The organism is Peribacillus sp. R9-11 (assembly GCF_031345095.1).
Classification (GTDB): domain Bacteria; phylum Bacillota; class Bacilli; order Bacillales; family DSM-1321; genus Peribacillus; species Peribacillus butanolivorans.
This window is the reverse complement of sequence record NZ_CP133763.1, coordinates 1,589,117-1,646,787: the sequence shown is the minus strand read 5'-3', so window position 1 is coordinate 1,646,787 and position 57,671 is coordinate 1,589,117. Positions and strand designations below refer to the sequence as shown.

At 38.1% G+C, this 57,671-nt stretch carries 59 protein-coding genes and 1 pseudogene (1 of these 60 cut by a window edge); 20 read left to right on the top strand and 40 right to left on the bottom strand.

Going from position 1 to position 57,671, the window contains the following annotated elements; all coding sequences use genetic code 11:
- Positions 1–5 precede the first annotated feature (5 nt).
- From lpdA to RE409_RS07920, 5 genes are all read right to left on the bottom strand, one after another.
- Positions 6–1,418, bottom strand: coding sequence for a dihydrolipoyl dehydrogenase (gene lpdA / locus RE409_RS07940; RefSeq protein WP_053345168.1), 1,413 nt, complete (start codon positions 1,416–1,418; stop codon positions 6–8).
- Between the two features lie 3 nt (positions 1,419–1,421).
- The gene (locus RE409_RS07935; RefSeq protein WP_056530562.1) at positions 1,422–2,780 is read right to left on the bottom strand and encodes a dihydrolipoamide acetyltransferase family protein; all 1,359 of its coding nucleotides are present in this window, start codon (positions 2,778–2,780) and stop codon (positions 1,422–1,424) included.
- Between the two features lie 121 nt (positions 2,781–2,901).
- Positions 2,902–3,879, bottom strand: coding sequence for an alpha-ketoacid dehydrogenase subunit beta (locus tag RE409_RS07930; RefSeq protein WP_053345166.1), 978 nt, complete (start codon positions 3,877–3,879; stop codon positions 2,902–2,904).
- Between the two features lie 3 nt (positions 3,880–3,882).
- Positions 3,883–4,998, bottom strand: coding sequence for a pyruvate dehydrogenase (acetyl-transferring) E1 component subunit alpha (gene pdhA, locus RE409_RS07925; RefSeq protein WP_201181610.1), 1,116 nt, complete (start codon positions 4,996–4,998; stop codon positions 3,883–3,885).
- Between the two features lie 648 nt (positions 4,999–5,646).
- Positions 5,647–6,312, bottom strand: a complete 666-nt coding sequence (locus RE409_RS07920) for a YkyA family protein (RefSeq protein WP_201221519.1) — start codon at positions 6,310–6,312, stop codon at positions 5,647–5,649.
- A 215-nt stretch (positions 6,313–6,527) separates the two neighbouring features.
- Between RE409_RS07920 and RE409_RS07915 the strand changes: the two genes are divergently transcribed.
- Together RE409_RS07915 and def are read left to right on the top strand one after the other, a co-directional pair.
- Positions 6,528–6,692: a YjcZ family sporulation protein gene (locus RE409_RS07915; protein ID WP_309558796.1), complete on the top strand. Its 165-nt coding sequence runs from the start codon at positions 6,528–6,530 to the stop codon at positions 6,690–6,692.
- Between the two features lie 260 nt (positions 6,693–6,952).
- On the top strand, positions 6,953–7,507 hold the full coding sequence (def, locus tag RE409_RS07910) for a peptide deformylase (protein WP_201181618.1): 555 nt from the start codon (positions 6,953–6,955) through the stop codon (positions 7,505–7,507).
- Between the two features lie 49 nt (positions 7,508–7,556).
- Here def and RE409_RS07905 read toward each other — a convergent pair whose 3' ends face one another.
- Together RE409_RS07905 and RE409_RS07900 are read right to left on the bottom strand one after the other, a co-directional pair.
- The gene (locus RE409_RS07905) at positions 7,557–8,324 is read right to left on the bottom strand and encodes a Cof-type HAD-IIB family hydrolase (RefSeq protein ID WP_236694876.1); all 768 of its coding nucleotides are present in this window, start codon (positions 8,322–8,324) and stop codon (positions 7,557–7,559) included.
- 325 nt (positions 8,325–8,649) lie between these two features.
- Positions 8,650–8,889 (bottom strand): hypothetical protein, encoded by a 240-nt coding sequence (locus tag RE409_RS07900; protein ID WP_053345161.1) that lies wholly within the window; start codon positions 8,887–8,889, stop codon positions 8,650–8,652.
- Positions 8,890–9,305: 416 nt separating this feature from the next.
- Between RE409_RS07900 and RE409_RS07895 the strand changes: the two genes are divergently transcribed.
- Positions 9,306–9,515 (top strand): DNA-dependent RNA polymerase subunit epsilon, encoded by a 210-nt coding sequence (locus RE409_RS07895; protein WP_053345160.1) that lies wholly within the window; start codon positions 9,306–9,308, stop codon positions 9,513–9,515.
- A gap of 3 nt (positions 9,516–9,518) precedes the next feature.
- Positions 9,519–11,189, top strand: a complete 1,671-nt coding sequence (rnjA, locus tag RE409_RS07890) for a ribonuclease J1 (protein WP_053345159.1) — start codon at positions 9,519–9,521, stop codon at positions 11,187–11,189.
- A 136-nt stretch (positions 11,190–11,325) separates the two neighbouring features.
- Here rnjA and RE409_RS07885 read toward each other — a convergent pair whose 3' ends face one another.
- The 8 genes from RE409_RS07885 to RE409_RS07850 all read right to left on the bottom strand — a co-directional run bounded on the left by RE409_RS07885 (position 11,326) and on the right by RE409_RS07850 (position 17,982).
- Positions 11,326–11,985, bottom strand: coding sequence for a potassium channel family protein (locus RE409_RS07885; protein ID WP_157444071.1), 660 nt, complete (start codon positions 11,983–11,985; stop codon positions 11,326–11,328).
- A gap of 88 nt (positions 11,986–12,073) precedes the next feature.
- Positions 12,074–13,204 carry an N-acetyldiaminopimelate deacetylase gene (locus RE409_RS07880; RefSeq protein ID WP_201254398.1) on the bottom strand — a complete coding sequence of 377 codons (1,131 nt, stop codon included), beginning with the start codon at positions 13,202–13,204 and terminating at the stop codon, positions 12,074–12,076.
- A 70-nt stretch (positions 13,205–13,274) separates the two neighbouring features.
- Positions 13,275–13,985 carry a 2,3,4,5-tetrahydropyridine-2,6-dicarboxylate N-acetyltransferase gene (dapD, locus tag RE409_RS07875; protein WP_053345156.1) on the bottom strand — a complete coding sequence of 237 codons (711 nt, stop codon included), beginning with the start codon at positions 13,983–13,985 and terminating at the stop codon, positions 13,275–13,277.
- Between the two features lie 124 nt (positions 13,986–14,109).
- Positions 14,110–14,994, bottom strand: a complete 885-nt coding sequence (locus RE409_RS07870; RefSeq protein ID WP_053345155.1) for a transcriptional regulator CcpC — start codon at positions 14,992–14,994, stop codon at positions 14,110–14,112.
- Positions 14,995–15,277: 283 nt separating this feature from the next.
- Positions 15,278–16,786, bottom strand: a complete 1,509-nt coding sequence (locus RE409_RS07865) for an MDR family MFS transporter (protein WP_201249846.1) — start codon at positions 16,784–16,786, stop codon at positions 15,278–15,280.
- A gap of 120 nt (positions 16,787–16,906) precedes the next feature.
- Positions 16,907–17,347 (bottom strand): cyclic-di-AMP-binding protein CbpB, encoded by a 441-nt coding sequence (cbpB, locus tag RE409_RS07860; protein WP_053345153.1) that lies wholly within the window; start codon positions 17,345–17,347, stop codon positions 16,907–16,909.
- A 121-nt stretch (positions 17,348–17,468) separates the two neighbouring features.
- Complete coding sequence (locus tag RE409_RS07855; RefSeq protein ID WP_169787513.1) at positions 17,469–17,615, bottom strand: hypothetical protein; 147 nt, start codon at positions 17,613–17,615, stop codon at positions 17,469–17,471.
- A 127-nt stretch (positions 17,616–17,742) separates the two neighbouring features.
- Positions 17,743–17,982 carry a YkuJ family protein gene (locus tag RE409_RS07850; protein ID WP_034314086.1) on the bottom strand — a complete coding sequence of 80 codons (240 nt, stop codon included), beginning with the start codon at positions 17,980–17,982 and terminating at the stop codon, positions 17,743–17,745.
- A 183-nt stretch (positions 17,983–18,165) separates the two neighbouring features.
- Here RE409_RS07850 and RE409_RS07845 point away from each other — a divergent pair, with 183 nt between their 5' ends.
- Together RE409_RS07845 and RE409_RS07840 are read left to right on the top strand one after the other, a co-directional pair.
- Positions 18,166–19,125 carry an MBL fold metallo-hydrolase gene (locus tag RE409_RS07845; protein ID WP_201221527.1) on the top strand — a complete coding sequence of 320 codons (960 nt, stop codon included), beginning with the start codon at positions 18,166–18,168 and terminating at the stop codon, positions 19,123–19,125.
- Positions 19,126–19,214: 89 nt separating this feature from the next.
- A complete protein-coding gene (locus RE409_RS07840) occupies positions 19,215–19,448 on the top strand; it encodes a glutaredoxin family protein (RefSeq protein ID WP_116821754.1) in 234 nt (77 codons plus the stop codon).
- A gap of 117 nt (positions 19,449–19,565) precedes the next feature.
- Here the strand turns inward: RE409_RS07840 and RE409_RS07835 are convergent, their stop codons facing one another.
- The 4 genes from RE409_RS07835 to RE409_RS07820 form a co-directional block, all read right to left on the bottom strand.
- Entirely contained in the window at positions 19,566–20,051 is a 486-nt protein-coding gene (locus tag RE409_RS07835) for a DUF3993 domain-containing protein (protein ID WP_201254397.1), read from the bottom strand.
- Positions 20,052–20,246: 195 nt separating this feature from the next.
- Complete coding sequence (locus RE409_RS07830) at positions 20,247–20,474, bottom strand: hypothetical protein (protein ID WP_098175462.1); 228 nt, start codon at positions 20,472–20,474, stop codon at positions 20,247–20,249.
- 73 nt (positions 20,475–20,547) lie between these two features.
- Entirely contained in the window at positions 20,548–21,753 is a 1,206-nt protein-coding gene (locus RE409_RS07825; protein ID WP_201249848.1) for an EAL domain-containing protein, read from the bottom strand.
- Positions 21,754–21,955: 202 nt separating this feature from the next.
- Complete coding sequence (locus RE409_RS07820) at positions 21,956–23,812, bottom strand: SLC13 family permease (protein ID WP_242485305.1); 1,857 nt, start codon at positions 23,810–23,812, stop codon at positions 21,956–21,958.
- A 158-nt stretch (positions 23,813–23,970) separates the two neighbouring features.
- Between RE409_RS07820 and RE409_RS07815 the strand changes: the two genes are divergently transcribed.
- Positions 23,971–24,831 (top strand): metallophosphoesterase, encoded by an 861-nt coding sequence (locus tag RE409_RS07815; RefSeq protein WP_056530593.1) that lies wholly within the window; start codon positions 23,971–23,973, stop codon positions 24,829–24,831.
- 177 nt (positions 24,832–25,008) lie between these two features.
- On the opposite strand, the gene crcB is transcribed toward RE409_RS07815, so the two are convergent.
- Together crcB and RE409_RS07805 are read right to left on the bottom strand one after the other, a co-directional pair.
- Entirely contained in the window at positions 25,009–25,371 is a 363-nt protein-coding gene (gene crcB / locus RE409_RS07810; RefSeq protein ID WP_201181625.1) for a fluoride efflux transporter CrcB, read from the bottom strand.
- Positions 25,368–25,748 carry a fluoride efflux transporter FluC gene (locus RE409_RS07805; protein ID WP_056530599.1) on the bottom strand — a complete coding sequence of 127 codons (381 nt, stop codon included), beginning with the start codon at positions 25,746–25,748 and terminating at the stop codon, positions 25,368–25,370. The genes crcB and RE409_RS07805 overlap by 4 nt, the downstream gene beginning before the upstream one ends.
- Before the next feature lie 163 nt (positions 25,749–25,911).
- Between RE409_RS07805 and RE409_RS07800 the strand changes: the two genes are divergently transcribed.
- Positions 25,912–26,241, top strand: a complete 330-nt coding sequence (locus RE409_RS07800) for a hypothetical protein (protein WP_397444176.1) — start codon at positions 25,912–25,914, stop codon at positions 26,239–26,241.
- A 330-nt stretch (positions 26,242–26,571) separates the two neighbouring features.
- Positions 26,572–27,078 (top strand): YkyB family protein, encoded by a 507-nt coding sequence (locus RE409_RS07795; RefSeq protein WP_309558795.1) that lies wholly within the window; start codon positions 26,572–26,574, stop codon positions 27,076–27,078.
- A 64-nt stretch (positions 27,079–27,142) separates the two neighbouring features.
- On the opposite strand, the gene RE409_RS07790 is transcribed toward RE409_RS07795, so the two are convergent.
- The 3 genes from RE409_RS07790 to corA all read right to left on the bottom strand — a co-directional run bounded on the left by RE409_RS07790 (position 27,143) and on the right by corA (position 29,876).
- The gene (locus RE409_RS07790; protein WP_201224989.1) at positions 27,143–28,048 is read right to left on the bottom strand and encodes a chemotaxis protein; all 906 of its coding nucleotides are present in this window, start codon (positions 28,046–28,048) and stop codon (positions 27,143–27,145) included.
- A 231-nt stretch (positions 28,049–28,279) separates the two neighbouring features.
- On the bottom strand, positions 28,280–28,789 hold the full coding sequence (locus RE409_RS07785; RefSeq protein ID WP_201181628.1) for an RDD family protein: 510 nt from the start codon (positions 28,787–28,789) through the stop codon (positions 28,280–28,282).
- A gap of 112 nt (positions 28,790–28,901) precedes the next feature.
- Positions 28,902–29,876 (bottom strand): magnesium/cobalt transporter CorA, encoded by a 975-nt coding sequence (gene corA / locus RE409_RS07780; RefSeq protein WP_201181629.1) that lies wholly within the window; start codon positions 29,874–29,876, stop codon positions 28,902–28,904.
- A 159-nt stretch (positions 29,877–30,035) separates the two neighbouring features.
- Between corA and RE409_RS07775 the strand changes: the two genes are divergently transcribed.
- Positions 30,036–31,187, top strand: a complete 1,152-nt coding sequence (locus RE409_RS07775; RefSeq protein ID WP_056530612.1) for an aminotransferase A — start codon at positions 30,036–30,038, stop codon at positions 31,185–31,187.
- Positions 31,188–31,288: 101 nt separating this feature from the next.
- Here RE409_RS07775 and RE409_RS07770 read toward each other — a convergent pair whose 3' ends face one another.
- The 7 genes from RE409_RS07770 to RE409_RS07740 all read right to left on the bottom strand — a co-directional run bounded on the left by RE409_RS07770 (position 31,289) and on the right by RE409_RS07740 (position 37,300).
- Positions 31,289–31,654 (bottom strand): hypothetical protein, encoded by a 366-nt coding sequence (locus RE409_RS07770; RefSeq protein WP_053345139.1) that lies wholly within the window; start codon positions 31,652–31,654, stop codon positions 31,289–31,291.
- Between the two features lie 67 nt (positions 31,655–31,721).
- Complete coding sequence (locus tag RE409_RS07765) at positions 31,722–32,588, bottom strand: NAD(P)-dependent oxidoreductase (protein ID WP_201224990.1); 867 nt, start codon at positions 32,586–32,588, stop codon at positions 31,722–31,724.
- A gap of 47 nt (positions 32,589–32,635) precedes the next feature.
- Positions 32,636–33,421 (bottom strand): SDR family oxidoreductase, encoded by a 786-nt coding sequence (locus RE409_RS07760; protein ID WP_201181630.1) that lies wholly within the window; start codon positions 33,419–33,421, stop codon positions 32,636–32,638.
- A gap of 314 nt (positions 33,422–33,735) precedes the next feature.
- A complete protein-coding gene (gene ptsP / locus RE409_RS07755) occupies positions 33,736–35,454 on the bottom strand; it encodes a phosphoenolpyruvate--protein phosphotransferase (RefSeq protein ID WP_056530621.1) in 1,719 nt (572 codons plus the stop codon).
- Positions 35,454–35,720: a phosphocarrier protein HPr gene (locus tag RE409_RS07750; RefSeq protein ID WP_053345137.1), complete on the bottom strand. Its 267-nt coding sequence runs from the start codon at positions 35,718–35,720 to the stop codon at positions 35,454–35,456. The genes ptsP and RE409_RS07750 overlap by 1 nt, the downstream gene beginning before the upstream one ends.
- 216 nt (positions 35,721–35,936) lie before the next feature.
- Complete coding sequence (locus RE409_RS07745; RefSeq protein ID WP_201181633.1) at positions 35,937–36,722, bottom strand: ABC transporter permease; 786 nt, start codon at positions 36,720–36,722, stop codon at positions 35,937–35,939.
- Positions 36,722–37,300 (bottom strand): ABC transporter ATP-binding protein, encoded by a 579-nt coding sequence (locus RE409_RS07740; RefSeq protein WP_242486116.1) that lies wholly within the window; start codon positions 37,298–37,300, stop codon positions 36,722–36,724. Before RE409_RS07740 ends, RE409_RS07745 begins: the two co-directional genes overlap by 1 nt.
- Positions 37,301–37,535: 235 nt before the next feature.
- On the opposite strand from RE409_RS07740, the gene RE409_RS07735 reads away from it, so the two are divergent.
- Positions 37,536–38,363, top strand: coding sequence for a thermonuclease family protein (locus tag RE409_RS07735; protein ID WP_309558794.1), 828 nt, complete (start codon positions 37,536–37,538; stop codon positions 38,361–38,363).
- 548 nt (positions 38,364–38,911) lie between these two features.
- Positions 38,912–39,403 (top strand): sigma-70 family RNA polymerase sigma factor, encoded by a 492-nt coding sequence (locus RE409_RS07730; protein ID WP_309558793.1) that lies wholly within the window; start codon positions 38,912–38,914, stop codon positions 39,401–39,403.
- Positions 39,404–39,454: 51 nt separating this feature from the next.
- Here RE409_RS07730 and RE409_RS07725 read toward each other — a convergent pair whose 3' ends face one another.
- Complete coding sequence (locus RE409_RS07725; protein WP_053345133.1) at positions 39,455–39,649, bottom strand: hypothetical protein; 195 nt, start codon at positions 39,647–39,649, stop codon at positions 39,455–39,457.
- A gap of 456 nt (positions 39,650–40,105) precedes the next feature.
- Here RE409_RS07725 and RE409_RS07720 point away from each other — a divergent pair, with 456 nt between their 5' ends.
- Together RE409_RS07720 and RE409_RS07715 are read left to right on the top strand one after the other, a co-directional pair.
- Positions 40,106–40,282: a YkvS family protein gene (locus tag RE409_RS07720; protein ID WP_082527747.1), complete on the top strand. Its 177-nt coding sequence runs from the start codon at positions 40,106–40,108 to the stop codon at positions 40,280–40,282.
- Positions 40,283–40,487: 205 nt separating this feature from the next.
- Complete coding sequence (locus RE409_RS07715) at positions 40,488–41,114, top strand: hypothetical protein (protein ID WP_201221537.1); 627 nt, start codon at positions 40,488–40,490, stop codon at positions 41,112–41,114.
- Positions 41,115–41,170: 56 nt separating this feature from the next.
- On the opposite strand, the gene RE409_RS07710 is transcribed toward RE409_RS07715, so the two are convergent.
- The 3 genes and pseudogenes from RE409_RS07710 to RE409_RS07700 form a co-directional block, all read right to left on the bottom strand.
- Positions 41,171–42,214, bottom strand: coding sequence for a YkvI family membrane protein (locus RE409_RS07710; RefSeq protein WP_057213407.1), 1,044 nt, complete (start codon positions 42,212–42,214; stop codon positions 41,171–41,173).
- Between the two features lie 382 nt (positions 42,215–42,596).
- A pseudogene (locus RE409_RS07705) lies at positions 42,597–44,287 on the bottom strand (M3 family oligoendopeptidase).
- A gap of 303 nt (positions 44,288–44,590) precedes the next feature.
- Positions 44,591–45,028, bottom strand: a complete 438-nt coding sequence (locus RE409_RS07700) for a MarR family winged helix-turn-helix transcriptional regulator (protein ID WP_053345129.1) — start codon at positions 45,026–45,028, stop codon at positions 44,591–44,593.
- 233 nt (positions 45,029–45,261) lie between these two features.
- On the opposite strand from RE409_RS07700, the gene RE409_RS07695 reads away from it, so the two are divergent.
- The 3 genes from RE409_RS07695 to RE409_RS07685 all read left to right on the top strand — a co-directional run bounded on the left by RE409_RS07695 (position 45,262) and on the right by RE409_RS07685 (position 48,920).
- A complete protein-coding gene (locus RE409_RS07695; RefSeq protein ID WP_309558792.1) occupies positions 45,262–46,683 on the top strand; it encodes an ATP-binding protein in 1,422 nt (473 codons plus the stop codon).
- A 150-nt stretch (positions 46,684–46,833) separates the two neighbouring features.
- Entirely contained in the window at positions 46,834–48,057 is a 1,224-nt protein-coding gene (locus tag RE409_RS07690) for an MFS transporter (protein WP_201181646.1), read from the top strand.
- A gap of 131 nt (positions 48,058–48,188) precedes the next feature.
- Complete coding sequence (locus tag RE409_RS07685; protein ID WP_201181648.1) at positions 48,189–48,920, top strand: ZIP family metal transporter; 732 nt, start codon at positions 48,189–48,191, stop codon at positions 48,918–48,920.
- Positions 48,921–49,566: 646 nt separating this feature from the next.
- Here the strand turns inward: RE409_RS07685 and RE409_RS07680 are convergent.
- Positions 49,567–49,809: an aspartyl-phosphate phosphatase Spo0E family protein gene (locus RE409_RS07680; protein WP_201181650.1), complete on the bottom strand. Its 243-nt coding sequence runs from the start codon at positions 49,807–49,809 to the stop codon at positions 49,567–49,569.
- Positions 49,810–50,454: 645 nt separating this feature from the next.
- Positions 50,455–52,614, bottom strand: a complete 2,160-nt coding sequence (locus RE409_RS07675) for a PAS domain S-box protein (RefSeq protein ID WP_309558791.1) — start codon at positions 52,612–52,614, stop codon at positions 50,455–50,457.
- A 284-nt stretch (positions 52,615–52,898) separates the two neighbouring features.
- Here RE409_RS07675 and RE409_RS07670 point away from each other — a divergent pair, with 284 nt between their 5' ends.
- Both RE409_RS07670 and RE409_RS07665 read left to right on the top strand, forming a co-directional pair.
- Positions 52,899–53,924, top strand: a complete 1,026-nt coding sequence (locus RE409_RS07670) for an acyltransferase family protein (RefSeq protein WP_201221543.1) — start codon at positions 52,899–52,901, stop codon at positions 53,922–53,924.
- Positions 53,925–54,140: 216 nt separating this feature from the next.
- Positions 54,141–55,901 (top strand): B12-binding domain-containing radical SAM protein, encoded by a 1,761-nt coding sequence (locus RE409_RS07665; protein ID WP_309558790.1) that lies wholly within the window; start codon positions 54,141–54,143, stop codon positions 55,899–55,901.
- 41 nt (positions 55,902–55,942) lie between these two features.
- Here the strand turns inward: RE409_RS07665 and RE409_RS07660 are convergent, their stop codons facing one another.
- On the bottom strand, positions 55,943–56,089 hold the full coding sequence (locus tag RE409_RS07660) for a hypothetical protein (protein ID WP_309558789.1): 147 nt from the start codon (positions 56,087–56,089) through the stop codon (positions 55,943–55,945).
- Positions 56,089–56,247 (bottom strand): hypothetical protein, encoded by a 159-nt coding sequence (locus tag RE409_RS07655; protein WP_056530653.1) that lies wholly within the window; start codon positions 56,245–56,247, stop codon positions 56,089–56,091. Before RE409_RS07655 ends, RE409_RS07660 begins: the two co-directional genes overlap by 1 nt.
- Positions 56,248–56,369: 122 nt before the next feature.
- On the opposite strand from RE409_RS07655, the gene RE409_RS07650 reads away from it, so the two are divergent.
- Positions 56,370–56,705 (top strand): DUF3905 domain-containing protein, encoded by a 336-nt coding sequence (locus RE409_RS07650; RefSeq protein WP_201221547.1) that lies wholly within the window; start codon positions 56,370–56,372, stop codon positions 56,703–56,705.
- Between the two features lie 88 nt (positions 56,706–56,793).
- On the opposite strand, the gene RE409_RS07645 is transcribed toward RE409_RS07650, so the two are convergent.
- A protein-coding gene (locus RE409_RS07645; RefSeq protein ID WP_201221549.1) for a quinone oxidoreductase family protein crosses the window boundary here: on the bottom strand, positions 56,794–57,671 show its 3' portion. 100 nt of this gene lie beyond the right edge of the window; the window shows 878 of its 978 coding nt (coding positions 101–978); its start codon lies beyond the right edge, outside the window — the gene reads right to left on this strand; the stop codon is at positions 56,794–56,796.

Below are 57,671 nucleotides of genomic sequence, written 5' to 3'. Positions count from 1 at the left end.
ATCAATTATTTAATAATATGAATTGGAGTTCCTAGGGCTACTTCAGCAGCTTCCATAGTGATTTCTCCTAAAGTTGGATGTGCATGGATTGTCATCGCGATATCTTCAGCAGTCATTCCTGCTTCGATAGCTAAACCAAGTTCTGCAATCATATCAGAAGCATTCGGTCCTGCGATTTGGGCTCCAATAACCAATCCGTCTTCTTTGCGAGTGATTAGCTTCACAAATCCGTCCGTATTGTTCAATGAAAGAGCACGTCCATTTGCAGCGAATGGGAACTTAGAAGCAAGCGCTTCGATTCCAGCTTCCTTCGCTTCTTTTTCATTATATCCGACAGAAGCAAGTTCTGGTTCAGAGAATACAACAGCCGGAATAGCAAGATAGTCGATTTCTGATGAATGTCCTGCAATGGCTTCAGCTGCAATTTTACCTTCATAAGAAGCTTTATGAGCCAATTGAGGTCCAGAAACGATATCACCGATTGCGTAAATGTTTTTCACGCTTGTACGGCATTGTTTATCCGTTTCGATTAAACCACGGTCAGTCATTTTGATTCCGACTTGTTCAAGACCAATTTCTGAAGTGTTCGGACGACGACCTACTGTTACTAAAACGTAATCGGCTTCGACTTTTTTCTCTTCGCCTTTTACTTCATAAGTAACGGTAACGCCTGTTTCAGTTTCTTCCACACCTTTAGCATTTGCTTTAGTAACAATTTCAGCACCTTTGTTTTTAAGGTTACGTTTAACAAGTGCTGCCATTTGTTTTTCAAAGCCTGCAGAAAGAATCTCTTCCGTACCTTCAAGTATAGTCACTTTAGTTCCAAAGCTGGCGAATGCGCCGCCAAGCTCTGTACCAATGTAACCTCCACCGATTACTACGATAGAACTTGGAACTTCTTCCAAAGCAAGAGCTCCAGTAGAATTAAGTACACGTTTCGTATATTTAAAGGACGGAATCTCGATTGGTGATGAACCAGTAGCGATGATTGCGTTTTTAAATGTATATGTTTGAGCTGAGTCATCATTCATAACACGGATGCTGTTTTCATCAACGAAATAAGCTTCGCCTGTTACAACCTCAACGTTATTACCTTTTAACAGGCTGCTTACGCCGCCAGTTAATTTTTTTACAACAGTACCTTTCCAAGCTTGTACTTTAGAAAAATCAACAGTAACTTTTTCTGCAAAGATACCCATGTCTTCTGAATGTTGAGCCTCATGGAAACGGTGTCCCGCTGAAATTAAAGCTTTTGATGGGATACAGCCTACATTCAAACAAACTCCGCCAATTGTTCCTTTTTCAACGACCGTTACTTTCTGTCCAAGCTGTGCTGCGCGAATTGCCGCAACATATCCCCCTGGGCCTGAACCGATCACTAAAGTATCTGTTTCGATTGGAAAATCTCCTACTACCATTGTTTACGCCTCCATTAGCAATAATTCTGGGTCGTTCAATAACTTTTTGATGTGATTCAATGCATGCTGAGCAGTAGCCCCGTCAATCATGCGGTGATCAAAACTCAGTGATAATGCCAGAACTGGAGCGGCGATAATTTCCCCGTCGCGTACAATTGCTTTTTCGGCAATGCGTCCAATCCCTAGAATGGCAACTTCTGGATGATTGATTACAGGTGTGAACCACTGACCGCCTGCGGAACCGATATTCGTGATGGAACATGAAGCACCTTTCATTTCGTTAGGAGCCAATTTTCCGTCACGAGCTTTCGTAGCTAATTCATTAATTTCTTGTGAAATAGCAAAAGTTGATTTACGATCTGCATCTTTTACAACTGGAACGAGCAGTCCTTTGTCTGTGTCTGCCGCAATTCCGATATTGTAATAGTGTTTATGGATAATTTCACTTGCCTCATCATCAAACGATGTGTTAAGCATAGGGAATTCACGCAATGCACTTGTTAACGCTTTAACAACATAAGGTAGGAATGTAAGCTTAATTCCTTTTTCTGCAGCAATTTCCTTGAATTTCTTACGATGAGCAACTAGTAGCGTCACATCGACTTCATCCATTAATGTTACATGTGGAGCTGTCTGTTTGGATTTAACCATTGCTTTGGCGATCGCTTTTCTCATACCGCTCATTTTCTCGCGAGTTTCAGGATATTGCCCTTCTGGAATTGAAACTTTTTGTTTTTCGGTTGTTTCCGTATCGTTTTGTTGTGAAGCTTCACTTTGAGCTGCTGGTTGCTGTGGAGCCGTTTTGCCGTTTTTGAAAGCATCGATATCTTCTTTCATGATGCGGCCATTATCCCCAGAACCAGAAATCTCACGAATATTTACCCCTTGTTCGCGTGCATATTTCCTAACAGAAGGCATGGCGATAATACGTCGTGAAGGATCCGCCTCAACCTGTGGTTGTGATCCCGCGCCCGTTTCTGCACTATTTTCTTGAACCGGAGCAGCCTCTTTCTTGACTTCCTGTCCAGCTTCAGCCGTAGCTTGAACCTGGGCCTCCGTATTCTTCTCACCTTCTGCCTTCGCTTCTTCTCCATGATCCCCTTTAAACTGAAGATCTTCATAACCTGGAGCATCGAATGTTACAAGTACATCACCGACAACGGCAACCGTTCCTTCTTGAACAAGGATTTCTTCCACGGTACCTTCCACTGGTGATGGAATTTCAACAACGGCTTTATCGTTTTGAACCTCGCAAAGCACGTCATCTTCTTGGATCTTATCTCCTGGTTTAACAAACCATTTCACTATTTCACCTTCGTGTATACCTTCTCCGATATCAGGGAGTCTAAATTGGAATGCCACTGAGTTCAACCTCCTATATTAAATCATACTTAGTGCTTTGAATAAAGTCCTTTATCTTGTAATTCTTCTAATGCGAATTACTTCCTCAAGCAGTTACTACCATTCCGATTACTCAAGATAGTTAAAACTTCAAGACTTTAGTCGCCGTTTCAATAATGTCTTTATAATTAGGGAGCCATACTGTTTCAGCTTGAGAAAACGGGAATACTGTATCAGCAGCAGCCACTCGTAGTACTGGTGCATCCAAGCTTAAAATAGCACGTTCGTTAATTTCCGCGACAACATTCGCTGCTATGCCAGCTTGCTTTTGTGCTTCTTGAACAACGATAGCGCGTCCAGTTTTTTCCACTGATGCAATGATTGTATCAATATCCAATGGAGATACAGTTCTTAAGTCAACAACTTCAACCGAATGACCTTCCTTAGCCAATTCTTCAGCTGCCTTGATTGATTCCTGTACCATCGCACCATACGTAATAATGGACAAATCCGTTCCTTCTCTTTTTACATCTGCTTTTCCTAATGGAATTGTATATTCTTCCTCAGGAACTTCCTGACGGAAAGAGCGGTACAATTTCATGTGCTCAAGGAAAATGACAGGGTCATTATCACGAATCGCTGAAATCAATAAGCCTTTAGCATCGTAAGGAGTGGAAGGGATAACTACCTTTAACCCTGGTTGCTGAGCCATTAAACCTTCTAAGCTATCAGCATGCATTTCCGGAGTATGCACTCCACCTCCGAAAGGTGAGCGAATTGTAACCGGCGCACTGTAACGTCCGCCTGAACGGTAGCGCATACGAGCAAGCTGACCGCTTACGGAATCCATTACTTCATATATAAAACCGAAGAATTGAATTTCAGGAACAGGACGGAAACCTTGTAAAGAAAGACCGACCGCTAATCCACCGATTCCAGATTCAGCAAGAGGAGTATCGAATACACGATCTTCGCCGAATTCTTTTTGAAGATTTTCCGTTGCACGGAAAACTCCACCATTAAGACCAACATCTTCTCCAAAAACGAGTACATTCTCGTCATTTTTAAGTTCTGTACGTAATGCTTCTGTAATTGCTTGAATCATCGTCAATTGAGCCATGGCTTACTTCGACTCCTTCTCTTTATAAATTTCATATTGTTCTTTTAAGTTATAAGGCATTTCTTCATACATGTTTTCAATAAGGTCTGTCACCTTTTGCTTAGGTTCTGCATCTGCCATTTTGATTGCTTCTTTAATATCGTCTTTTGCTTTTTCTATTGTTTCGTTCTCTAATTCTTCATTCCAGAGTTTTTTGTTTTCCAAGAACTTGCGGAAACGAACCAATGGATCTTTCAATTCCCACTCATTATCCATATCAGAAGTACGGTAGCGTGTCGGGTCATCTCCAGCCATCGTATGTGGTCCATAACGGTAAGTTAATGTTTCAATCAATGTAGGGCCCTCACCATTAATTGCACGTTCACGAGCTTCTTTAACTGCTGTATAAACGGCCAACGCATCCATACCATCAACTTGGATGCCAGGAATACCTGCAGCCACACCCTTTTGGGCTAATGTTTTCGATGCTGATTGCAATTCAACAGGTGTTGAGATTGCAAAACGGTTATTTTGTACGATGAAAATAGCTGGTGCTTTAAATGCACCTGCAAAGTTGATTCCTTCGTAGAAGTCCCCTTGTGATGTACCACCGTCACCCGTATATGTGATTGCTACTGCTTTTTTACCGCGTTTTTTCATACCTAAAGCTACACCTGCAGCCTGAATATACTGAGCACCGATAATAATTTGCGGTGAAATTACATTAACATCTTCCGGGATTTGATTCCCTTTAAAATGTCCCCTTGAGAATAAGAATGCTTGCCAAAGCGGCAGACCATGCCAAACAATTTGCGGCACATCACGATAACCTGGAAGAATGAAATCTTCTTTCTCCAATGCATACTGGGAAGCGATTTGCGAGGCTTCTTGACCGGCAGTCGGTGCATAGAACCCTAATCTCCCTTGACGGTTCAATGAAATTGAACGTTGATCCAAGATACGCGTATAAACCATGCGGCGCATTAATTCTTGTAGTTGTTCATCAGTTAAATCAGGCATTGCCGCTTCGTTAACGACTTCTCCTTCTTCATTTATAATTTGAAAAGTTTCAAATTGTTCTTCCACTTTCTTAAGCTGATTCTGAACATTAAATTTAGCTTGTTTAGTTTTTTGAGCCATTTGGCACCTCATCCTTTCATTAAAAAGGTTTGCTATTATTATTCTATAAGCAAAAATATTTTGCTTTATAGTTTCTTCAACAATGCATTCTTTTATTTTTCCCTTAAGCCTAATCCCTCAAACGTGGATATGGTTAATATGTCTCAATCTTATTCTGTACCATAAAAAAAATCAAGAAAAATGATACAAGAACTTTTATAAATTTAGTTTACAAGATGCATTCACGTCAAGTCAATCACTTGTATTTCCTTATTTTTAAGATTCAATAGAATTTCCAACGCCAAATCTTCATCACTGTGTTAGTTTTGATTTTGTAACTGTACTATAAATTTTCTTCCTTTTTTTAATTTATAGGTACTGAAGTATAATATTTCACTTCTATTGACTATCCAATCGATTCCCAAATTGCTTTAACTAAAGGCATTTGAGACTTTAAAATAATATTTCAAGAAAATTTTTAAACGCTTTCATTTCATTCTGCTGTTAGATTTTCTATTTTAGAATTTTTTTAGTACAGTTTCTTCATTTTTTATATTTAGGAGTTCTTTTATATATTGAATAAAAAAATTATTCTAGAATTTTTTAGTTAATAAACTAATGAATGCATAAAAAATAGGCTATGGGTATTACCCACAGCCCATTAAATAATTATTTTTTGGTTGAATCTGCCATTTCTATTCCTGAACTGTTGTAAAAACTTTCTTTTTTCTGATTAGATTTTTCAGTTAATTCATTAAATTGGCTATTCGTTTTCAACACTTTTGTATATGAGGTATTGATTTTCTTGATTTGGCCTTGTAACTCATCCATTTTCAAATCTTCTTTTTTAAATAGTTCATACAATTCACGATCATATTCTAAGCTTTGCTGATAAGCTTCATATAGGGTATCGTACGTGCTATATCGTTCACTCATTATCTTATTCATTTCAGTGGCTTCTTTTTTTACCTTCTTATCTTCTATTTTCCCAATTTGTTCTTCTATCTTATTAAATTGTTTTTTTGAGGCCTGCATACTGTTATGTTCTTTTTCAATAATAGCCTCGCGTTCATCAATATTCTTAGTTGCTTCATCTGAAAGTTCAACGATTTGTTCATATTCATTCATTCCAAGTTTAATAATTTTATCATATTGCTCTTTTTCTTTATTCTCCAATTTATTAAGTGGCTCTTGATGCTCGGTAAAATCACTTTCCTTCTCCGTAGTTTTTTCAAGAATTTTATGGATTTTTTCTTCCGGTGAACTACTAAAACAACCGGTCATAATTGTTAAGGAAAGAAGTAAAACAAAATATAGACGAAAACGTTTCAACATCGACAGCTCCTCCTGATAGTTCTTTGAAGTAGGATATTTTTCTACTCATCTGTTTTAGATGATTGCAGACTCTTGTACTAATCATATTCTAAGCAGGAATTTTCCATTACTAGGCTTTAGCCTACACCCTTTAAACCGTATTGCATAGGCTGTAGAGACCGTTTCAACTTAGAGTGGTCAATACTTTAACAATATAAAAACGGAGGTATAAAATTATGTATGGAGGTTACACCCAGGATTGTTGTTATCCGGTTTCCACTGCACCCAGCTATGGTTATGGGGGAGGTGGAGGGGGATGTGGAGGCGGCTTTGGATCCGGCTTTGCTCTAATCATCGTCCTTTTCATCCTGCTTATCATTGTCGGCGCCTGCTTCTGCTAAACAGATAATTACTACTACCTTTACCCGAATATGTTATCTATTTACCCTGATTTCACAAAAAAATGAATGATTTTTAAAAAAAGATCACAATCGGTTTATACAATCATGATAGGGATAGGGATTTGAGTATTGATCCTATCCCTATCATGTTCTCTTTTATCAATCCAAAAGCCTAAGTATACAGTCCATTAACTTTTCGTATTTTTTTTGTTAAAATAACCCTATACATATATTATAAATTTTTAATGGGGTGAAAGATTATGCTTACTATGGATGATTTTGTTAACGAAGACGATCCAATATTAAGAAAAGTCGCGTTGGAAGTACCACTGCCGGCTTCTGATGAAGATAAGCAACTTTTAACCAGCTTGATGGAATATGTCCAAAATAGCCAGAATCCTGAAATTTCAGCTCAATATGGTTTAAGAGCTGGGATAGGCTTGGCCGCACCACAGGTAAATGTTTCAAAACGGATGATTGCCGTTCATTTAAAAGATAAAAATGGTGAACTGTATAGCTACGCTCTTTTCAATCCTAAACTCATTAGCCATTCAGTGGAGAAAGCCTACTTAACGACAGGTGAAGGTTGTCTTTCAGTTAATCGTCCAATCTCTGGTTATGTATCACGTTATGCTCGAATAATGGTATCAGGTACGACTCTGGATGGAACACTGGTTCAGCTCCGCTTAAAAGGGACCCCAGCCATTTGCTTTCAACATGAAATCGACCATCTGAACGGAATCTTGTTTTATGATCATATTAATCCAAAAGATCCCTTTACCATTCCAGAAAATTCCGTTGCGGTAGAAAGATGAGCTAACTAAGTGATAAAAAACTCCCATCAGTTGACGGGAGTTTTTAGTTCTAGATCAGATCAAGTTCTTTTAATCCGTAAAGTATACCATCATTATCGACATCCTTCGTTACAAAGTCGGCCTCCTGCTTCAAAAGCTGACTGGCATTCCCCATTGCCACGCCATATCCCGCTACTTTTAACATCTCTATATCATTTAACCCATCCCCGAATGCATAAACATCCTCAAGGCCAAATCCGACTTTTTCCATTAATATCTTTATACCTTCTGCCTTTGACCCACCGAATGGAAGTACATCCGTCGAATACGTATGCCATCTAATAAAATGAAATTTATCATACTGACCAACAAATTTCCCTTCTTCATCCTCAGAGCAAAATAATAACGCTTGGTATATGTCATGATCTTCGTAAAAATCGGCATGAAGTTCTGGATGTGGAAACTTCAGACTGCTTAATGCCTCCTCAATTCTGCTATGATGCGGTACACTAGATTTCATTGTCTCTTCATTCATAAATACAATTGGTATATTATTTTTTTCAGAATGTTCGTGAAGCCTTTTTATTTCAGACAAACTTAAAGGATTTTTGTAAATGACTTCACCTTCAAAAACAACATATTGTCCATTAAAACTTACGAATGTATCGATGCCAAGCTCTTCCCTTAAAGATTCAAACATGAACGGAGCCCTACCTGTAGCAATCGCAACAAAAACCCCATTGTCTTGTAATTGCTTAATAGCTTTTTTCGTTGAGGCAGGTAACTTTTTTTCATGATCTAGCAATGTTCCATCAATATCAAAGAATACGATTTTCACTAACTCTTCACTTCCAATTCATTCAGTTTTCCTTTTTTAATATGTACCCATTTAATAATTGTCATAAAGATAAGTCAAGTAACTCACACCTGTCAATTAACATTTATTGCTACGTTTTTTATTTACAAATGAGCATATACTACTGTAAATAAAATTCATTAAAGCTCAACTTATTCTTCCTACTCTCTCCTCCCAAATCTGCACCTTTTCTATATTACCTCTAAAAGCCTAGTTATCTACTGAGTATTACGCCTTTTTTTACAAAAATGGGCCAAGTACTTGTAAAGACATATTTACTTTATTGAATAATCCTATACAATAATAATTAAGGGAGTGTGATCGCCATGTTAAAAAAGCTTCGTAAAAAGCTTGTAAAACAGTGGAATGATCTTTTAAGAAAAAAATCAATCGCATGAACTGCCGTACCTATTGTGCCTTGGCCGTCATCCAAATGCGAGTTTTTTTCGTACAGCCCTTCAAAAACTTGCGGAGGGCTTCTTCCTTGTTGTAAAGTTCTTGTTAAGCCTTCTTCTATCTTGGCTTTGAAAATTTCAAGTAAGTACATATTGCATTCGGAATATGAAGCGTTGTCTCTTAATGGAACGCTGTACTAAGGGTTAGACACTTAAAGCAAGAAATCGGTTGCGAAAAAAGACTTCGTAACACAATAGAATAAACGCAGTCAAACTGATTTCCACCCTAAAAAAGTTGACCAAAAACTTTTCTTTATCGATTTAAGTTTTACACATAGTAAAAACGGATAGGATAAAAGAATAGAGAAGGCCGCGATGAATTGAATACCTGATTCGGCTGACTATTTTTTATATACTTTTAAGACATTGGTATAATCAGTTAACTAAAACCCCTTCCGTTTTTATGGCGGAGCTGGGTTTATTTTTACATGATGTTGAAAAACATGAAAAAATTGTTGTTTTTATATATAATGAAAAAAGCAATGCAAACAAGTGAGGAGAGATTAAAATGGTATTTAAGGTATACTATCAAGTAACCATAGCAGAGGTTCCCATCAGGGAGAATACTAAAACAATGTTTGTCGAAGGTGAATCCGTTCGTGACGTTCGTTTAAAATTAAAAAAAGAACCTTATAACGTAGAATTCGTAACAGCAGTAACTGGAGCATATTTAGAATATGAAAAACAAAATGAAGATTATAAAGTATTGGAGCTATAATTTATGAAATTTGTAAAAAATGATCAAACAGCTGTATTCGCCTTGGGCGGTTTAGGCGAAATCGGTAAGAACACATATGCTGTTCAATTTCAAGACGAAATCATCGTTATTGATGCTGGAATTAAATTTCCGGAAGACGAACTTCTCGGAATTGACTATGTGATTCCTGACTACAGTTATTTAGAGAAAAATGTAGATAAAATTAAAGGTGTCTTCATCACTCATGGCCATGAAGACCACATTGGCGGGATTCCTTATTTATTAAGAAAAGTGAATGTCCCTGTATATGGCGGTAAGCTAGCACTTGGATTACTTCGTAATAAATTGGAAGAACACGGTCTTTTACGTCAGACAACCATGATCGAAATCAGTGAAGATGAAGTGATTAAATTTCGGAAAACTTCCGTCTCTTTCTTCCGCACAACTCACAGCATCCCGGATTCTTATGGAATCGTTGTAAAAACACCGCCTGGACAAATTGTTCATACTGGTGATTTTAAATTCGACTTTACACCTGTAGGCGAACCTGCAAACTTAACTAAGATGGCGGAAATCGGTAAAGAAGGAGTATTGTGCTTACTTTCAGACAGTACGAATAGTGAAGTACAGAACTTCACGATGTCTGAAAGCCGCGTTGGCGATACCATTCAAGACATTTTCCGTAAAGTGGACGGACGGATTATATTTGCAACATTTGCATCAAACATCCATCGTCTTCAACAAGTAGTAGAAGCAGCTGTAGCAAATGGCCGTAAAATTGCTGTTTTCGGCCGTAGCATGGATTCAGCTATTGCTATTGGTCAAGACCTTGGTTATATTGTAGCTCCTAAAGATACATTTATTGATGTGCAGCAATTAAATCGGATGCCTGCTAACAAAGTAACCATCCTTTGTACAGGTAGCCAAGGTGAACCAATGGCAGCCCTTTCGCGGATTGCGAACGGTACTCACCGTCAAATCCAAATTATACCTGGTGATACAGTTGTGTTTTCTTCTTCACCTATTCCAGGTAACACAATCAGTGTTTCTAGAACAATTAATCAATTATATCGTGCAGGCGCAGACGTCATTTCAGGTCCATTGAATGATATTCATACATCCGGGCATGGCGGCCAACAAGAACAAAAACTTATGCTTCGTTTAATTAAGCCAAAATTCTTCATGCCAATTCATGGTGAATATCGGATGCAGAAACTTCATGCCCGACATGCAGTTGATTGCGGGGTTCCTGAAGAAAATTGCTTTATCATGGATAATGGTGAAGTGCTTTCGTTAAGTGAAAACACAGCACAAATCGCTGGGAAAATCCCTTCAGGTTCTGTTTATATTGATGGAAGCGGCATCGGCGATATCGGAAACATCGTTTTACGCGACCGTCGGATTCTTTCTGAAGAAGGTCTTGTCGTTGTCGTTGTCAGCATTAATATGAAGGAATTCAAAATTGCATCCGGTCCGGACATCATCTCACGTGGATTTGTCTATATGAGAGAATCTGGAGACCTTATTAGCGATGCTCAATCCTTAATCACTAAGCACCTGAATAAAGTAATGGATCGCAAAACTACTCAATGGTCCGAAATTAAAAATGAAATTACAGATACATTGTCTCCATTCTTATATGAAAAAACAAAACGCCGTCCGATGATCCTACCGATCATCATGGAGGTTCAATAAACTAAAAAAAGCCTCCAGCCATTACCCTGGCTGGGGCTTTTTTTAGTTTAATACTATTTCCTTACATTCTACGTACACTATAGGTTAAAAGCTTCCTAAAGAAGTGAGCCTGTTCGATATGGAAGAGGTCTCAATTTCATTCTACAATCTTTTTCTCAAAACGATTGATGTCGGAATCTGCTCCAATAACTATCAATATATCGCCTTTATGAATTAAATCGTTTGCTTGTGGAGAGACATTGATTTCATTTCCTCTTTTAATAGCGACAATATTTAGCCCGTAGTGAGCACGGATATCAAGATCAAATATTGAATTCCCATTCATCTTTTGGCTTGCTACAATTTCAACAATGGAGTGTTCATCAGAAAGCTCCAAATAGTCGAGAATATTATTAGACCCGATATTATGGGCAATCCTTCTCCCCATATCTCGCTCCGGGTGCACAACAAAGTCAGCACCGATTTTACGTAGTACCTTCTCATGATAATCATTCTGCGCCTTTACCGTAACATTGCTGACACCCAACTCTTTAAGCATAAGCGTCGTCAAGATGCTCGCCTGAATATTTTCACCGATCGCTACAATGACGTGATCAAAATTACGAATTCCAATATTTCTGAGGACACTTTCATCAGTCGTATCCCCTACTACGCTATGTGAAGCAATTCTAGCAAATTCATTGACACGATCTTCATTTGCATCGATAGCCAGAACTCCTAAACCTTCTTCAGCTAGCGTCCTGACTATACTGCCGCCAAAACGACCAAGTCCAATCACTGCAAATTCCTTTTTCACAGTAAGCCCTCCAACATCTTTCATTCTATTAGGATATACAGCGTCTCGCTCCTTAAAGCACACTTCCTATCCTAGTACGGAAAAGCAATTAAGCTTTATTGCCTTTAAACGTTAAATAATTTGTTAAATGATTGATGGCAAGTTCAATTGCTTTTTCATCCGGAGTTAACTTAGCGTGGTGTAAACCGTATTCGGATGAAACCCCTAGCCAGAACATGAAACCTGGAATTTCCTTTAGCATGTATCCAAAATCTTCACCAGTCATCGCTTCGGTACAGCGATATAAATCGACCTCTGATGACTGCTCCGTATATTCCATAAATTCCTGTGTCAACTGCTCCTCATTATATACCTGATGGTACATCGCGCCATAGTCAATCTCTGCCACGCATTCAAAACCCGCTTGAATACCATCTACAAGTGCTTTAATCCGTGACTTAACCTTTACCATTGATTCAGGATTCAGCGTGCGTATTGTCCCTTCTAAGCGCGCTGTCTCAGCAATGATATTTTGGACGGTGCCTCCGGTAATCTTTCCAACAGTTATGACAGCTGAATCAAGCGGATTCACATTGCGGGAAACGATAGTTTGCAGTTGCCCGACAAGTGAGCAGGCAGCGATGACCATGTCATTTGTATGATGAGGGTAAGCTGCATGCCCACCTTTCCCTTTCAGGTCAATAAATAATTCAGATGTGTTGGCAAATAAAAGACCTTCTTTAACGGCAATCGTTCCAACCGGATACTCTGGAGCTATATGCAAAGCAAGAATCATATCCGGTTTCCATTTTTTCATCGTTTCGGATTTCAGCATTGGTTCAGCTCCACCAGGCCCCTCTTCCGCCGGCTGAAAAATAAATAGTAAGTCATCATCAATCGGGTTTTCTACAAAATATGTCAAAACTCCTAGACCTATGCTCATATGAAAATCATGGCCACAAGCATGCATATAATCTTCATGATTAGAAGTAAAAGGTAATCCAGTTTCCTCTTTAATCGGTAGACCGTCTATATCCGCACGATAGCCAATTATTTTTCGGGGGTTCCGTCCCTTTATTTTCACAAATATTCCTGTTCGCCAAGTCTCTATTTCCATTCGCTCTGACGACAATTCCGTTATGTAATTCAGTAGATATTGCTGCGTTTTAAATTCTTGAAAACCTATCTCCGGTATTTTATGCAAATCACGCCGGATAGCGGCAAACGGACTTGTTTCCATCTTATTCCCTCCCTATACAGAAAGCGTGGATATAGTTATCCACGCTCTTGACACCTATTTACTTTAGAAATTAAAGTTGACGAAGTTCTTGCATGATTTCAGTTTTAGATTTAGTTTTTTCGTCAATTTGTTTAATCACTTTTGCTGGAATACCAGCAGCCACCGAGTATGGAGGAACGTCTTTCGTTACAATTGCGCCTGCCGCTACAACTGAACCTTGACCGATTTTTACACCTTCAAGAACAACTGCATTAGCTCCGATTAATACATCGTCTTCTAATATAACAGGTTGCGCGGAAGGAGGCTCAATAACACCTGCTAAAACAGCGCCTGCACCTACGTGACAGTTTTTACCCACTGTTGCGCGTCCACCAAGTATTGCGTTCATGTCAATCATTGTGCCTTCACCAATAACAGATCCAATATTGATCGATGCGCCCATCATGATCACTGCGTTATCTCCGATTGACACTTGGTCACGGATAATTGCGCCAGGCTCGATACGAGCTTTGATGCCTTTTAAGTCCAATAAAGGAATAGCGGAATTACGACGGTCGTTTTCAACTACATAATCCTCAATTTTTGTTCCAGCTGTCTCAATAGCTACTTCAACTTCAGACCACTCACCGAATACAACTCCGGTATTACCTGTAATGAAAGTTTTAGAAGCTTGACCAAAATCTATGCCTTCTAATTCACCTTTGATATATACCTTTACAGGTGTTGATTTTTTACTATTTGAGATAAAAGAAATAATTTCGTTTGCATCCATTTTATTCATTCTCGAAAAACCTCCTAAATATGTATCATTACTCGTCTTTAATTTACCAGACAACTGACGGCAAGACAAGTTGAATGTCATTGATATATATTATTCTACCCCATTGACATTTTCGGCAAATTAACTATAACATTCCTTGGTCCCTAATATGCTCTTTCACTACTTCTGTGAATGCTTGGACCTGCTTAAGCTGAAAAGCAGAATCATAGCCACAAAGCCATGTATCTCGTTCAATTGAATGATTATGCCCATCTAAAAGGGGGATTTTGAATATATTTGTATCTTTATCATGTAAAGTGATTGCTGGGAGAATAGCATATCCTATCCCATTAAACACCATTTGTTTGCATGTTTCGATTTGATCGACCACGATAGTGTTTTTTGGGGTCGTTTTAAATTGCCGGTGCCACCAGTCCTGAATTTCCTGATAATAGTTTGAATCGCTTTTAAACTGAATGAATGGCCGGTCTGTTTCGAATACTTGGTTCAGTTCCTTCATTTCAGTGTCGACCAAATAAAGCATATCCGTAAATAAATGCTGTTTTACCCCTTTCCAATCTGGTGCTCCCCTAATGATACCAATATGTACTTGGCCTTCATACAAGGACTTTAAAATCTCACTGCTCCAGCCCGTGATTAAAGAGATTTTGGCATACGGATATTTTTGGACAAACTTTTTCAAAACTTGAGGCAGCCAATTCTGTCCTACTATTGAGGCACAGGCAATTTTCAAAGTACCATATACTTCATGATCCATCGCCTGGATACTTTCTCTAACCTTTTCTTCTTTTTCTAAAACTTCATTGGCCAAACGAATAACTGCTTCTCCAGCAGGTGTCAACGAAAGACCTTTTTGCGAACGGAGAAACAGCTTTGAGCCCCATTCCTTTTCAATCGTTTGTAAACGCTGAGATAAAGCAGGTTGGGAAACAAATAACCGTTCAGCTGCTTTTCTCATATTCATTTCCTGAGCAAGTACGGATAATAAATGAAATTCTGAAAATGACATACACACCAGCCTCTTGATAATTAATTCTTATCTTGTTGATTAAATTTATTTAAATTTAATTATCAACAAAGTCCGCTTATAATACAAGAGAAAAGAAACGGAGTGGTACCCATGACGATCATTTTATTGCTGATTATCAGTTTTACAGCATCCTTTATAGGCACATTGGCCGGAAGCGGCGGATTAACTGGTATGCCTTCACTTCTTTTGATTTGACAGTTGCTTTGATTATGAATTTCATTTCTTAACACATGGCAGCCTCTTTAGTTAGACTGCCACAGGTCTACTGTTTCTTGCGTAGTCTCGTCAGTAATATGAAGCTAATTACAGAAAAGACTAGGACAATGAGATAAATCGTGTGTAGCGACAATGTAAGTCCTTCCTGTAAAACCTTCACAACATTTTCAGGAAGCAAAGCCCTTTCTTTACTGTTCAATAGCTTATTTGCGGTGTCAATTGTCACTCCCGAATTGACTGGTGCATGCTCGTTTAAATATGCTTGAAGCCTTGTATTCATAATTCCCCCTAGCAAAGCAGCTCCAACCGTATTTCCTAAATTACGCATGAACATATTCGAAGCAGTCGCAATCCCTCTACGTTCCCAACTGACCGTTTTCTGAATAACAACAATGAAGGAAGTCGAGGTCAAGCCCATCCCCACACCAACAAAGAAGGATCCCATCGCAGCGATAAGCGGCCCTGCCTCAGGCTTCATCAATACTAAAATCGAACTTCCGAGAATTAGCGAACACCCTCCAAGAAGCGAAGTTGTTTTAAAACCTATTTTCAACAACAGTCTACCTGAAACCATAGATGCAATCGGCCAGCCAATTGACATGGCGGTTAGTGTAAATCCTGCTACTGTTGGAGAACGTTCCATCACTCCCTGAACAAATGTCGGAAGAAAACTCGTTAATCCAATCATCATCACCCCTGTTGTCAAGGAAACAAGATTTGCGATTAAGATGGAGCGCTCCTGCCAGATTTCAAATGGCATCATTGGTTCGGAAGCCCTCTTTTCTTGTACAATAAACAAGACAAAGGCTATAACAGCCACTATTACAAGGGAGACAACCGGTGTGGAAGCCCAAGACCACTTTACGCCTCCTTGTACGAGAACCACCATAAGGGTGGATATCGATAACGTCAATAGCGTTGCACCCAAGTAATCAATATCACGTTTTTTCTTTTCGATATTTTCATGAAGGAAGAACCAAATCCCTACAAAAGAAAGTAAGCCAAGAGGAATGTTGACCCAGAATACAAGCTTCCATGTAAGTGATTCAACAATCAAGCCCCCCAGTGCCGGTCCGATTACCGCTGAAATGCCCCATACACTTGATAAATACCCTTGAACACGGGCCCTCTCTTCATTTTTATAAATATCCCCCACAATTGTTGAAGCAACAGGCGCTACTGCCCCCGCCCCAAAACCCTGTACAAAGCGATAAATAATGAGCTCCGTCATCGAATTGGAGAAACCGCAGAGAATGGAACCAATTAAGAAGACAATAATTCCAAATAATAAAACAGGTTTCCTTCCAAGAATATCGGATAGCTTTCCATAAATTAAGACTGTCACGGCGTTCATTAGCAAATATCCAGAAAACACCCAGCTATATAGAGAAAAACCACCCAAATCACTGACAATAGCCGGCATTGCCGTCGAAACGATAGTTCCTTCAATTGCATTCATAAACATAGCCATCATGATGGCAGCTAGGATGAATGGACGTTTCAATTTTTTATTCTGTACTTCCGAAGTATTTACTGATTGTACCAATTTCCGCATCCTTTCCTAAATATGTAATAGCTCTAGGGTTTACCGCCCTCTATATAGAATATGTAAAAAACAAGAAAACTCGCCAATTGGCGAGTTTTAGGTAAACTGTACTGTTTAGCGTTGACATATTTATTCAGGTAATGTATTTTGTTTAAATACTTTTTTCAAGATAGCTCTTCTCGTTAGGATTCCTTCAAAAAGGTGTTCATCATTCTCTACACAGACAAACGGATGGTCAATTAACAATTCTACACCTTTAGTCAAGGTATCTTCAATATGCAGGCGAGGTATGTCTATATTCATAATTTCGGAAACTTTTTTATTCTCTAGATTATCAAATTCAATTCGTTCCAGTCCTAAAATCGAGTCAAGAATGACTGGTGTGCTAATTAAGCCATGCAGTTTATACATCGGATCTAACACAGGAATGGCCGTATAACCGCTCTTTGTTAATACCAATAGTGCATGTTCTAAATTATTGGTTACCTGCACGTGGGCCACGCGTTCAGAAGAAATCATTAAGTCTTTCACGCTGGATTCCAATAAATCCCCATCATGAGTACCGATCATGTTAAAACCCCTTACCATATGTTTTTATATACAGCTCTTTTTCTAGTTTAACATATGTAAGCAGAAAAGACTCATTCCAATACCTATAAAATCCCAAACTGAGGATTCTCTAAAGAAATACTTAGCCTTTACTAGTTTTAATGTTAACCTGTTTAAACCCGCATTCCGGGCATTGATATATTACATTTTGGTTGGACTGTGCCGTCAATACATCTGCCATTTCCCTTTCCTCACCGCAAGCAGGGCATATTACCATAGGGTTTTTCATTTACATCCCTCCAATTATTAAGGTGTCGTAAAAATCCCTTCTTCATACACGAAGTAAAAAGTGAGTTGATTTTTCAATAATAAAAAGCCGTATTCCCAAAAGGAATGCGGCTTTTTTCGTAATCTTTTTAAGATTGAAGAAGATCAAAGATTTCAATGGTAATCATATCAATATTATCGAACTGATATTTGGATGATTTCCCTTTATCACTGTATACTTCAAGCTCGAACATTTCTGTTTTGCTGAAATATGTAACCTGGCATTTTTTCACGCCATCTATTTCAAAAAAACGCTGAGCAGATTCAGATTCCTTTGCTTGCTCTTGAAGACTTTTTAATCTGGTAAGAATGCCCTGTAATTGAGACATACTCACTCTCCTTTCTGAATAAAACCTTTTCGATAGGTTTCACTATACCATACTTTTCTATCCAGTAGCCACGCTGAAATAAATTCAGAATAATTTAAAACTTCATTCTTTACATGACACTATTAACAGAATAAAATAAGGATTGGATTTTGTACATAAAAAATTTCCTGGAGGTAGATTCTATTGCAAAACTTTAGTGAACTTGGTTATCGGATTTATTTAATCGATGGTTTTGATTTGAATAGAAAGAATCGGACAGGTACATATGTAATTGCCGATAAGGACATAACTTTAGTTGAAACGTCCGCCAGCCCATCTATCCCCCATTTATTAAAGGGACTTGATGACCTGGGAATCACCCCCGAGGATATTACATATATCATTCTTACCCATATTCACTTGGACCATGCAGGGGGAGCTGGACTTTTTTTGCAGCATTGCCCGAATGCCAAAGTAATTGTTCATCCAAAAGGAGCACGACATCTAGAAGACCCGACAAGATTAATTGCTGGAGCTAAAGCAGTCTATGGTGAAGAATTCAACAAACTTTTTGACCCGATTTTGCCTATACCGCACGATAAAATGATTATTAAACAAGATAGGGAATCTCTTCAAACGAGCGACTCGTCTACATTGACCTTTTATGACACTCCAGGGCATGCCAATCACCACTTCAGTATATTCGATTCTGTTTCAAAAGGTATGTTTTCCGGTGATACAGTAGGTATTTACTATCGTGAGCTAAATGAAGATGGCATTGAATTTTATCTACCTTCCACATCACCAAATCAATTTAATCCTGAAGCGATGCTTGCTGCAGCAGACCTGTATGCGAGTATTGGAGTTGAACGGATATATTTTGGCCATTACGGCGTATCGGAAAATCCAAACGAAGTTTATAAGCAACTTCATTACTGGTTGCCTATTTTTGTTGAGACAGCAGAAACAGCCTTCAAAGAATACACAAGCTTTAAGGAGCAGGTCGCAGCAACCAGCAAAAATATATTCAATACAGTCGCTACTCATTTAGGAGAAAAGGGCATCACAAAGGATCATTCCGTTTTTGAAATAATTCGCCTGGACCTTAAGGTCTGTTCTATGGGTTTGATTGACTACTTGGAAAAACGCGAAAAGAATAAATAGGCAGACATATAATGTATATCTCTATTCAAATGGAAGGGTATTCTCTATAATTAGAAAGTACTCACTTTAAGCATACCTGGAGGAATGAAATGAAAGACGTTACCCTTTATACCCAACCGGATTGCCCTCCCTGCAAGATCATGAAAATGTTCTTTGATGATAACAATATCGAATATAAAGAAAAAGATATTAAAGCAGATGGGAATGCACGTAAAGAACTAACAAATAAATATGGCGCTTATTCCACGCCAACTGTCGTAATTGATGGAAAAGCTATTATCGGCTTTGAACTTGACGAAATCAAAAAAGAACTGAATATTTAACAACAAAAAGTCTAAAGAAGGCCTGAACCTCCTTTAGACTTTTACCTACTTTATATTCCCCCATCTTCTTCAAATAGTTTAGGCGACTACAAAAGAAGCTTTTGTTTGGTGTGCTCTTTATTTTAGATTTTCACTTTCATACCTCACGTCCGCTACCTTCCATTCATTATTCACTTTTTTCAAAGTAACAGATTCAACATGTTTACCCGTTGAAACAGGTCCATCCTCTGATACTGTGAATTCTTCCTGAACATAAATGAATTCACCGCCCTTACCATATACGACTTTTGTATTCTCATCGTAACTAAAAAATGGAATATAATAGGGAGCAAAATCAGATCCATATGCAGTAAACCCTCCATTAACTTTCACCACATTCGCTTCGACAAACTTCTCGATGAAATCCTCGGAGAAATGGGTATCCAATTTCTCTTTAATCGCTTTTTTCGTGCGTACTTCCTCACTGATTGATCCTTGATTCACCAGTGCCTCCTGTACAAAAGAGAGCACTTCTTCTCTATGTAAGCCCTCCGCAGAAACTGTGAACCCACCCCCTAAAAAAAGAAAAGCACCCGCCATGCACGCAACTAAGTATTTCCTCATACTATCATCTCCTAGTTATAGATTGTCTTCGAATGGATATGTTTATTGTCTATGCTTTTCAATACCCGAACAGAACAAAGCCAAACTACAAAAAATACTAGATCAAAGTGCATTCTGAAACCTAATTAAACATGTCTTACTTTTTTGTATTAAAAAAAGAAGATTTCATTGTACTGAAATCCCCTTCTCACTCTTTTATTGAAATGCATAGTAAAAAATAAAACCGGCAATTAAAATTGTTCCAATGAAGAGAGAAACAAAAACCGGGTTCCTTAAATAAGGATGTTCTTTAACAGATTCATCGATACTTGAATCATATCTCTCTTTTACTTTCTGTGTCTTTGCTACAGAATATGTATAAAAGAGCAGATATAACGCCATGATTATTACGACTATGAGTAGAATCCAGATATACGTGCTCAAAATATGTCTCCTCCAAGCGCATTATTTTTGCTTATCGTTACACATTTTGAGCAATTATATACAATAGTTATTTTTATAACAATGCTTCATTTTCGTATAGATAGCTATATGATAGATCAAAGAATATGTATTCCTTATTATTCAATGGATAAGAAAAGGTTCGAATGGTTTCTCCTGTTTCAATATCACTGTATAAATCAGATAGAATTCCTTTTTTTTCATTGCGCATCTTGACGATATTTTCTAGGAAATAAGGTCGCCAGCTCCAATTTTTATTCATATAATTAGGCTGTACTATCCATTGCCCATCCTTATTAAGAATATTAGGGGATTTTTGATATCCCTCTTCATCACAAATATAAAGACGGAATCCTACTGAATCTAATTTTTTTGCCAAAATCCCGAGAAATTCTTCATGTGAGCCAACCCGCTTTTGCTGTTTTAAAAAGGTTTGCATATTTTCGTTGAATTGCAAAGTCTTTTGATAAACAGCTTCCAGCTTTTTTGTTTCTAATGAAATAAAGGACTGGCATTCTTGATGGAATTTTTCACGAAGTAAATCTTTATTAATGAACTCGCCGTCCGGTTTAGCCAAAAAATAACCTTGATAATAACGGCCTCCGTTCTTCCAAGCAAAGCGGAGCTGGTACTCAGACTCAATGTTCTCAAACAATAAATTGGCGCCGATTTTACGAGCAAGCATGCTTAGAGAAAAAAGGATGACCTGATACGCATCTCCACCTGAAATACGGAGTTGGTTTAAGTTAACTTTTAAAATATTCGGTGAAATCTGTGCAATTTGATCAAGCTGGGTATCTTTCCCTAAATGATCGAAAGCTATTTTGATGCCATATGTTTTAAAGTAAGCGAGAACATGCTGTAAAGGATCAAAGTTTTCCGCACTGATGGTGTCTGATAATTCCAGAACAATCCGATGCATTTCTTCCGGTTGAAAATGACGATGCAAAATCTCCATGAACTCTTCTCCATGATCTAGCATAAGCATATTTGGATCTCTGTTAATAAAGATAAGAAAGTCTTCCCCATAGTCCTTTATTCTTTCAAGGGCTATTTCTAGAACGTAATTATCCACTTCCACTCTATACTCTTCCGGCACAGAAGAATCGTGAAAAAACGTGCCAAGACTTTTATATTCTGACTGTTCCTCATAGCGTCCTAAAATTTCATAACCGATAACTTGATGCTGATCTGCGCTGAAAATCGGTTGAAAGAATGGTGTCACCCTGTCTAAATTCTTTAATATTTTTTCTGCATCCATGATGTATTCCTCCTAATTACGAAACACCAATATGCAAAAATTATACCATTAGTTTCTATTGTTGATAATAAATAATTTTAATTCCTACCCAATAACTCCTTTTTATTTTAGTAATATTTTCAGCCTCCTAGTTGTTTTCAAATAAAAAAAAGATTTCCAATGAAAAAAGGCATTGTCCATTTACAGAACAATGCCTTATGCATTAAAACGGAAAAAACCATGGAATCGTGATGACCATAATAACACCGATAAAGACTTGTATGGAAATCCCAATCAGGATAAAGTCCTTATACTTATAATCGCCTGCTGTCATGACAAGGGCATTTGTCGTAGCAACCCTTGGAGTGGATAACGACAGACTGCCTGCAACAGCAAGACATAGAAACACAGGAACAGGATCAATTCCTTGATTCACCGCGGAAGTTAAAGCAATAGGTGCCATGATCACTGTCGCTGCTCCATACGGGATAAACTGGCTTAAAATTAAAGTCAGGAGATAAAAAACAGCTAATACACCATGTGCACCGATATTACTGAATAGCACTGCCAGCCAATCACTTATCATTCTCACGCCACCAGTATTGTCCAATGCAGCTGTTATTCCAAACATAGCTGCAATTAATAGTACAGGCTCCCAATTTATCTTTTGATAGGCATCCTCCATGGAACGGACACAGCCGGTGACTACCATCAACAAAGCAGCCGTCAATACCGATAGAACAGCAGGAATAGACTCTATCGACAAAAGTATGACCATTAGTGCAGTAATGCATAAAGCAATCCATGCTTTAGCCTTAGATTCGACTGTTAATCCATCATCTGAGGTGCTGCCTATTACAATAACATCCTGTAAATCCGAGGAGATCCTCTCGATGTTTTCCCATTCTCCATGTATCAGAATTGCATCGCCAGGTTTTAGCCGTTCAGTACCAACATCCGCTTGAATATATTCACCATTCCGATTAATTGCCAATACATTACATTGATATTTTTCACGAAAATGAACGTCAATTAGTGTCTGATTCTCATAATCCGAATTCGGAACAATCAAAATTTCAGTCAATCCAAATCTACTGCTCAGAAAATGTTTTTTTATTTGTTCAGTGTTAAAGTGTTTAAACTCTAGTTCATAGTTAAGCGCCAATCTCTCAACAGATTCTTCCTCTCCAAACACCAGAATAATATCATCAGGATGAAGTACTTCATCCGCTCTGGCCGATATCGTTAGTTGTTTTTGCAACAGCGGCAATTGCTTATCTTTTGGTTTCCGCTGAATTTCGATCAAAGTTAATTCATACTGAATAGGAAGCTGTAGGTCGGACAACCTTTCTCCAACAATATCGGAAGTAGCAGGTATGTGCAGATAGTGCAAACGGTCATACACTTTGTACATACCAGCAAGTTCCCCTGCAGACAACCCTTTTACACTATTGTTGGCTGCAATTGTTTTTTCCGGAAGTAACAGACGGCCAAGCGTTAACATAAAGAATAGACCCGATGCAAAAGCGATTAAGCCTATAGGTGTAAAATCAAAGAAAGATAAAATTTCTATACCGTTTTGCTTTAATACATCAGCTACAATCATATTGGAGGGTGTTCCAGTCAGTGTTAGCAGCCCACCAATACTACATGCATAGGCAAGTGGCAATAAATACCTTGTCGGGCTAGTTTTTTGTTGTAAAGCCATACTCATTACGAGCGGGAGCAAAATGGAAACAATACCTGCGCCACTTAAAAACGCACTTAAAATTCCTGCCGTCACCATGACAATTAACAGCGATTTCCATTCACTTCCACCACAAAAGCCTAACAGCTTATTTCCCGCTTTCTCTACAATTCCTGTATTTAACAGACCAGCCCCTACGATAAATAATCCCGCAAGCATTATTACGACTTGATTCGCAAACCCAGCTATAAGTTCATCCAATGTAAGTATTCCCAGTAATCCCAATATTGCTAATGCACCAAGTGCAATTAAATCCGCGCGAAATTTTCCTTGTATAAAAAGCGCAATTGCGCATAGAAGTATAATCAGTGTAATAAACATTGGTTCGATCATCATGTTACCTCCGTATAGATGTTCAATTTAAAACCGGATATTCTTAAACTCCAGTTTACATGTTTTTCATATGCGTATAGAAGATATTTTCTTCATTTTATGTATATTGTTTGTTAATATGAGGAAGTAACATTTTAAAATTAGATAGGTTGATTAATTTGAGTGAATCCATTTCCCGAAGAACATTCTTAAAAAAAGGCCTTCGCACATTGGCTACCGTAACCGGATTAAGTATTGGCGGAGGGTACTATGCCCACAATGTGGAACCAAAATGGTTAGAAATCAAGCATAACATTATCAGCCACCCTCTTATCCCAAAAGGTTTTCATGGTATGAAAATGATTCAATTCAGTGACACTCATTTAGGCTTTCAATTTCAGCTTAATGATTTACAAGCAATTGTCAATAAGATAAACCAATTAGATCCGGATGTTATTTTATTTACCGGAGATTTAATGGACGAGCCTAATAAATACAATGCTCAACAGAAAATCCCGCCTGTTTTAAATCAGCTCAAAGCGCCTCTTGGAAAGTTCTGCATCTACGGTAACCATGATCATGGGGGGTATGGCTCTGAGATATACAGCGATATCATGAAGAAATCCCATTTTACCATGTTGCAAAATACCTCTACTAAGATTTCATTACTAACGGCTGAAGAAATTTACATAGCCGGGGTAGATGATGCGATGCTTGGACAACCAGATTTTGAAAAAGCCCTTTCAGGAATTCCAGAAGAAGTGTACGTCATTATGCTTTCGCATGCTCCTGACCTTGCTGACATATCAAGTAAGTACAACATCAAATATCAAATAAGCGGTCACAGTCATGGAGGCCAAGTACAAATTCCTTTTGCAGGAGCCCTTGTCACTCCTCCATATGCAGAAAAGTATCGTGAAGGCACGTATGAAATTGATTCGTTAACATTACATGTTAATAGAGGGCTTGGCACAACTCGGCTTCCGTATCGTTTTCTTTCACGTCCTGAGTTAACAATTTATGAATTCCAGGCAGAATAGTGAGATGAAAAGTACACAGAGGAAAGTCGCCAGACTTATTAACAAAACCTGTGCGAAGAAAACAACTGGTTACTCTTCATTATTCCTAATGTATCCTTTTGAATTATAGCATTAGAAGAATATTTGAATAACCAGGATTTTTTTACCAGAAAGACATGGAGTAAACAAAATAAAAAGTTATATCATACTTAAATAGCCACATAGGAAAGTACCAATACAACCTAAAACCGACACTGTTACATAGATAAGACTTTCTATGTAACGGTGTTTTCTCATAAGTTCGAGCGTTTCCATACTGAATGTGGAAAATGTCGTAAATGCTCCTAAAAAACCAATTGTAAGAAAAGCTTGCAACGATAAAGCCCAATCTTCTTTATTAGGAAAGATGATTCCTAAACCAAAAGAGCCTATTAGATTAATCAGTAAAATACTAATAGGAATGGAGCCTGTTGGCAACAGCTTATTAAAAATAATTTGTAATACATACCTCGAGGCAGCACCCAAAAAACCTCCAATAAAAACTGAAAGAACCTGAATCAAACGGTCTCACCTCTTCGTCTATCAAAAAAGCTCAGTCCCAGAAAACCTGCAATTAAACCAAATAAAACCGTGGCTCCCAGATACATTCCTGTATAAATCAATGATATCTGCAAAAGATTCACTATTTCCTGTGAAAATGTGGACATCGTGGTGAATCCCCCACATAGCCCACTGCCCAAGGCTAAAAAAACAAGCGAATTTTTCTTTGTAGCAAAATAGCCGTTTAACAATCCAAGTATAAAGCTTCCTACTATATTAATTAAGAGGGTTCCAAATGGGAAGAAGGAGTGGGCAGTTGTCAAGATAACTAAATAACGCAGCAACGCTCCGACTGCTCCTCCAAAACCTACGGCCAAAACACTTTTAAACCGTAACATTGTAATCACCTCAAATTTTTTCTCACAAGTAGATTCATTATAACAGATTAAGATGATACAGGCTCTTTTCTGAAAAAAAACCATACTATGTAAAGAATTTGAGAAAAGGAGGCTATTTATGCAAACACAGTATTTTCCTTACTACCCCTATCCACAAACTATAATGCTACAGAATGAATACCGAAATGCATACGCGAATGAATACGGAAATGAATATGGACCTGAACATTGGAATGACGAACGATTCTTTCCTTTCTTTCCTTTATTAGCGCCTGTTGCTTTTGTTGCAGGATTAGCAATAGGCCCCTTGCTATTCAACAACCGTCCACTTTACCCGCCATATCCTCCTCCCTATCCGCCCGCTTATCCTCCTTATCCTGCTTATCAAGGTTTTCAGGGCTATCCGCAACAATTTGGCGCACAGGCTGGATATCCGCAACAATTTGGCGCACAGGCTGGAGTGTCTGAAAATATTAATATATACACACATTAACGATTGCACAGAAGGCGTCATGAAACGCCTTCTTTTTTCTTTTCCATATAGTTGGTACAACCTGTTTCTCTAGTCCCCATTCTTAATGAATGATTGGTGTGAAATAGAATTTTACTTCCTTATATATTTTGAAGTGGTATAATATGAAATGCATAGATGGTAAAGTGTTGGGAATGGATTGTCATCCCCTAGAGATGTAAATGCATTTATTTCATATTATAATCAGGCTCTTAGGCACCGTCTCTATTTATTATTACTATAAAAGCAGGAAATTATTGAAGGAAGCATGTTTCTTTCCTTCTCACCTTATGAAGAAAAGGAGTTTCTATAATGAACCACACGAAAGGACATTCTGAAATGGATGAGTTTTCGATTAACTCCCTTGCCCAGGCCGTGTTTATTGTAAATAAACATGCGAAGACTGCATTGGAACCTAAAAATTTATATAATTTAAAACGGCTTGCATTAAACAAGCTAATGCAAGAAGGAAAAGCGAAGAAGATTGGACTTCATTTCTCTGATAACCCTCGCTTTGCCGCACAACAATCCGACGTAATTGTCGAATGCGGATCATATGTTTTTCACCTACCTCCTACTAAGGAAGACTTGAAAAAACTACCCCACCTCGGCAGCAGGGCAGCATCCATACGGAACCCTAAAGCCTCCTTGTCATTATCCAAGGCAAAGCAAATCTTACAATCTTACGTTGGACAAGCAGGTGAAAAGCAGCCGAACTCTACCAATACTGAGAAAAGGCCTTACGGACGGGGCCCGGTCAAACAGCCATTTCATAATCCATTTCCCTCCTCTTTTTTAGGAAAAGGTTCCAAGTATTAAAGGGTAAAAATTGGATAATAAAAACGGGACGAGAGATTATACACCCTCGGCCCGTTTTCCAATACTATAAAACAAATTTGTCTATCAAATCTATTAGAGCAGCAATTTCTGGTTTGCTGATTTGTGCATCAGCCCTGACGACTTGCCCTTTATGGCGCAGGCTATCCGTAATCAATGAGGAGAAAATAATGACTGGCAATACAGTAAGTTCGCTATTTTCCTTGATTCTTCTAGTTAGATGATGACCGTCCATTTGAGGCATCTCAATATCAGTAATCACCAATTGCACTTCTTCAACAACCTGCTTTCCTGATTCGATCAAACTCTCTAAATAATTTAATGCATCTAGCCCATTTTCATAAAACACTAGGTGTTTAAACCCCGCTTCTGACAATGTATCAAACAGTAGCTTTCTCAGTAATGGAGAATCCTCTGCAATAAGTATTCTCTTTTCTGAATTTTGCCGGTGACCCAGCTTTTTAACCTGCTGGACGCTGATTCCTGAATCCGGATTGATTTCAACCACTACTTTTTCAAAATCAAGTAATAAAATCATTTCACTGTTTAATTTTATTACACCGATAATCTGACTTTCCAATCCCTGATACATATCCGAAGGCTTTTCAATTTGAGTCCAAGAGATGCGGTGTATCTGTGTCACCGTATGGACATGGAACACCACTTTTTGCTGATTGAATTCAGCGACTATGAATTTATCTTGCTCTGGTGTTCCCGATGCTGGAAATCCTAGGGCATCCGCTACATTTACAACCGGTAGTACCTCCCCGCGAAGCTCAATAATTCCTTCAACATTTGGATGTGAATGAGGAACAAGCGTGATATGTACTGGATTAATGATTTCCTTTACCTTAATTACATTAATGCCAAATTTATTCTTTCCTATGCCGAATTCAACAATCTCTAGCTCATTCGTTCCACTTTCTAGTAAAATCCCTTTATTTGCTTCCATTGCTTTATCTCGCCCTTCCCTTACTTTTTCATATATATCCATTATCTAAAAAAATATTTTTTTTGGTCAAATAGACCTACGATGATATTTTAAATGAACTCATACCTAATAATTCGGTTTCTTTCGTCTTTTGTTTAGTGCAATGGTAAGAAAAATAGAATCAAGAAGAGATTATCTATTTAAGCCAAACAAAAAAAGGGAGCTCATATCAGAGTCCCCTTTTTTCCATGATCATTTTTTGACTACTACCGTTCCTGCAATCATATCGTGAAGTGCCTGTTTTTTCGATGTAAACCCTGCCATGATATAGCCGATATAAAAGATCATCCCTGATATGATCGTCGCAAAATAACGCCCTGTAGCTCTACCAAACCCTATTCGTCCTCCATTTAAATCCGTCACTTTAATATTTAGGAGTATTTTTCCGACGCTGCCTTGCCATTTCGAGGAATGTAATAAAGTATAATAAAGAAAGCTTATAAGTAAAGATAAAAATAGAATGATAATTGCTCCTGCCATGAAAACGAATATATCACTCAATGATGCCTCGTAATTAGGATCGATTGTCGATTCCTGTAATTCCATCATCGCGCCACTCCAAAAAATACTTACAATAACCGATATGATTCCGGTAGGGATTCCGATTATAATACCATCAATAATATTCGCGCCAAAGCGCAGCCAAAATCCAGCATACTCTCCTCTTTCCACTGCTGGCCTTTCAACAACCCCAACTTCCATTCAAACACCTCATATTCATAAATTTGGTATTTTATTCTTTTTTTAAATTATATCAAAATAAAGTATCAAATTAATATAGATTTCATTGAAAAAGCTGATTGGCTGGATATTTTTAGCTCTTTCTTGATCTTTTTCTAGGATTCAGCCAACCTTTTTTAACAAAGTATAAAAACATCATCAGCGCAATTCCCCCCATCATTCCGAGGACCAGGAAATAGCCATAGTGCCAGTTTAATTCGGGCATATATTGAAAGTTCATCCCATACACACCTACTATAAAAGTCAGCGGCATGAAAATGGTAGTAATGACAGTCAAAGTCATCATCGTCGAATTCATATTATTAGAGTTAACAGACAAATAGCTATCCCGGATATCAGATGAAAAATCCCGGTATGATTCCAACATTTCCGTTAATTTAAGTAGGTGATCGTAAACATCATTAAAATACAGATGCTGATCTTTTAAATAATTAAGCCGCTCGGACGAAATCATCCTGTAAAGTAAATCACGCATCGGTAGTATAGTTCGGCGAAGTTTTGACATATCCGTACGTAAATCAAATAACTGATCCATCAAGTCTGTAATGGTTTCATTTTCGGTATTATCCTCGATACTACTTAATTCGCTTTCCATTTTATATACAGGTGGAAAAAATTCATCGACGATCCGATCAATCAATCTATGCATTAGAAAAAAAGGACCCTGCTTTAGCATGTTATTTTGATGGATTTCCTTCCACACCGTCTCAAGTTCCAGCAGCTCCTCCTTATGAAATGTGACTAACCATTTTTCGCCCACAAACATATCAAGTTCGACAGCTCTAAAGACCTTTTGCCTGAGAGCATGTATAACAATAAATTGGTACTCCTCATAAAAATCCATTTTTGGACGCTGGTTAAAGTCATCCAGACAGTCTTCAATAGCCAGCGGATGAAAGTGAAAATGACTCGATAAAAGTTCAATTTCCTTTTCTGTAGGATTTGAAAAATCTACCCAATACCACTCAATATCCGGATTATTCATTTCTACTAGTGGCAAATCAAAATTGACTTCCTGATCTGAAGTTATAGCGCAAGTCCTTATCATATGTATCAACCCTCAAAATTTTCTTAATTCTCATTATACCTTTATTTCATTAATCTCAAAAAGTATTTCTCCCCCATCCAAACTAAATGATAAAATAGAGTGAATCCGTCAAACATAGTACATAATCTCATGAAGTATGAAAAGGGAGGATATTCATAGATGGAGCATTTAGTAAACCCTCTAGTAAAAGAAGTTCAAATATCAGGAATCCGTAAATTTTACAATATGGTCGCAGATATCGAAGGAACCATTTCCTTAACGATAGGACAGCCAGATTTTCCAACCCCGCTGCATATTAAAGAAGCGGCCAAACAAGCTATTGATAATGATTATACTGTTTATACTCATAATGCCGGTTATTTAGAATTAAGGGAAGCCGCATCTGAATATGTAAAAGATAAATACCAGCTTACCTATGATCCAGCGAATGAAGTCATAGTGACTTCAGGTGCAAGCGAGGGTATCGACGTTACATTCCGGACTATTCTCACCCCCGGGAATGAAGTGATACTCCCTGGCCCTGTATATCCAGGTTATGAACCGATTATCAAAATGTGTGGAGCAGCCCCTATCTATGCGGATACAACCAAAAATGGATTTCGTTTAACTGCAGATATCATTGAACAATACATAACTGATAATACACGATGCATCGTTCTGCCGTATCCTTCAAATCCAACTGGAGTCACATTGTCTGCTGACGAATTAAAGGATATCGCCGAGCTCGTACGGGGCAAAGATATCTTCATTTTGGCGGATGAGATATACAGCGAGCTCGTATTTGATCAAAAACATGTATCGATTGCCACTTATTTAAAGGACCAAACCATCGTCTTAAACGGTTTATCCAAGTCTCATTCGATGACCGGTTGGAGAATTGGCCTTCTATTTGCGCCTGTAGCTATCTCTCAGCATATTCTAAAGGTCCATCAATATAATGTGACCTGTGCCTCTTCCATTTCTCAAAGGGCTGCTCTGGCTGCTTTAACAGCTGGCAAGGATGATGCCCTTCCCATGAAGTCCGAGTATGCCCTGAGAAGAGAATACGTATACAACCGCTTACAAGCAATGAATTTAGAAATAGTCAAACCAAATGGTGCCTTTTACTTCTTTGTGAAGCTGCCTGAAGGTTTCACTTCTTCACTTGAATTCTGTCTCAAACTTGTGAAACAGGAAAAAGTGGCTGTAGTCCCCGGTGATGCTTTTTCTTCACTAGGTGAAGGGTACTTTAGGATTTCATATGCGTATTCAATGGAAACTCTGAAAATGGCTTTAGACCGTATTGAAGCTTTTTTACTTAAGAATAATTGAACAAAAAAGTGGCCTTCAATTGATTGAACTATTGAAGGCCACTTTCCTATTCTTAAAAATTTTCATGCTACTAACAATTCTCCACAAAACTTTTTATTTGGTTAATATAATCTCCGTAAAAACCGAATTTCGCGATAACCTTCTTCCTTATTTGTTGTCGTAAGGCTCACCTCAACGATTGATCCAAGTAAATCTGCCATCACTTCTTCAAATTCCTTTGCGGAGCGCGGCTTCGAATGACCTAAACTTTTTAACTCACGCATCAGAATCTGGAAACCGGCATTTGTTTCAATATGGCTGAATTTCACCGGCAGAATTAGTGGACTTTCATTCATTAATTTTAACTCCCATCGAATGGGCTTTGTTTGGTTAATGGTTTTTTCGCGTTTAAAACCTTCAATCCGGACAATGTATCGGCCATCTTCTAATTCTTGAAATTTCATGTTAATGTCATCGAATTCGCCCATAAACGATCGCTCCTTTTTGTAAAGGCTGTCGCTTTCAGCTTATTCAAAAGAAAGAGAAGGTAGCACTTTATTTATTATAGTGTTTATATAAAGCCTGAGTACCGCTATTTTCCTCGCCAGCCTCTGCAAGGTTCTCATATAAGGATTTGCTCAAGGTTAATCCAGGAGCATCCATTCCCATTCTTTCCGCTTCATCAAGTGCAATTTTCATATCTTTAATAAAATGCTTGATATAAAAACCAGGTTCAAAATCACCTTTTACCATTCGAGGTACAAGATTAGACAATGACCAGCTTCCGGCAGCCCCCGATGATATGCTCAGCAGAACGCGGTCTGGATCCAAACCGGCCTTTTTGGCATAAGAGATCGCTTCAGTAACCCCGATCATATTAGATGCAATTGCAATTTGATTACACATTTTCGTGTGCTGTCCCGATCCCGCTGGACCTTGATAGACAACATTGCTGCCGATGATATCAAAAATTGTCTGAATAGCTTCGAAAGCCTTAATGTCTCCGCCGACCATAATGGTAAGTTTTGCATCCCGTGCACCGATATCCCCTCCAGAAACGGGGGCATCAAGTGCTTCCATGCCTTTTTTCTTCGCTTCTTCAGCTATTCTTACGGCCAAAGAAGGCGTGGAGGTAGTCATATCAATTAAATAGGTACCCTTTTTCCCATTCTCGATAAGCCCATGTTCACCAAGATATATTTCTTCGACATCGCTTGGGTATCCAACCATGGAGATAATTACGTTAGTTTGCTGTGCGATTTCCTTAGGTGTTGTTGCCCATTTTGCCCCCTGAGAGATTAGATCGCTAGCCTTTTCTTTCGTCCTAGTATAGACATATACCTCATATCCTGCCTTTAGTAGATTTCCGGCCATGCTTTTTCCCATTACTCCTATACCAATAAATCCGATTACTGTGTTCATTTTCGTCAAGACCAATCTCCTCAATTCTACTTATATTAATTACTTTATTAAATAGACTTTACCATGCCTCCATCAACTAAATAGGACTGGCCAGTTAAGTATGTATTAGCCCCTGAGACAAGGAAAGTAACGAATCTCGCAAATTCCTCAGGCTCCCCATAACGGCCAAGAGGGATTTTATTTATCGATTTTTCAGTAATTTCTTCAGTAGTGACTCCCTGTTTCTCTGCATTAAATTGATCAAGGTGCTGAATGCGGTCTGTTGCGATTCTACCCGGACCAACCGTATTGATTAATATCTGGTCTGGAGCTAACTCAGTTGCTAACGTTTTTGATAATCCAACAATTGCAGTCCGGAATGTATTCGATAATACAAGTCCTGGAATCGGCTCCTTAATAGACGAAGAAGCAATATTAACAATTTTACCACCTTGTTTTTTTAGATGTGGCAGGCTCTCTCGAATCGTCCGAATGAAGCTCAGTAAATTCAGTTCGAAAGATTGTTGCCATTCTTCATCATTGAAATCAGAAAATGCACCCCCTGGAGGACCTCCAGCGTTATTAATAAGGATATCAATACCCCCAAACTCTACTGCAGTTTGCTCAACTAAGGTTTTAATATCTTCAGGTTTTGTTATATCCGTTACCATATAAGCCACTTTGCCTGCCCCAAGCTGTGATAATTCTCTTTGCACAACCGCAAGTTTTTTTTCATCACGGCTGGCAAGCATGACATTGGCTCCTTCTTTAACTAGTTCTGCCGCTATTGCCTTCCCCAATCCTTGGCTTGAAGCCAAAATCAAAGCATTTTTCTTTTGCAAATGTAAGTCCATTCCAACTCCCCCATTTTCATTAAAATATACTTTCATTATATCGTTTCATTTGAAAAGTGAAAAATCTGAATAATCATTTTTCATGTGTTTTTTTGAAGTTCTCTTAAAACACACAAAAAATTGCCGGTTGGGAAGCCCAACCGGCGTCAAAGGGGGAAATGAGAATGTCAGCTGCTCTAATCGAGCTAAACAACTGTGCTTGCTTTTATATACCCACATGGTGTTTCATTAAACATATTTTTAAAAAAGTAATATAAAATTTTACAGCACTTCATCCGAGGATTTCTCTGTGGATGAAGTGCTGACTTTTTTGATTATATATTTACTGCTTTAAGTACAGCTTCTTTCACTTTATCATTTGTATCCATCACCAAAACATCCTGAGACAGTTTTTTCATCTCATCAAGCGAAAGTTGGCTAATCAAGGAGCGTGCTTTTAGAATCGAAGTGGCACTCATGGAAAATTCGTCGAGACCCATTCCGATTAAAATTGGAATAGCTACTTCATCTCCTGCCATCTCGCCACACATTCCAGCCCATTTTCCTTCTTTATGAGCTGCATCAATGACCATTTTAACCAGGCGTAGAATCGCTGGATTATATGGCTGATATAAATAAGAAACTCTCTCATTCATTCTATCAGCAGCCATTGTATACTGAATCAGGTCGTTCGTGCCTATGCTAAAGAAATCGACTTCTTTAGCAAAAATGTCTGCCATAACTGCAGTTGATGGAATTTCAACCATGATTCCGACCTCAATTTTCTCAGCAACTTGGACACCATTATCAAGTAATTCTTGCCTCACTTCTGCCAAGATGGCTTTAGCCTCCCGGAATTCAGATAATGTAGCAATCATCGGAAACATGATCTTTAAGTCTCCGTAGATACTTGCCCGAAGCAGGGCACGAAGCTGGGTCCGGAAAATCTCTTGCTCATTTAAACAGAGACGAATCGCGCGGTATCCAAGGAATGGATTCATTTCCTTAGGAAGCTGTAAATATGGCAGCTCTTTGTCTCCGCCTATATCAAGCGTTCTGACGACAACAGACTTTCCTGCCATCCCTTCCAGTACGGTTTTGTATGCTTCGAACTGCTCTTCTTCACTTGGAAAGTCATTTCTGCCCATATAAAGAAACTCCGTCCGATATAAGCCGATTCCTTCACCGCCATTTTGACGAACACCTTCTAGGTCCTTAGGCGTGCCGATATTGGCAGCCAGTTCAACATGATGACCATCTTGTGTAACCGTTTGTTCATGAACTAGCTTCGCCCACTCAGCTTTTTGTGAAGCATAGGCTTCCTGGGCCTCTTCATAGCGTTTCACGAGTTCAGGAGTAGGATTAATATGCACTTCACCCTTCAAGCCATCTACAATGATTAAATCGCCATTTACAATGGAATCGGTTACCGATTTAGCCCCAACTACAGCTGGGATTTCTAATGAACGTGCCATAATTGCTGAATGAGATGTACGTCCACCGATATCGGTCGTAAATCCTTTAACGTAAACTGGGTTCAATTGAGCTGTATCAGAAGGCGTCAAATCCTCAGCAATGATGATCACTTCTTCAGCAATCATGCTAGGATTTGGAATATGTACGCCTAAAAGATGCGACAGCACCCGTTTCGTAACGTCACGAATATCTGCAGCACGTTCCTTCATATATTCATTATCCATTTGTTCAAACATAGTAATGAACATGCTTGCAGTTTCATGTAAAGAAAACTCAGCATTGACGTTTTCCGATTGAATTTTATCCTGAATTGGAGTTATAAGTTCCGGATCAGCCAATACAAGTAGGTGTGCGTCAAAAATGGCAGCCTTATCTGCTCCTAAATCCTGTTCGGCTTTATCCCTTATTACTTTTAATTCAACTGTTGATTTTTGAATAGCTTCCTTAAAACGGGATATTTCCGCCTCGACATCTTCTATGCTTCTTTTTTCAACTGATAATTCTGGTTCAATTAGTCGATAGGCTTTAGCGATGGCTATTCCGTTAGAAGCTGCTATTCCACTTATCAAAGTGGACATTATTCTGCTAATCCTTCTCTGTTCAATGTGTCAGTTAGTGTTTTAAGAGCATCATTTTCATCGCTTCCTTCAGCAGAAATAGTAATTTCTGCTCCTTTACCAATACCTAGAGACATTACACCCATAATAGACTTAAGGTTCACTTTTTTCTCTTTATGTGCAAGGTTAATTTCTGAATCAAACTTTCCGGCAGCTTGTACAAGCAATGTAGCTGGACGAGCATGTATACCTGTTTCTGCAGTTACTGTAAATGTTTTTTCTACCATATAAATCAATCTCCTTTAAGATAAAATAACAAAAAATAGGTTATGTAAGCGGTATTCCCTATTCAGTTAGAAAAAGTAACGAAAAAAGAAATGCCCTCTTCCTTTTCAGAATAGCATTATCATACCCAACAAACAAACCAAAACTATCTAGTACCTAAAAAATAGTACAAAAATATGGATAGAACTGCAACTATTACTTTTCAGGTTCTTTAATGTTTAAATGGATAGCTGTGCATTTTTGGTAAAAAAAGCTCTAAAACTCAGCATAATGAAAAGAATCACAGTTAACGAAACACTGCCGAGAATACCAATCAGTATGGCAATTTGGTACTCAATTGCGATGAGTGGACTGATCCCCGACAGAATTTGCCCTGTCATCATTCCTGGAAGGAAAATAATTCCCATACCAAGCATATTGTTCAGGGTGGGCAGCACGGCTGAATCAAATGCTGCATCGACATATTTTTTGACCGCTTTTGCTGGAGTGGCTCCAAGCATCAACATTGCTTCTACCTTCTCACGATTACTAGTAATCCCGTCATGCAGGTTTTTTAACGCTAATGTAACCCCAGTCATCGCATTCCCGACAATCATTCCTGCAATCGGGATAAAATACCTCGGCTCATACCATGGAGTGAAATGTATGACGACTAGATTAAAATAAAACAAAGCGGCCAAGGGGCCCGTCAGCATACTAAGAATAACCATTCGTTTGATTTTCTTATTAAGCGTAAATGATATTTGCTTAAAAATATTATGGATTGAGAAAAGGGACATCGCACATAAAAACCCTATAGAAAGTAATGGGTTTGGATTTTCAAATATATACGTCAATACATAACCGGCGAGAATGAGTTGAACCGTCATCCGAACCGTAGCGAGAATGATTTGCTTTTCCCGTGAAATGCCGCGCCACTTCACGATAATAAGAAGCAGCACAACAAATAGATAGGCCGCACATAGACGCCAGAACTCAATATCTATTATCCCGTTACTGTCCATTAATAGTCCCCCTCCTTCGTCTTTTTCAGAATGATCATCTTTTCAGCACATATGTCCGCAAGTTGTTTGGAATGGGTAATCATGATGACCGTTCCTTTTCCTCGCTTCACTTCTGCTAAAAATCTGCTCATGACCTTCAATTCTGTTTCCTCATCAAGCGCAGCTGTCGGCTCATCCAGCAAATACACTTCGGGTTTTAACAAAAGTAATCTTGCCAGTGCCAGCCTTTGTTTCTCACCGCCAGACAGAATCTCCGCATCATCGGATAAAGACTTCTGCAATAGAACCGTATCAAGGGCTTTCACGAACTCTGCCTTCGATTTCTTTTCTCTATCTGTCAATTCTAGACCCAATTGAAGATTTTCTTCAATCGTGCCCGGTATAGTGAAAGGTGTCTGAGACAGCATCGTGACTTTACGACGATGCTCTATCGGATTAAGGTTATCTAGCAACTGATCTTGATAAAATACCGAGCCGCTGTCCGGTTCATTTATTCTGTTCAATAATCGGAGCAGTGAAGTTTTTCCGGCTCCACTTTCTCCAGTCAAACACGTAACCCTATTTGCTGAAATTTTCATACTATCAATATTTAAAATACCTTTATATCTAATCTTTTCTAGCCTAAACATACTTTTTCAAGCCTACCTTTCATTATCCACGATTTTATTATAAGAAACATTCGTCATAGTAGATAGTAAAGTTTGTAAAAACTTGATGAGTTTTCATTTTCTTTCCCATTTTAATAGGTTAGTATTATTCCTGCCCACATATCCATGACTACATGGAAAATATCTTTGAACTGGAGGCTTAATAATGAACCGTAATTCCTTATCTCATTCTTATCTGCATGTGCTTCTCCTAATTGCCATCTGCATGATCACTTTATTTGGCTGCCAGGAGGTATCAGATAACCTAACTAATGAATCAACTAAACAAGAGGATTCGACGTCCAATTCAGACACAAAATCCAGCAGCAATTCTTCAAATGAAGAAAAAGGCAAGACGTTCACGGCCAAGATTGTCAGGGTCATCGACGGAGATACAGTAAAAATTAAACTGCCGAGTGGAAATGAAGAAACGGTCAGGCTTCTATTAATAGATACACCAGAAACCGTACATCCCTCTAAGCCTGTTCAGCCTTTTGGACCTGAAGCAAGCAAGTTCACCAAAGAGTTAATGCCTGCAGGCTCGGAAGTCGAAGTAGAAACCGGCATCAGTGAGAGAGATAAATATGGACGGCTGCTAGCCTATTTTTATGTAGATGGAAAAATGGTGAATAAACTCCTGCTTGAAAAAGGACTAGCCCGTATCGCCTATGTTTATGCCCCGAACACAAAATATATTGATGAATTAGAGGGTATTCAGAAACAAGCCCAAAAAGAAGAAATAGGCATCTGGTCGATAGAAAACTATGCAACCTCAAAAGGATTTGATGATTCGAATACTGAAGTAGTAACAGAGAAAAAAAACGCTAAAAGCACATCTTGCAGTAAACCTGAAATTAAAGGTAATATAAATTCTAAGGGCGATAAAATCTATCACATACCTACTGGCCAATATTACGAAATAACTAAACCAGAAGAACTTTTTTGTACCGAACAAGACGCTCTAAATGCTGGATTCCGTAAATCGCAGCGTTAACAAAATACATCACCCTGAATTATTTTTGCTAGATCTCACATAAAATACAAAAGGTGAAATGGGTACATATCTGTTCTTAGTATTAGTTCCCGCTAGGTAAAATTCCAGACTACTCTTCAACTTCTCAAGAAAGTCGACCTCTATCTATTACTTACTTTTATAATTAATAGTGATGACATTAAACTGCGTGAGAAAATTATCTGGTAAAAGAAAAGAATAGCCTCATATGTTTACGGCTTTACTTTGAATGAAGCTGAAAAATCATCAACCAGATCTGAAAACCTGTCGGAAAATGAATTAGTATATTTATTTAACACATCCAAGCATTTGGATGTGTTTTTTATTTGATCATCCCGAACATACAAAACACCTTACAATACTTCTAAATTTCACCTTTCACTTGATTAAGTTACTATTTAAAGTCATAAAACTCATCTTTTATTTCATCCATTTTACCATTAGGCTATTTCGCTATTGCTGGGAGAATTACTTAAGGTAAAAGCACCCGGGAATACATGTAAAGTGCACTTTTCCAAAGGTGTTGCCTAATGGAAGATTTCTCAGCTGTAACGGTTGAATTCACCCCGATGATTCATCACATTATCCGCTCTCTCTCAATCTATAAAAATAAGGATGATTTTTTTCAAATTGGTTTGATTGCCTTATGGGAGTCATATGAGAAGTTCAATGAAGAAAACGGAAAATTCTCGAACTTTGCTTATACCGTAATAAAAGGCAGGATCATTAACGAGCTAAAGCGTCATCATAAATATGAAACACATACCAGGCCCTTTGATTCCGCTATCCTTGAAGTTAAGGACCGTTTTACAATGCATGAAGAGGCTTTCGTTTTAGAAAATATCTTAATCTATACGGAAACCTTGACACTAAACCAGCAACGGTGGCTAATCCATACATTTATTGGGAATAAAACCACATCCGAAATTGCTGATATGTATCAGGTAACCACTGCAGCCGTTAAATCATGGCGCAAATCCGCCCTCCTTAAATTAAGGAAAAAAACGGATTTTTCTTGGTAAATAGGAAAAGGGGTGGCTCATCATACTGAGCCACCCCTAATATCCATTCCCTTAACTTCTCGCTTCTTCTAAATAAGTATAAATTATTTCACCGTTATGCTGGGCATTTCCTCGAAAATGTTTAAAGTCTTCTCTTTTCACAAGCACTTCACGAAAACCTAAAAAGTCTTCCTTTTTTATCCTGAATTCATCCATTTCACGGTTTGCCAATTTATCAAGTACATCTTTCGCTTCTTGAGCATCCATTCTAATATCCTCCTTAATTTTTAATCGTTTCAATAATAATCAGACAGGAGAAATTCCGTTTCTATTTTAACATAAGCCTAACTCCAAATATAAATCAGATTTTTTTGTTCCTTACTTTACTACATTATTCTTTACGAATCACCCAAAATAGTGCAAACTGTATAGTAAAATATCATAATGTAAATTGATTGGCATTTTAAATACCATCTATTTACATACAGGTTGGCATAGCTGCGCTTACATAAGATACCAAAATATGCCATATCATTACTACTGCTTTATTCAATTTTTACTTTCTTTAAAAGTTCAACCTACTGCTCTGCCGACCGAAGAGATATCTAATTCTCTTACTTGCACTCCCCAGGTCAAAATCTAAACGGCAAGATGTTCGAATAATCCAATTACTCCATAGTTACTTTTTGATCATTGAAAATGAAATGGGAAAGGATGATTACCATGAAGAAAGCGGAAGTCGGAAATATCATTGAATTTAGAGAAGGCTTACAAGGAATCGTCGAGAAAGTGAACGAGAACTCAGTAATCGTGGACGTCACGTATATGGAAAATTACCGTGATTTAGAACTTGAACAGAAAACGGTCGTCAATCATAAGAACTATAAAATCATAGGGTAATTTAACGTAATCAAACGGAATGGTTTCTTAAACCATTCCGTTTTCACTTTAGTTAATTAATAATTCGTTCAAATCTGTTATTTTTTGTAACTTTTTTTCATTTCATACCGTCTATATATAAAAGTTGATTCGTCACCAGACCTTTGGAAGGCATGAAATCACTTAACACACATTAGAAAACATTCCAGAAAGTTGAGGAAAAAAGATGACTAATTGGACACCTTATTTAGGTGGAGCCACATTGGCTGCATTTCTGCTGACTGGCTGTGGGACAACCACAGATGAGAAGACGGCTGAGCCACAGGAAGATTCAGTGAAGGAAGAGAACAAAGGCGGTGCTTCTAATGGCAATGATAGCAGTTCCGACCATAACAACAAAGTAAGACTAATGGAACAAAATCTGCAATATACAAGTAATGGGGAGGCTAAAGAAGAAACAGCTTTCTTAAAAAATAGCGATAATCAACCATTCAGCCTCTATGTTCTGCAGCAATATAAGTTAAGTGCTGAGGAACCAGGTAAAGATATAGTATTCCTGACTACAGATGACTCCATTTTTATGAGAATTGAATTATTAACGGGTGATGTTAATTGGGATGAAGTCGAAGAAAATGTCCAAACCCAACTTAAAAGTCTTTCAGAAACAATTGAGGATCCAGCACTTGACGTTGATAACGGGTCGGGATTTGAAGTCGTAAAAGGGGATGATGTGATTACATCCATTTTGCTCAAAAGTGAAAAATCCCCTGTCCGCTTAACAATGTTCACTAAGAGGAATCAAGATTACCGAGATGCCTTTCTAGAGATGGCTAAAACGCTGATGAGAAAATAATAATTCATTGACTCCAGACGGAGGGAAAAGCTCATACCTTCTTTTCCCTCCATTTTTCATTTCTCCTTCCCTGCCTTGCTTTTCCAGACCAGCATTAAAAAAAGCAGACTTATGTATCCAAATACCGGATAGATATATCCTAATAGCCTTCCATATCCGTATTCACTGATGATCAAAGCTATTAAAAAAATAATAGCTATGATTAGCATGCTTGGTACTTTAACATAGCTGCTAATTTGCCTTTGTAATCCATAAATATTCCCAATAACCGAAGTGAAGATTTCTCCGTAAATCACCAAAATAAACATCCAATATAACTGCCCAGCTGCAGTTCTCATAATAACCGCCGAGGGAATTTCATAGCTAGTTACATCTGGAAGTGTCATAAGTGAAAAATGCCCAGTTAGTAAGATTATTGTGAGAAAGATACCACCAAGGATGGCCCCATGCTTAATAATCTTTTCGTCGCGGACTTCATTGGCAACCGGAACCAGAACGGCCTGCGCTAAAGCCAGGTTAAAGGCTGTATATGCAAATGGAGAGAAAATCATTTTCAAGGAAATCCCTTCATCAGGAACTTGCGTAAGAAAAGACAAAAAGTCACCATTTCCCAAAGTAGAGAAAAAGAGAATCAAACTAAAACAGATCATGATTGGAACAACAAAAGAATTGACTGTAAAAACGCCGCGCATCCCCATCATCAGAACTAATGATGCCAAGATGATGGTAGACCAGCTTCCCACACTTTTAGGAACGCCAAGTTGTTCCTCGAAAACTGCCCCTGAACCCGAAATCATGACGGCCGTCACACCTAACAGCATGATAAGGAAAAAGATATTGATGATTCCTGCTAACTTCTTACCGAATAAAAATTGATTGAACTCTTCATAAGAAGTAGCTCTTATCCTTGTAGAAATAAGCATGATCTTCGTTCCGGTAAAAATAAAAATATAACCTGCTATTAAAATCCCGATAAAGCCATAAATGCCATAACGGGTAAAAAACTCGACAATCTCTCTTCCAGTTGCAAAACCAGCTCCAACGACTGTACCTACATAAACGGCTGCAATCTGAAAAATCCCTGACCACCTTGACAGCATACTTTCCCCTCCTCTCTACATTTATATGTCAGGTGGAGGCATTTAAGACAAGCCAAGTAATATTCCCTATTGATTTAGGCTCTGTAAAATAATCTTGTTGATATTAAACTCTTTCAAACAATATATAAAGTAGACTTATTTTAGAGCTGCCCCTTTTAAACTTTCTAAGAACATTAACCTTTAACACAGCACTGAGTAAATGAGAAATGAATAGTATCTAATAGACCAAAACAATAGATACAAGTTAGTTCACTTGGCAGGGAACGTAAAAAAACGCTTAAGGAAAAATATCCTCAAGCGTTTTAACACAACGATTAAGTTGTGGCTCATCATGGAATTTATTGTGATACTTATTTCCACTTAAAACTCAGCTCATCACCTTTTATAATGTTTGATCATCGACGGAGGAAAGCCATTCATCGATCACCTTGACAACGGACTGAACTGTCCCATCAGCAAATGGTGACTTCAGATTCGCCGATTCTACGAGACCAAGGAAAGACTTGCTGCCTCCAAGTTGGCACAGATTCAAATAATCTTCCCAAGCCGCCACATCCCCCTCTACTGATCTTTTCCAAAATTGGAAGGCGCAGATTTGAGCCAATGCATAGTCGATATAATAAAATGGAGACTGATAGATATGGCTCTGGCGCTGCCAATATCCTCCATTTTCTAAAAATTCATTTCCTTCATAATCACGGTGAGGCAAATAATCCTTCTCGATTTTACGCCACGCCTGTCTTCTTTCAAGTGGAGAGGCGTCGGGAGTTTCATAGACGAAGTGCTGAAATTCATCCACAGCTACCCCATATGGCAGGAATACAAGTGAGCTACTTAAATGAGAGAACTTATACTTTTCTGTATCTTCTTTAAAAAACAGCTCCATCCATGGCCATGTAAGAAATTCCATGCTCATCGAATGGATCTCACAAGCCTCATATGTAGGCCAGTAATATTCCGGAATATCGTGGTTACGGCTCCGGTATACTTGGAATGCATGACCCGCCTCATGTGTTAAAACATCTATATCTCCGGAGGTCCCATTGAAATTTGAAAAGATAAATGGAGCTTTGTAATCTTCTATGAAGGTACAGTAACCACCACTTTCTTTTCCCTTCTTCGCCACAAGGTCCATCAAATTGTTATCTATCATAAAATTAAAAAACTCATTCGTTTCAGTTGAAAGTTCACGGTACATCGTTTTGCCATTTTCGATGATCCACTCAGCATCACCTTTAGGGATCGCATTCCCCGTTCTAAATTGAAAATTTTCATCAAAATAGCATAGATTCTCCAATCCAAGTCGTTCACGCTGACGTTCCTTCAATCGGGTAACAAGCGGTACCACATCCTCTTTCACCTGCTTACGGAATGCAGCAGCCATCTCCGCATTATAATCAGTCCTTGTCATTCGATTATATCCGAGCTCGACGAAATTTTTATACCCTAGCATAGTCGCAATCTCATGCCGTACTTTCACAAGTTCATCAAATATTCGATCCAATTCTGCCTGTTGTTTTTCAAAGAAGCTGTAATATGCTTCACTTGCATTTTTTCTTAGCTCACGGTCCGCTGACTCCATAAAAGGCTGAAGTTGTGCAAGTGTACGCTCCTCTCCTTCAAATTCAATTTTTGCAGAGGCGATTAACTGTGAATATTCGCTTGATAGTTTATTTTCTTTTTGCAGATGCGGAATAATCTCAGGTGAAAACGTTTTGAGTTGGGCCTCTGCCAAGTCAAATAGTTGTTTCCCCCATTTCATCTCAAGCTCCCGACGAAACTTCGACCGAACAAGCTCAGTATAAAATATGGAAGTCAGTCCATTTCAGGAGAGAATTCATCTAAATAGTCGTTCTCAGCTTTATAAAATTCATCATTTGTATCAATGGAATGTCGAATATAGACCAAATTTAACATGGTACCTACATAATTTCGAATTTCATTTATTTCTTCCATCGCTTTCACTTGTATGTCTATTTCTTGTGCATCCCTAAACTTCTCCAAAACTTTCGTGAACTTCGATTTGATTTCATCCATTTCAGGACGTCTATATTCATACTCATTAAATTTCATATGTCCACTCCTTTTTATACATTTTATCTAAGACATTTGCCTAAATGCCACAATTACCATCAATAGAAGCCGTCTTATACATCCTCCTTTTAATGGTTATCGTGATATAGTTAAATTCGCCACAGTAAAAAGAAAAACCTGCCTATACCTAGAAACAAATACGGATTTCCCTAGCCATGTTTCCCCTTGTATGTGCTAACCAAACCAGGTAAACCCACTGATTTATTTGTGCGAGAAAATCGATAAAACGACCAAAAAAAAACCAGCACCTAATTTATTAATTAAAGGTGCTGGTTTAATAAGCTACTTTTGAGCGGAATAACCAATTTTTTTAAGTAATTCTATCACGGTAGCCTTTTCCTCTTTTGTGAGAACACTCATGATATCATCGATTCTTTTTTCATGCTCAGGAAATACTCCTTCAATAAAGGCCTTTCCCTTATCCGTTATTTTGGCAAAAGTTACACGGCGGTCTTCTTTACATGCTATCCGCTGTAGATATTCCTTTTGTTCGAGCTTATCCACGACATATGTTATACTACCGCTCGCGAGCAGGATTTTTCCACCTATTTGCTGAAGAGGTTGATCACCTTTATGATAAAGCAATTCTAGTACTGCAAACTCTGTTGGATTCAAACCCTCTTCAGCTATATGTTTATTTACAACATCATTAATGGACCGATGAGCTCTCGACATCACAATAAACAGCTTTAAAGACTGTTGGATGTTATTATTCTCCATAACTTCACAACCTTAAAATTTTTAATTAAAATATCTTGAATTAAAAGTTATTATATGACATTACGGCTTCTTTGTCAATTTGACTAATCAGTATGTACTATTGTTTAATCATACAGTTTGATATACTAGAAAAAAAAGCTAAAGTAGTGACAATCATGAAAACTAGGCATAAATTTACCACATATCTGCTTATTGTTATTTTACCATTAATTATTCTATCTATCATTTTTTGGATGTACTTAGAACAATCCATCCATAAAGAGCGACAAGATCAAGCTGAATGGGTTGGATCAGTTTGTCAAGAATACATAGACGAAGTTATCAGTGAAACGAAAGAAAATCTGGAACTGCTAAGTCTTAGCAGTTCTGTTCTATATATGGAGGATAAAAAAACAAAACTCCTTATGAACTGGATTAAAGATACAGATCCGAGGTACGCAGGAGTATATTGGCTAAATCAAGATGGCATTTCTATTTCAGGGACAAATAAGGATTTCCTCCATTACTTTTTAATTGAACAGGATGATATAGACAAGGCAGTTGAAACCCAAAAAGCCGTTGTTGTTGGGAAGAGGGAGCTAAATAACTCGAGTTTTAATTATTTTACCATTTTCGCCCCTATTTTGGATAACGACAAAAAGGTTCAAGGTTTTTTATTGGCACATATTAGGTTGGATTATATAGAAAACGGTTTAAAAATGCTTATCCCTAATCAATCGGTGAAACTAGAAACGAGCAATAAAACTCGCATTCTGGAGATAAATGCCGAAGGAGTTACTGGAAATTCAACATGGGTGAATGTTCCTTTGACGGAAGTAGATTGGACTTTTTCCGTTAAAATGCCCGACCGGCTTAACACCATCAACATGAATGTTTTTTTAATTTTTGTCTTTTTCACATTCTTTATTACTCACATGATATATATAGTTGTGGAGGAACAAATAGTTCGTAGAGAGAAGAAAAAACAAAAGCAATTAAACGAAATGCAGAAAATTGATTTTGTCGGTACACTGGCGGCTAGTACTGCACATGAAATAAAAAATCCCCTCACCGGCATTAAGGGACTAGTCCAATTACTTGTTGAAAAACACCCTGAAGAACAAGACCAGTTTTATTATTCTGTCATCATGAAAGAAATTGAACGAATAAATAGCATTGTCAGCGAGTTTTTAATTTTAGGAAAACCCATAGTACATACTTTATCCTTATACGATATTCGCAGTATTATTGCTGAATTAAGACCAATAATAGAATCCGAAGCACGTTACTTAAATATTGAGCTGGAATGGAACATCGTAAAGGAACCAATCATGGTTTATTGTACAAAGGACCAACTCAAACAAGTCATTCTTAATATTACCAAAAATGGCCTGGAGGCAATGGAACTTGGCAAAAAGCTAACCATACAAATTTACAGAGAAAATGAAAAGGCAAAAATAGAAATCATCGATACTGGGCATGGGCTGAATGAAAAAGACATCAGTAAAGTGTTCGAGCCATTCTACACGTCCAAAAAAGAAGGAACTGGATTAGGTCTTTTCGTGTGCAAGCGAATTATTGAACTTTTTAATGGAACGATCGAGCTTACAAGTAAACCTTTAAAAGGTACAACAGTTATTATTAGTTTACCCATATTAAATGACAACTTGGAGTAATACGATCATTTATGAGTTTATTTCTCATATGTTGGGCAATACGAACACTAACAATTGATTTAAACAAGGGTGTAATACATACAGAGCACACTTGCGAGCGAATGATTGGAATATGTAAGATTCTTATTTTAGAAAGAAGGAAATATACATATGGCAAGTATCACTGCATTTAAACCAGAACCGCAAAAAAAAGATATGACACTGAAGATCATGATTATCATAGGAATATGTCATTTAATGAATGATTCCCTTCAGGCCGTTGTACCGGCCATGTTTCCCATTCTTGAAAAATCAATGTCTCTAACGTATACACAGCTAGGGATGATTGCATTCTGCTTGAATATCGTCTCATCGCTTCTCCAACCTGCTGTTGGCTTTTATACAGATAAAAAGCCCCTTCCCTTTGCATTACCTATTGGATTGACCAGCACTTTAATCGGGGTCATCGTTCTCGCACTTGCACCAAACTATACTATAATCCTTGGTGCAGTCATTCTAATGGGCTTTGGGTCAGCCATTTTCCATCCGGAAGGCTCCCGGGTTGCATACATGGCTGGAGGTCCTAGGAGAGGCCTGGCACAATCAATTTATCAGGTTGGTGGGAATAGCGGGCAAGCTCTCGCCCCTCTCATTACTGCCATCGTACTTGTTCCATTTGGTCAAAAAGGTGCACTTTGGTTTGCCTTAGTTGCCTTTACAGCCGTTATGCTATTACTGTATATTGCCAAATGGTATTCTCAAAAGCTGGTGCACTTCAAGCCGAAAAAGGTTGCAGCTAAAGTAATTAATAAAGAGCGCTCCCATAAAGTGGCCAAAGCTCTGGTCTTAATTTTATTCATTATTTTTGCCCGTTCCTGGTATGTCTCTTGCATGACGAACTTTTACAGTTTTTATTTAATCGAGCAGCATTTATTCACGATAAAATCCGCACAGATCTTCCTATTCGCCTTTTTAGCTGCTGGGGCTGTAGGAACGTTTTTCGGCGGACCTCTTGCGGACCGGTTCGGCCGTAAAAACGTGATTTTGTTTTCTTTCGCTGCCAGTACGCCTATAACCGCTCTGTTGCCATTCGTCCCGCCTACAGCCGCCTTTATCCTATTATTGATCGCGGGATTTATTATTATGAGCAGCTTTTCAGTTACCGTAATCTACGCACAGGAATTAGTTCCAGGCAAAGTAGGAACAATGGCTGGCTTGACCGTCGGCCTAGCATTTGGAATGGGCGCCATAGGATCTGTTTCATTGGGGGCAATTGCAGATGTCATCGGAATCGCATCCATGATTAAGCTTGTAGGATTCTTGCCTTTGTTAGGAATCATCAGTTTGTTGCTACCAACTGATCTCACTCTAAAAAAATGGTATGCCGAAGAATAAAACACATAAAGAATTACAGTACTACCAAATGAGTTTTTCCTGGAACCTATTTTTATCATCTCAATACAATATATTGTTTCACTCAGAAAACACACAAAAGTAACGATAAGTACCATACAAAGGAGAAATTTATGAGTGGAGTTTTATTAGGCAGCATCCTATCTGCTATGTCTACAGGGGCCGGTGCGTTACCCATCTTGTTCATTCAAGGTTCAATCACACATCGCTTTAGAGACACGCTTCTGGCATTTACTGCCGGTATTATGATGGCTGCTTCGTTACTGAGCCTGATTCCCGAGTCTTTAGCCACTGGGGGGTATATTCAGCTTGTTATTGGGGTTTTTCTCGGGGTCATGACATTAACAATTATGGAGAAAAACATTCCACATATCGATCTCGGTCATACGAAGAGTGGCATTCAATTCGACGAAAAGGCTTTGCTTATCATTACAGCCATTACACTGCATAATATCCCGGAAGGTCTTTCTGTTGGGGTCAGTTACGCCTCAGATGCAGCTGATACGGGCAATTTAATTGCTTTTGCTATTGGTCTGCAAAATGCTCCGGAAGGTTTGCTTGTCGCCTTGTTTTTAATCAATCAAAAAATCGGAAAGTTTACGGCGTTCATCATAGCCACATTAACCGGTACCATCGAAATAATCACAGGCCTAATAGGTTTTTATTTAACTTCTTACATTGGTTTTTTAGTTCCATACGGCCTCGCTTTCGCCGCTGGTGCTATGCTTTTCATCGTCTATAAAGAATTAATCCCTGAAAGCCATGGGGATGGAAATGAGCGCACATCCACCTATTCCTTCATTGTCGGCCTATTGTTTATGGTTATATTATTGGAAATTTTATAATTCTCGTGCATTCATGGCTGGCCCTTTAAAATGAGTCAGCCTTTAGTTTTTGCATCTCAGACTAATGATATATTTTTAAAGTTGTCATTTAAGCCAGATACACCTATGAAGCTGCCTTCATACAAGTAACCACCTGTAATTTTCTGTATATTTAGAAAGTGGTTTAGTTATTGAACCCCTCAATCATAAAAGAATACTATGTACCTCTGTTGAGTTAACATACTCCGACATATAAACCTAACACTCTATTTTCCCAACTAATTGAACTTTTCTAGTTTTTTAACCAAATTGAACTTTTCCTGCAACACAAAGAATGTCCTCAGAGTCTTCCTCTGTTCACTCCTCTGCAAGTTGTCCAAACTAAGAGAAAAATAAATATAAACTATCCCCTTATTTTTAATGATCTTTGTATCAAATCTTTTGAAATCATATAAGCAGACAGCACCTCACAACGTTCATCAATCTCTTAAAACAAAGCAGCCCGGCTTCTCTCTCCGCATATATATATTTATATTCCATCCTTGTTCTTACGTTTCCATAGTTCATTACTAACAGGATTGAAAAAAAATATATACACCATATGAGAGTTTACTCCCTTTTATGTTTTTCCATTTCTAATTTACAAAGTCATTTCATTCAGATCCATTTAATATGTAAAATCATCATTAAAGGGCTTCTGTACAATAACAACCATTTCTTCTCGTTTATTTCTCACTTCAACTGACGAATGATGTTGAAGGATTAAATACTCATTTATCAGTTTATCAAGTTGCTCGCTTTGGCGAAGGGTATACTCATGACTCATCCCATACATTTTTGCCAACTCCATCATTTCCCAACGCTTCATTCGAATTTCAGAACAAATTTCCGTAGTACTCCTAGAATTCATAACAACACTCACTACTCCTGCCCTTTTAAAGTTACATTATAATAATGAAGTATTACAAAATATGCCTTATATGTAAATAGATTCGCAAAAAAAGACAAAACTTCTTAAATTGCGATAAAGCCTGACCCTTCAGCGGACATGATATGACGGGAATTTCTTATCATAATCTACTTGTTTTGATTTAGGATCCTAAGTCTTAAATCGTTTTTACATACTGCTAACTCTGGACCTTGAGCCAATATTATTCATATTTAATTTTCACTGTTTTGTTACTTGCTAAAATACTTCGACAGTTTACAACCTTAGCAAACTAGAACGAAATTATCAATAAGTAATAAGTTAATAGAGTGCATAAAGAGATTCATTCACTTCAAGGAAAATAGAATTTCATTAACAAAATGGCAAGCAATAACCGTTGGATTTTACATTAAACCTGTAAATCTCAATTAGATTCTAAATTTGAATCCTCCGTTAATTTCAATGAAATTAGCGTTGAGGTATGAAATTCAAAAAAGGAATCCATCGAAGAGGGATTCCTTCTTAACATTCAGACTTACTTATGCTTTCTGAAAAAATAACAAAATAGGGGAAGAAAATTCATCTGCTACTCTTCAAATTGCAAGCAACCTATCTTCATCCTCCTGTTTAACTCGCGAATGGTAAATATATATGAAAGCTAGTCCCCTTCTCAACTTTACTCTCCACTTCGATATAGCCCTTATGTTCCTCAATAATTTTATAGCTAACCATAAGCCCCAGCCCTGTCCCTCTATCCTTTGTCGTATAAAAAGGTTCACCCAACTTTTTCAGCATTTCCGTCGAGATTCCCATCCCTTGATCGATAATTGATATACAAACGTACTTCTCGGAAAATCTTCTCGTCTTAATACGAACAGAACCGCCATCCGGCATGACTTCCAATGCATTTTTAATAATATTAATAAATACTTGTTTTAGCTGATTTGCTTCGCAGAAAACAGTAAACTCTTCTTCTTCAAAGTTCGTCTCAAATTGAATATTTTCCAGTAGAGCTTGAGCGGCAAGCAACTCAAGCGTCTCCTTCAGAATTGTATGAACATCTTGTTTGAAAAATTTAAGTGCTTGAGGCTTTGCCAACACCAAAAATTCAGTGATTATGGTTTCAATCCGCTTAATTTCAGAGGTAATAACATGAAAATATGTAGAGAAATCACCCTTGACACCATCCTCAAGTAATTGGATGAATCCTTTTAAAGCCGTCATTGGATTCCTAATTTCATGGGCAATCCCTGCAGCCAGTTCACCAACAACATTTAAGGTATCTGATTTCCGAATTTGCTCCTGCATTTCAAGATTTTTACTCACATCACGAAAAATGGTTAAATGCACGCTCGAATATAAATTTTCTCTAGTTAAAAATTCAATATGTTTAACTCTTCCATTTTCAAACATTATCGGGATGATAGATGAGTAAACCCCATGTTTGTAGACTTTTTCAATATGAGCGTTCAGATCAGCTGCATTCCCAGGTATTTTTTCAATAAACTCCTTAATAGTTAAAGAAAGAAGTTTATCCTTCGAAATCCCCAAAATTTCCTGTCCCGCCTCATTAATGTCTGTAAACCCTTTATCATTCCATAAAATCAAGCCATCTAATGTTCCCTCAAAAATTTTCCTGAATTTCTTTTCACTATCCCGTAATTCTTTCTCAATCAGCCAGCGCTCGCTGACATTCCGAAAGATTGTCACATTATAACCATCGCCTTCATGTTTTTTTGAAGTTAATTCAAGTAATTTAATTTGATTATTCGGCATTTTATAAATCAGTTCTCCCCTGACCTGGGTGTCTCTTTCAAACGTATCCATCATCTGATTAAAATGTTGATTATTGCTGTAGACATATTTCCAAATATAACTGCCTATCAAGTCTTCCCTACTAGACTCAAATATTTTACAGGCTGAATGATTTACTCGAAAAATGATACCGTCATCATTCCAAAATATTATCGCATCCATTGACTGGTCAAATAATTCTGCAAAAATCCTTTTGCTCGTCTCTAACTTCTTTTCCATTAAATTCGATTCAGTAAGCTTTCGAAACACCGACATATATAATTCATTTCCGACTGTCGAACTAAGTGAAAAAATAAATGGATGTGGCTCATCATGGACTATTATCTCTACCTCTCCTCTGAAGTTCGACTCACTGAAGACTCTTCGAATACTTTCTTCCCAATATGACTTATATTTTTGGGAAATGAGATCCGTCATATTTTTTCCGACAATATCCTTTTTCGGAATGCCCAGGACATGGATAAATGCATGATTCACTTCTATGATTATTCCTGAGCTATCAAAAAGCACGATGCTCTCAATGGCTGTATCAAAAATGTCCAAAAACATCTGCCGTGACATTAATGTTTCCCGGGAGGATGAAACATCCAATGTCACATCCTCCAAACGATAAATTTGCTGTCCTTCGGAAGGCGCTCCAATACGCAAAAATTCAATTTGCTTTAGCGCTCCTGTATGAAGTTGAATCATTTTCTTTTCTCTTTCCTCGCTACTACTTTGTGAGCCGAATTCTTCATGAGTCAAAGGGATGACCTGAAGAAAATCAGTTAATTTCAGTAATTCCAGCTGCTCTCTCGGTGTTTCCAACAGAGTACAAGCTGCCTCATTCACATAAGTGAACCTTAGTTCCTCATCTACCCTAATATAGGGCTCTAACATAGAATTGAAAATTTCGTTATATCTTTCAATCTGTTTATTTAATTTTATAATTTTTTGTTTATATCCCGTTTCATTCTCATAACCTAAATTCATATTTACACCCCTTATTCAAAGACCAATACTTACCCAACCTTATTCGACAACTATCTTAAATCTCCTCGGTATTTTCAAAAATCAGTAAAATCATATCACCATTCAAAATCCAAAATTTTACTTTATTTTAAATTATAGTATGTTGAATCGACTAATACTTAGAGTTAAGCTTAATTTAAGAATGATTTAATAAAATTACTAATATGAGATTTAATTCTATGAATTAAGGGTATATAAATAACAATGCTTTCTAGCTACCTTAAAATTTATTAATGGAGGCAAATATGAAACAACGTGATTTTTTCTTTGATAACGCCAAGTTCATTCTCATGGCCTTTGTCGTCTTTGGACATTTACTAAATACGTATATACACGACAGTGAAACAATTTACGCTCTATATAAAACCATTTATTCCTTTCACATGCCTGCTTTTATCCTTGTTTCAGGGTTTTTTGCAAAAGGTTTTTATCAAAAAGGGTATTTAGCTAAAATTACAAAAAAATTAATTTTACCTTACATTATTTTCCAAATGATATATACCGTTTACTATTATTTCTTATATGAACGTACTGCCATCACAGTAGACTTGCTTGATCCTCAATGGTCGCTTTGGTTCTTGATCAGTTTATTCTGTTGGAACATCATGCTACTTGGTTTTTCAAAGCTAAAGCCTTCAGTAGGCATAGGTTTATCTATTTTAATCGCTTTATTAATTGGGTATATTGACAATATCTCCAATTACCTTAGTCTCTCAAGGACATTCGTTTTTTTCCCGATGTTTTTAATCGGTTACCATTTAAGCAAAGATCATTTAAAAAAGTTATTCACACCCAAAGTTCGTTTGGCTTCACTTGGTGTCATGTTAGTGATTTTTATCGGCTTTTATTTAAATACCGATATAAATTATAAATGGCTGCTCGGTTCGAAACCCTATGCCGAGCTTGAAGATGCGACAATCGTGTCCATGTTTAAGCGACTAGGATTTTATGGATTGAGCGTAATTTCAGTGTTTAGCTTTCTATCCTTCATCCCACGCGGACAATATTTCTTTACCAATTGGGGTAAACAAACTTTATATGTGTATCTGCTGCACGGCTTCTTCATTCGTTTCTTCCGTGAAAGCACGATACAGGACTACTTCAGTAATACAGAGAGTTTTATCATGCTTGCCGGCCTCTCATTCTTGATCACTGTGTTATTGTCAAGCCAAATGATTGCTACAATGGCCCAGCCAATCATCGAATTGAAAGCAACCAAAACAAAACGTTTCATGACTAAAACAAAAGAGTATATTAAACAAGCATTTTGAAATAAAACGGATAAAGCAGTTTCTGCTTTATCCGTTTTTTCAAACATAATTCCATACCAACTTACAAGCCAAAAGCAAAGGCAATAGATTCCCCTTCATTAATAATAACGCATTTTTCAAATGGAGCAGGCTATGGTAAAATTACTCGTTAGTGCTTGTTGGCTTAAAAAGACATGTACACGAAAGGAGCCAGGCGTTTCTTTTACGCCCTTTAACATGAATATAATAATCAGTACTCTTAACGCAAAATACATCCATACATCGCTATCCATCCGATATTTAAAAGCTTATGCTCAGCCAGATTATGATGTACAGCTGGCAGAATATACGATAAAAGACCCGATTATGAACATCGTTGGCGACCTTTATTCCAAAAAACCTGATGTCATCGGGTTCAGTTGCTATATTTGGAACATCGAGGAAACAATGAAAGTCGTGGCAATGCTGAAAAAAATCAATCCTGAATTGGTTATCATTCTCGGCGGACCTGAAGTCACATATGATGTTGGTGAATGGCTTGACCAGATTCCCGGAGCTGATTTTATCGTAATTGGCGAGGGGGAAGTTACTTTTAAAGCTCTTTTATCTGAAATTGAAGGTGCTAACGATTATAAAAAAGTTGGTGGGATTGCCTATCGACAGGATGGAAAAAAAGTTATTCAGCCACAGAATGGCAAGGTGGATTTGAAATCCCTCCCTACCCCTTATCGATTGGAAGAAGACCGCGACGAGCTATCCAAACGTGTCACCTATATCGAAACAAGCCGTGGTTGTCCGTTTAGCTGTCAATTTTGTCTTTCATCGATCGAAGTAGGTGTCCGGTATTTTGATCGGGAAAAGATCAAAGAAGATATTAGGTACCTTATGGAAAATGGTGCAAAAACTATTAAGTTCGTTGACCGTACCTTCAATATCAGCCGGAGCTACGCCATGGATATGTTTCAATTTTTAATTGACGAACATCATCCTGGAGTGGTTTTCCAATTCGAAATCACAGCGGACATCATGCGTCCGGAAGTTATCCAATTTTTGAATGATCATGCACCAGCAGGGCTATTCCGATTTGAAATCGGCGTACAATCGACGAATGATCATACAAATGATTTGGTCATGAGAAGACAAAATTTCGAAAAACTAACACGGACAGTCACCATGGTCAAAGACGGTCAAAAAATTGATCAGCATCTTGACTTGATTGCTGGTTTGCCTGAGGAAGACTATCTTTCATTCAGGAAGACCTTCAATGATGTTTTCGAACTAAGGCCCGAAGAAATGCAGCTTGGTTTCTTAAAAATGCTGCGTGGTACAGGCCTACGGATACGTGCCAATGATCACGACTATATTTACAGTGATCATGCTCCTTATGAAATTCTTGGGAATAATGTTTTGTCCTTTGACGACATTGTCCGTATTAAACAAGTTGAAGATGTGCTTGAAAAATACTGGAACGATCACAGAATGGATCATACGACAGAGTTTCTGGTTGAATCGGTGTTTAATTCACCATTCGACTTTTTCCAAGAATTTGGTACCTTCTGGGATGAACAAGGCTGGTCACGAATCGGACATCAACTTGAAGACTTGTTCCGTCGATTACAGCAGTTTTTATCTTCCAGAGAATCAGCTGATTTAAAAACCATTATCGGACTCATGAAATTGGATTATTTCATGAATCAAAAATACAAACCACGTAAACCATGGTGGGATGCTTCTCTTGATAAACAAGGGCGCAAAGAGATTTATGAAGAAACTTTAAATAAACCTGAACATCTTGGATCTTCTTTCATTGCCTTGGGACTAAATGAAAAAGAAATTCACAAACACACATTACTTGAAGAACTTCCCTTTGATTTAGAAACATATTTAGCAGATGGAACCATTGTTAATAAACCATCGATTATGCTTGCTTATTTTGATCCGAGCGGAAAAGGCTCATCCATTTTTTCTCTTTCAAAATCTGATAGCATCATTTTATAAGAATAAAGGACGGATCCCAAAAAGGGTCCGTCCTTTATTCTCTATTTATTTTCACGTTTTTTATTTTCTGTAGACAATATTTCATAGATCTTGGATGCATTCATATCACCACTGAATTCCATTCCGAATTCCGTTCGTACTATTTCTTCTACCCGTTTTTCTTGAGAGTTGAGTTTGTTTTTATCCATTAACTTCTACCTTTTCTGCCTTGCTTTGAATTACGGTTGGCACCTTTCATGGCGTTTTCTTCAACTGCGAATTCATTTGAATATTCCTCTACTGCTTGGTTTTTCTTTGGCGTCGTACTTGCTTTGATTGCTCCATCTACATTGGCTTTCCGTTTCATGTTCATTCCACCTTTTTTAAAAAGTTTTACTTTTTAGAATGGGGTAATTCCGCTAAAAATTATTCAGGGATAATATATGGGTAGTCGAGTAAAATAACCCTAAAACGAAAGGGAGATACTTTATGAAAAGGAAATTGGATAATCCAATAATGGATGATACCCAACCTCACCAAATTAACGCGCCGAGCTTTAAAGGTACCGGGATAAAACCGCAAGCTCCTTTTGTTAATGATTATGGAGTCGTCATTGGGGACAGCAAATATGCATCAGAAAACTCACCACTCGAAAATTGGAGCGAAGATACAGACCCAGAAATCATGGCTGGAGACGAATGGATACACCCAACTAATGATATTGGATGGAACTCAACTGAAAACCGCGAACTGTTAGAGGCAAAAAGAGCCCCACAAGCCCCTTTCATGCATCCTGATAAAGATGTGAGTATTAAAACGGATTAAATGACTCACAAGTCATATAGCCAAAATTCACTAGTAATACCCACATAAAATAAGGGTGTCCCCGGTAAGTCCGGTACACCCTCCTTCCTTATTTAACCTGCAAAATCAACTTTCCTTTTGTTTGGCGGGAGCTCATTTCTTCATGTACATCAGCAGCCTGTTCAAACGGATAAATACCTCCGATAGTCAGCGTTAGCTTACCAGACGCTACGTAAGAAAAGAGCTCTTTGATGCTTGGTAGCAGCAAATCTGGTTTTTTCATAATCTGCGGCAGGAAAAAACCTACCACAGATTGATTACGGCGCATTAAAACCTGTGGGTTCATCGTATATGCCTCACGGCTAGCATTACCAAAAACAACAAGTCGGCCAAATGGAGCCAAGCATTTCAGTGTTTTATTGAATATGTCTCCACCAACCATTTCCAGTGCGACGTCGACACCCTTTCCTCCAGTGGCCTCACGCACTTCCTGCTCCCAACCTTCTTTGGTGTAATTGATGAGAATATCGGCTCCCAGCTTTTTAGCTAGCGCCAGCTTTTCCTCAGTACTTGCGGTGGCAATTATTTTTCCAGCCCCGAAGATTTTGGCAAGCTGGACCGCAATCGTTCCAACGCCTCCTGCAGCTGCATGGACAAGTACCGTTTCACCCTGTTGCAGGCGTCCCATCGTTTTTATAATGTGATAGGCACTTAACCCTTGTAGCGGTAAGGCAACAGCCTCATGGAACTGAATCACATCAGGAAGAGGAATTGCAGAGAATTCATCCGATAAGGCATATTCGGCATATCCTCCCGCTTCAATCAGACTCACGACCCTTGTCCCCGGTTTGATTTTGGTTACTTCTTCACCAACCTCCACCACCACTCCAGCTATTTCCGCACCTGGTATGAAAGGTAGTGGTGTAGGAACCACGTATTGCCCTTCCCTTCTTGCTGTATCGGCATAATTAACGCCGACACAGTCAA

Coding starts and splice junctions, on each gene's coding strand:
- RE409_RS07820 (WP_242485305.1), bottom strand. CDS start 23,812: ATGATCGAACCAATGTTTATTACACTGATTATACTTCTATGCGCAATT.
- RE409_RS07740 (WP_242486116.1), bottom strand. CDS start 37,300: ATGAAAATTTCAGCAAATAGGGTTACGTGTTTGACTGGAGAAAGTGGA.
- RE409_RS07825 (WP_201249848.1), bottom strand. CDS start 21,753: ATGGATGCAGAAAAAATATTAAAGAATTTAGACAGGGTGACACCATTC.
- RE409_RS07785 (WP_201181628.1), bottom strand. CDS start 28,789: ATGGAAGTTGGGGTTGTTGAAAGGCCAGCAGTGGAAAGAGGAGAGTAT.
- RE409_RS07745 (WP_201181633.1), bottom strand. CDS start 36,722: ATGGACAGTAACGGGATAATAGATATTGAGTTCTGGCGTCTATGTGCG.
- RE409_RS07770 (WP_053345139.1), bottom strand. CDS start 31,654: ATGGGCGAATTCGATGACATTAACATGAAATTTCAAGAATTAGAAGAT.
- RE409_RS07690 (WP_201181646.1), top strand. CDS start 46,834: ATGGCAAGTATCACTGCATTTAAACCAGAACCGCAAAAAAAAGATATG.
- RE409_RS07710 (WP_057213407.1), bottom strand. CDS start 42,214: ATGCTGTCAAGGTGGTCAGGGATTTTTCAGATTGCAGCCGTTTATGTA.
- rnjA (WP_053345159.1), top strand. CDS start 9,519: ATGAAATTTGTAAAAAATGATCAAACAGCTGTATTCGCCTTGGGCGGT.
- RE409_RS07915 (WP_309558796.1), top strand. CDS start 6,528: ATGTATGGAGGTTACACCCAGGATTGTTGTTATCCGGTTTCCACTGCA.
- RE409_RS07735 (WP_309558794.1), top strand. CDS start 37,536: ATGAACCGTAATTCCTTATCTCATTCTTATCTGCATGTGCTTCTCCTA.
- RE409_RS07760 (WP_201181630.1), bottom strand. CDS start 33,421: ATGGACTTACATTTGCAAAAGAAAAATGCTTTGATTTTGGCTTCAAGC.
- RE409_RS07895 (WP_053345160.1), top strand. CDS start 9,306: ATGGTATTTAAGGTATACTATCAAGTAACCATAGCAGAGGTTCCCATC.
- RE409_RS07880 (WP_201254398.1), bottom strand. CDS start 13,204: ATGGAAACAAGTCCGTTTGCCGCTATCCGGCGTGATTTGCATAAAATA.
- RE409_RS07900 (WP_053345161.1), bottom strand. CDS start 8,889: ATGTACTTACTTGAAATTTTCAAAGCCAAGATAGAAGAAGGCTTAACA.
- RE409_RS07680 (WP_201181650.1), bottom strand. CDS start 49,809: ATGAATTCTAGGAGTACTACGGAAATTTGTTCTGAAATTCGAATGAAG.
- RE409_RS07870 (WP_053345155.1), bottom strand. CDS start 14,994: ATGTCATTTTCAGAATTTCATTTATTATCCGTACTTGCTCAGGAAATG.
- RE409_RS07795 (WP_309558795.1), top strand. CDS start 26,572: ATGAACCACACGAAAGGACATTCTGAAATGGATGAGTTTTCGATTAAC.
- RE409_RS07695 (WP_309558792.1), top strand. CDS start 45,262: ATGTACTTAGAACAATCCATCCATAAAGAGCGACAAGATCAAGCTGAA.
- pdhA (WP_201181610.1), bottom strand. CDS start 4,998: ATGGCTCAAAAAACTAAACAAGCTAAATTTAATGTTCAGAATCAGCTT.
- RE409_RS07840 (WP_116821754.1), top strand. CDS start 19,215: ATGAAAGACGTTACCCTTTATACCCAACCGGATTGCCCTCCCTGCAAG.
- RE409_RS07660 (WP_309558789.1), bottom strand. CDS start 56,089: ATGGATAAAAACAAACTCAACTCTCAAGAAAAACGGGTAGAAGAAATA.
- RE409_RS07930 (WP_053345166.1), bottom strand. CDS start 3,879: ATGGCTCAATTGACGATGATTCAAGCAATTACAGAAGCATTACGTACA.
- RE409_RS07805 (WP_056530599.1), bottom strand. CDS start 25,748: ATGTTACGGTTTAAAAGTGTTTTGGCCGTAGGTTTTGGAGGAGCAGTC.
- RE409_RS07675 (WP_309558791.1), bottom strand. CDS start 52,614: ATGAATTTAGGTTATGAGAATGAAACGGGATATAAACAAAAAATTATA.
- RE409_RS07750 (WP_053345137.1), bottom strand. CDS start 35,720: ATGGTAGAAAAAACATTTACAGTAACTGCAGAAACAGGTATACATGCT.
- RE409_RS07685 (WP_201181648.1), top strand. CDS start 48,189: ATGAGTGGAGTTTTATTAGGCAGCATCCTATCTGCTATGTCTACAGGG.
- RE409_RS07790 (WP_201224989.1), bottom strand. CDS start 28,048: ATGGAAGCAAATAAAGGGATTTTACTAGAAAGTGGAACGAATGAGCTA.
- corA (WP_201181629.1), bottom strand. CDS start 29,876: ATGATAAGGACTTGCGCTATAACTTCAGATCAGGAAGTCAATTTTGAT.
- RE409_RS07835 (WP_201254397.1), bottom strand. CDS start 20,051: ATGAGGAAATACTTAGTTGCGTGCATGGCGGGTGCTTTTCTTTTTTTA.
- RE409_RS07720 (WP_082527747.1), top strand. CDS start 40,106: ATGAAGAAAGCGGAAGTCGGAAATATCATTGAATTTAGAGAAGGCTTA.
- RE409_RS07725 (WP_053345133.1), bottom strand. CDS start 39,649: ATGGATGCTCAAGAAGCGAAAGATGTACTTGATAAATTGGCAAACCGT.
- cbpB (WP_053345153.1), bottom strand. CDS start 17,347: ATGATCGGTACTCATGATGGGGATTTATTGGAATCCAGCGTGAAAGAC.
- RE409_RS07665 (WP_309558790.1), top strand. CDS start 54,141: ATGAATATAATAATCAGTACTCTTAACGCAAAATACATCCATACATCG.
- RE409_RS07855 (WP_169787513.1), bottom strand. CDS start 17,615: ATGAAAAACCCTATGGTAATATGCCCTGCTTGCGGTGAGGAAAGGGAA.
- RE409_RS07765 (WP_201224990.1), bottom strand. CDS start 32,588: ATGAACACAGTAATCGGATTTATTGGTATAGGAGTAATGGGAAAAAGC.
- RE409_RS07850 (WP_034314086.1), bottom strand. CDS start 17,982: ATGTCTCAATTACAGGGCATTCTTACCAGATTAAAAAGTCTTCAAGAG.
- RE409_RS07865 (WP_201249846.1), bottom strand. CDS start 16,786: ATGCGGAAATTGGTACAATCAGTAAATACTTCGGAAGTACAGAATAAA.
- RE409_RS07775 (WP_056530612.1), top strand. CDS start 30,036: ATGGAGCATTTAGTAAACCCTCTAGTAAAAGAAGTTCAAATATCAGGA.
- RE409_RS07650 (WP_201221547.1), top strand. CDS start 56,370: ATGAAAAGGAAATTGGATAATCCAATAATGGATGATACCCAACCTCAC.
- RE409_RS07700 (WP_053345129.1), bottom strand. CDS start 45,028: ATGGAGAATAATAACATCCAACAGTCTTTAAAGCTGTTTATTGTGATG.
- lpdA (WP_053345168.1), bottom strand. CDS start 1,418: ATGGTAGTAGGAGATTTTCCAATCGAAACAGATACTTTAGTGATCGGT.
- RE409_RS07715 (WP_201221537.1), top strand. CDS start 40,488: ATGACTAATTGGACACCTTATTTAGGTGGAGCCACATTGGCTGCATTT.
- ptsP (WP_056530621.1), bottom strand. CDS start 35,454: ATGTCCACTTTGATAAGTGGAATAGCAGCTTCTAACGGAATAGCCATC.
- RE409_RS07730 (WP_309558793.1), top strand. CDS start 38,912: ATGGAAGATTTCTCAGCTGTAACGGTTGAATTCACCCCGATGATTCAT.
- def (WP_201181618.1), top strand. CDS start 6,953: ATGCTTACTATGGATGATTTTGTTAACGAAGACGATCCAATATTAAGA.
- RE409_RS07670 (WP_201221543.1), top strand. CDS start 52,899: ATGAAACAACGTGATTTTTTCTTTGATAACGCCAAGTTCATTCTCATG.
- RE409_RS07800 (WP_397444176.1), top strand. CDS start 25,912: ATGCTACAGAATGAATACCGAAATGCATACGCGAATGAATACGGAAAT.
- RE409_RS07920 (WP_201221519.1), bottom strand. CDS start 6,312: ATGTTGAAACGTTTTCGTCTATATTTTGTTTTACTTCTTTCCTTAACA.
- dapD (WP_053345156.1), bottom strand. CDS start 13,985: ATGAATAAAATGGATGCAAACGAAATTATTTCTTTTATCTCAAATAGT.
- RE409_RS07655 (WP_056530653.1), bottom strand. CDS start 56,247: ATGAAACGGAAAGCCAATGTAGATGGAGCAATCAAAGCAAGTACGACG.